52 protein-coding genes and 1 pseudogene (1 of these 53 running past the window's edge) are annotated in these 55,845 nt (G+C 69.0%); 33 read left to right on the top strand and 20 right to left on the bottom strand.

Annotated features, from left to right (window positions below; genetic code table 11):
* Positions 1-91: 91 nt before the first annotated feature.
* Both ACIRGA_RS08105 and ACIRGA_RS08100 read right to left on the bottom strand, forming a co-directional pair.
* A complete protein-coding gene (locus tag ACIRGA_RS08105; protein ID WP_400937986.1) occupies positions 92-904 on the bottom strand; it encodes a hypothetical protein in 813 nt (270 codons plus the stop codon).
* A gap of 103 nt (positions 905-1,007) precedes the next feature.
* Positions 1,008-1,622 carry a TetR/AcrR family transcriptional regulator gene (locus ACIRGA_RS08100; protein ID WP_400937984.1) on the bottom strand — a complete coding sequence of 205 codons (615 nt, stop codon included), beginning with the start codon at positions 1,620-1,622 and terminating at the stop codon, positions 1,008-1,010.
* Between the two features lie 104 nt (positions 1,623-1,726).
* Between ACIRGA_RS08100 and ACIRGA_RS08095 the strand changes: the two genes are divergently transcribed.
* Positions 1,727-2,878: an acyl-CoA dehydrogenase family protein gene (locus tag ACIRGA_RS08095; RefSeq protein WP_126734982.1), complete on the top strand. Its 1,152-nt coding sequence runs from the start codon at positions 1,727-1,729 to the stop codon at positions 2,876-2,878.
* Positions 2,879-2,907: 29 nt separating this feature from the next.
* Positions 2,908-4,056: a CaiB/BaiF CoA transferase family protein gene (locus ACIRGA_RS08090; RefSeq protein ID WP_400937982.1), complete on the top strand. Its 1,149-nt coding sequence runs from the start codon at positions 2,908-2,910 to the stop codon at positions 4,054-4,056.
* Between the two features lie 365 nt (positions 4,057-4,421).
* On the opposite strand, the gene ACIRGA_RS08085 is transcribed toward ACIRGA_RS08090, so the two are convergent.
* Together ACIRGA_RS08085 and ACIRGA_RS08080 are read right to left on the bottom strand one after the other, a co-directional pair.
* Positions 4,422-4,946, bottom strand: coding sequence for a GNAT family N-acetyltransferase (locus ACIRGA_RS08085; protein WP_400937980.1), 525 nt, complete (start codon positions 4,944-4,946; stop codon positions 4,422-4,424).
* Between the two features lie 10 nt (positions 4,947-4,956).
* Positions 4,957-5,742, bottom strand: coding sequence for a crotonase/enoyl-CoA hydratase family protein (locus ACIRGA_RS08080; protein ID WP_400937978.1), 786 nt, complete (start codon positions 5,740-5,742; stop codon positions 4,957-4,959).
* A gap of 133 nt (positions 5,743-5,875) precedes the next feature.
* Between ACIRGA_RS08080 and ACIRGA_RS08075 the strand changes: the two genes are divergently transcribed.
* The 5 genes from ACIRGA_RS08075 (at position 5,876) to ACIRGA_RS08055 (ending at position 8,856) form a co-directional block, all read left to right on the top strand.
* Positions 5,876-6,031 carry a hypothetical protein gene (locus tag ACIRGA_RS08075; protein WP_162182762.1) on the top strand — a complete coding sequence of 52 codons (156 nt, stop codon included), beginning with the start codon at positions 5,876-5,878 and terminating at the stop codon, positions 6,029-6,031.
* Between the two features lie 352 nt (positions 6,032-6,383).
* The gene (locus ACIRGA_RS08070) at positions 6,384-6,866 is read left to right on the top strand and encodes a helix-turn-helix transcriptional regulator (protein ID WP_400937976.1); all 483 of its coding nucleotides are present in this window, start codon (positions 6,384-6,386) and stop codon (positions 6,864-6,866) included.
* A 131-nt stretch (positions 6,867-6,997) separates the two neighbouring features.
* Positions 6,998-7,882, top strand: a complete 885-nt coding sequence (locus tag ACIRGA_RS08065; RefSeq protein ID WP_400937974.1) for a lytic transglycosylase domain-containing protein — start codon at positions 6,998-7,000, stop codon at positions 7,880-7,882.
* Between the two features lie 225 nt (positions 7,883-8,107).
* Positions 8,108-8,479 carry a hypothetical protein gene (locus ACIRGA_RS08060; protein WP_400937971.1) on the top strand — a complete coding sequence of 124 codons (372 nt, stop codon included), beginning with the start codon at positions 8,108-8,110 and terminating at the stop codon, positions 8,477-8,479.
* A 23-nt stretch (positions 8,480-8,502) separates the two neighbouring features.
* On the top strand, positions 8,503-8,856 hold the full coding sequence (locus ACIRGA_RS08055) for a DUF3817 domain-containing protein (protein ID WP_005166062.1): 354 nt from the start codon (positions 8,503-8,505) through the stop codon (positions 8,854-8,856).
* Here ACIRGA_RS08055 and ACIRGA_RS08050 read toward each other — a convergent pair.
* Entirely contained in the window at positions 8,853-10,274 is a 1,422-nt protein-coding gene (locus ACIRGA_RS08050; RefSeq protein WP_400937967.1) for an MFS transporter, read from the bottom strand. The genes ACIRGA_RS08055 and ACIRGA_RS08050 overlap by 4 nt on opposite strands.
* Positions 10,275-10,411: 137 nt before the next feature.
* Between ACIRGA_RS08050 and ACIRGA_RS08045 the strand changes: the two genes are divergently transcribed.
* On the top strand, positions 10,412-10,981 hold the full coding sequence (locus ACIRGA_RS08045; protein WP_400937965.1) for a TetR/AcrR family transcriptional regulator: 570 nt from the start codon (positions 10,412-10,414) through the stop codon (positions 10,979-10,981).
* 51 nt (positions 10,982-11,032) lie between these two features.
* On the opposite strand, the gene ACIRGA_RS08040 is transcribed toward ACIRGA_RS08045, so the two are convergent.
* Both ACIRGA_RS08040 and ACIRGA_RS08035 read right to left on the bottom strand, forming a co-directional pair.
* The gene (locus ACIRGA_RS08040; protein WP_400937962.1) at positions 11,033-12,607 is read right to left on the bottom strand and encodes a cation acetate symporter; all 1,575 of its coding nucleotides are present in this window, start codon (positions 12,605-12,607) and stop codon (positions 11,033-11,035) included.
* A complete protein-coding gene (locus ACIRGA_RS08035; RefSeq protein ID WP_400937960.1) occupies positions 12,604-13,029 on the bottom strand; it encodes a DUF485 domain-containing protein in 426 nt (141 codons plus the stop codon). The genes ACIRGA_RS08040 and ACIRGA_RS08035 overlap by 4 nt, the downstream gene beginning before the upstream one ends.
* A gap of 969 nt (positions 13,030-13,998) precedes the next feature.
* Between ACIRGA_RS08035 and ACIRGA_RS08030 the strand changes: the two genes are divergently transcribed.
* Genes ACIRGA_RS08030 through ACIRGA_RS08015 form a run of 4 tightly spaced genes read left to right on the top strand, consistent with a single transcriptional unit; the run spans position 13,999 to position 19,207 of the window.
* Positions 13,999-17,412, top strand: coding sequence for a nitrate- and nitrite sensing domain-containing protein (locus ACIRGA_RS08030; protein ID WP_400937958.1), 3,414 nt, complete (start codon positions 13,999-14,001; stop codon positions 17,410-17,412).
* Positions 17,409-17,861: a roadblock/LC7 domain-containing protein gene (locus ACIRGA_RS08025; RefSeq protein ID WP_005166055.1), complete on the top strand. Its 453-nt coding sequence runs from the start codon at positions 17,409-17,411 to the stop codon at positions 17,859-17,861. The genes ACIRGA_RS08030 and ACIRGA_RS08025 overlap by 4 nt, the downstream gene beginning before the upstream one ends.
* Positions 17,862-17,868: 7 nt before the next feature.
* Positions 17,869-18,615, top strand: a complete 747-nt coding sequence (locus tag ACIRGA_RS08020; protein WP_400937955.1) for a DUF742 domain-containing protein — start codon at positions 17,869-17,871, stop codon at positions 18,613-18,615.
* A 28-nt stretch (positions 18,616-18,643) separates the two neighbouring features.
* Positions 18,644-19,207 carry an ATP/GTP-binding protein gene (locus ACIRGA_RS08015; protein ID WP_007033694.1) on the top strand — a complete coding sequence of 188 codons (564 nt, stop codon included), beginning with the start codon at positions 18,644-18,646 and terminating at the stop codon, positions 19,205-19,207.
* Positions 19,208-19,244: 37 nt separating this feature from the next.
* Here ACIRGA_RS08015 and ACIRGA_RS08010 read toward each other — a convergent pair whose 3' ends face one another.
* The 3 genes from ACIRGA_RS08010 to ACIRGA_RS08000 form a co-directional block, all read right to left on the bottom strand.
* Positions 19,245-19,802 (bottom strand): dihydrofolate reductase family protein, encoded by a 558-nt coding sequence (locus ACIRGA_RS08010; RefSeq protein ID WP_400937951.1) that lies wholly within the window; start codon positions 19,800-19,802, stop codon positions 19,245-19,247.
* Between the two features lie 136 nt (positions 19,803-19,938).
* Positions 19,939-20,592 carry a DUF899 domain-containing protein gene (locus tag ACIRGA_RS08005; RefSeq protein ID WP_400937949.1) on the bottom strand — a complete coding sequence of 218 codons (654 nt, stop codon included), beginning with the start codon at positions 20,590-20,592 and terminating at the stop codon, positions 19,939-19,941.
* The gene (locus tag ACIRGA_RS08000; RefSeq protein WP_400937946.1) at positions 20,585-20,923 is read right to left on the bottom strand and encodes an ArsR/SmtB family transcription factor; all 339 of its coding nucleotides are present in this window, start codon (positions 20,921-20,923) and stop codon (positions 20,585-20,587) included. The genes ACIRGA_RS08005 and ACIRGA_RS08000 overlap by 8 nt, the downstream gene beginning before the upstream one ends.
* A gap of 135 nt (positions 20,924-21,058) precedes the next feature.
* Here ACIRGA_RS08000 and icmF point away from each other — a divergent pair, with 135 nt between their 5' ends.
* Genes icmF through ACIRGA_RS07985 form a run of 3 tightly spaced genes read left to right on the top strand, consistent with a single transcriptional unit; the run spans position 21,059 to position 26,170 of the window.
* Positions 21,059-24,295: a fused isobutyryl-CoA mutase/GTPase IcmF gene (icmF, locus tag ACIRGA_RS07995; RefSeq protein ID WP_400937943.1), complete on the top strand. Its 3,237-nt coding sequence runs from the start codon at positions 21,059-21,061 to the stop codon at positions 24,293-24,295.
* A 43-nt stretch (positions 24,296-24,338) separates the two neighbouring features.
* A complete protein-coding gene (locus ACIRGA_RS07990) occupies positions 24,339-25,184 on the top strand; it encodes an LLM class F420-dependent oxidoreductase (RefSeq protein ID WP_400937941.1) in 846 nt (281 codons plus the stop codon).
* A complete protein-coding gene (locus ACIRGA_RS07985) occupies positions 25,181-26,170 on the top strand; it encodes a TIGR03557 family F420-dependent LLM class oxidoreductase (RefSeq protein WP_400937938.1) in 990 nt (329 codons plus the stop codon). Before ACIRGA_RS07990 ends, ACIRGA_RS07985 begins: the two co-directional genes overlap by 4 nt.
* A 334-nt stretch (positions 26,171-26,504) precedes the next feature.
* Here the strand turns inward: ACIRGA_RS07985 and kstR are convergent, their stop codons facing one another.
* A complete protein-coding gene (gene kstR, locus ACIRGA_RS07980) occupies positions 26,505-27,152 on the bottom strand; it encodes a cholesterol catabolism transcriptional regulator KstR (protein WP_038523880.1) in 648 nt (215 codons plus the stop codon).
* A gap of 145 nt (positions 27,153-27,297) precedes the next feature.
* Between kstR and ACIRGA_RS07975 the strand changes: the two genes are divergently transcribed.
* The 3 genes from ACIRGA_RS07975 (at position 27,298) to ACIRGA_RS07965 (ending at position 33,460) form a co-directional block, all read left to right on the top strand.
* Positions 27,298-29,373 (top strand): acyl-CoA dehydrogenase family protein, encoded by a 2,076-nt coding sequence (locus ACIRGA_RS07975; RefSeq protein ID WP_400937936.1) that lies wholly within the window; start codon positions 27,298-27,300, stop codon positions 29,371-29,373.
* 128 nt (positions 29,374-29,501) lie between these two features.
* On the top strand, positions 29,502-32,276 hold the full coding sequence (locus ACIRGA_RS07970) for a DEAD/DEAH box helicase (protein ID WP_400937934.1): 2,775 nt from the start codon (positions 29,502-29,504) through the stop codon (positions 32,274-32,276).
* The gene (locus tag ACIRGA_RS07965; protein WP_400937932.1) at positions 32,276-33,460 is read left to right on the top strand and encodes an SWIM zinc finger family protein; all 1,185 of its coding nucleotides are present in this window, start codon (positions 32,276-32,278) and stop codon (positions 33,458-33,460) included. Before ACIRGA_RS07970 ends, ACIRGA_RS07965 begins: the two co-directional genes overlap by 1 nt.
* 237 nt (positions 33,461-33,697) lie before the next feature.
* Here ACIRGA_RS07965 and ACIRGA_RS07960 read toward each other — a convergent pair.
* Positions 33,698-34,927: pseudogene (locus ACIRGA_RS07960) on the bottom strand (alpha/beta hydrolase fold domain-containing protein); the annotation flags it as partial.
* Between the two features lie 66 nt (positions 34,928-34,993).
* On the opposite strand from ACIRGA_RS07960, the gene ACIRGA_RS07955 reads away from it, so the two are divergent.
* The 7 genes from ACIRGA_RS07955 (at position 34,994) to ACIRGA_RS07925 (ending at position 41,830) form a co-directional block, all read left to right on the top strand.
* The gene (locus tag ACIRGA_RS07955; protein WP_400937929.1) at positions 34,994-36,385 is read left to right on the top strand and encodes a wax ester/triacylglycerol synthase family O-acyltransferase; all 1,392 of its coding nucleotides are present in this window, start codon (positions 34,994-34,996) and stop codon (positions 36,383-36,385) included.
* 88 nt (positions 36,386-36,473) lie between these two features.
* Positions 36,474-37,538 carry an acyl-CoA dehydrogenase family protein gene (locus ACIRGA_RS07950; protein ID WP_400937926.1) on the top strand — a complete coding sequence of 355 codons (1,065 nt, stop codon included), beginning with the start codon at positions 36,474-36,476 and terminating at the stop codon, positions 37,536-37,538.
* A 4-nt stretch (positions 37,539-37,542) separates the two neighbouring features.
* Positions 37,543-38,715 (top strand): acyl-CoA dehydrogenase family protein, encoded by a 1,173-nt coding sequence (locus ACIRGA_RS07945; protein WP_400937923.1) that lies wholly within the window; start codon positions 37,543-37,545, stop codon positions 38,713-38,715.
* On the top strand, positions 38,712-39,626 hold the full coding sequence (locus ACIRGA_RS07940; protein ID WP_400937920.1) for a bifunctional MaoC family dehydratase N-terminal/OB-fold nucleic acid binding domain-containing protein: 915 nt from the start codon (positions 38,712-38,714) through the stop codon (positions 39,624-39,626). Before ACIRGA_RS07945 ends, ACIRGA_RS07940 begins: the two co-directional genes overlap by 4 nt.
* Entirely contained in the window at positions 39,623-40,021 is a 399-nt protein-coding gene (locus tag ACIRGA_RS07935; RefSeq protein ID WP_400937917.1) for a MaoC family dehydratase, read from the top strand. The genes ACIRGA_RS07940 and ACIRGA_RS07935 overlap by 4 nt, the downstream gene beginning before the upstream one ends.
* A complete protein-coding gene (locus ACIRGA_RS07930) occupies positions 40,018-41,187 on the top strand; it encodes a lipid-transfer protein (RefSeq protein WP_400937915.1) in 1,170 nt (389 codons plus the stop codon). The genes ACIRGA_RS07935 and ACIRGA_RS07930 overlap by 4 nt, the downstream gene beginning before the upstream one ends.
* Positions 41,188-41,260: 73 nt before the next feature.
* Positions 41,261-41,830 carry a DUF5134 domain-containing protein gene (locus ACIRGA_RS07925; RefSeq protein ID WP_400937912.1) on the top strand — a complete coding sequence of 190 codons (570 nt, stop codon included), beginning with the start codon at positions 41,261-41,263 and terminating at the stop codon, positions 41,828-41,830.
* On the opposite strand, the gene ACIRGA_RS07920 is transcribed toward ACIRGA_RS07925, so the two are convergent.
* From ACIRGA_RS07920 to kstD, 7 genes are all read right to left on the bottom strand, one after another.
* A complete protein-coding gene (locus ACIRGA_RS07920; RefSeq protein WP_400937910.1) occupies positions 41,827-42,288 on the bottom strand; it encodes a riboflavin kinase in 462 nt (153 codons plus the stop codon). The genes ACIRGA_RS07925 and ACIRGA_RS07920 overlap by 4 nt on opposite strands.
* Before the next feature lie 99 nt (positions 42,289-42,387).
* Entirely contained in the window at positions 42,388-43,140 is a 753-nt protein-coding gene (locus ACIRGA_RS07915) for a class I SAM-dependent methyltransferase (RefSeq protein ID WP_400938210.1), read from the bottom strand.
* A gap of 52 nt (positions 43,141-43,192) precedes the next feature.
* Positions 43,193-44,056 (bottom strand): MaoC/PaaZ C-terminal domain-containing protein, encoded by an 864-nt coding sequence (locus ACIRGA_RS07910; RefSeq protein ID WP_400937907.1) that lies wholly within the window; start codon positions 44,054-44,056, stop codon positions 43,193-43,195.
* A 245-nt stretch (positions 44,057-44,301) separates the two neighbouring features.
* Positions 44,302-45,327 carry a 2Fe-2S iron-sulfur cluster-binding protein gene (locus ACIRGA_RS07905; protein WP_400937905.1) on the bottom strand — a complete coding sequence of 342 codons (1,026 nt, stop codon included), beginning with the start codon at positions 45,325-45,327 and terminating at the stop codon, positions 44,302-44,304.
* Positions 45,324-45,584, bottom strand: coding sequence for a hypothetical protein (locus tag ACIRGA_RS07900; protein ID WP_400937902.1), 261 nt, complete (start codon positions 45,582-45,584; stop codon positions 45,324-45,326). The genes ACIRGA_RS07905 and ACIRGA_RS07900 overlap by 4 nt, the downstream gene beginning before the upstream one ends.
* On the bottom strand, positions 45,581-46,720 hold the full coding sequence (locus tag ACIRGA_RS07895; RefSeq protein WP_400937900.1) for a Rieske 2Fe-2S domain-containing protein: 1,140 nt from the start codon (positions 46,718-46,720) through the stop codon (positions 45,581-45,583). The genes ACIRGA_RS07900 and ACIRGA_RS07895 overlap by 4 nt, the downstream gene beginning before the upstream one ends.
* On the bottom strand, positions 46,717-48,387 hold the full coding sequence (gene kstD / locus ACIRGA_RS07890; RefSeq protein ID WP_400937897.1) for a 3-oxosteroid 1-dehydrogenase: 1,671 nt from the start codon (positions 48,385-48,387) through the stop codon (positions 46,717-46,719). Before kstD ends, ACIRGA_RS07895 begins: the two co-directional genes overlap by 4 nt.
* A gap of 99 nt (positions 48,388-48,486) precedes the next feature.
* On the opposite strand from kstD, the gene ACIRGA_RS07885 reads away from it, so the two are divergent.
* The 5 genes from ACIRGA_RS07885 to hsaB are packed head-to-tail and all read left to right on the top strand — an operon-like array spanning position 48,487 to position 53,617.
* The gene (locus tag ACIRGA_RS07885) at positions 48,487-50,085 is read left to right on the top strand and encodes an FAD-binding protein (protein WP_400937895.1); all 1,599 of its coding nucleotides are present in this window, start codon (positions 48,487-48,489) and stop codon (positions 50,083-50,085) included.
* Between the two features lie 43 nt (positions 50,086-50,128).
* Entirely contained in the window at positions 50,129-51,304 is a 1,176-nt protein-coding gene (gene hsaA / locus ACIRGA_RS07880; protein ID WP_400937892.1) for a 3-hydroxy-9,10-secoandrosta-1,3,5(10)-triene-9,17-dione monooxygenase oxygenase subunit, read from the top strand.
* Positions 51,304-52,152: a 4,5:9,10-diseco-3-hydroxy-5,9,17-trioxoandrosta-1(10),2-diene-4-oate hydrolase gene (gene hsaD / locus ACIRGA_RS07875; RefSeq protein ID WP_400937890.1), complete on the top strand. Its 849-nt coding sequence runs from the start codon at positions 51,304-51,306 to the stop codon at positions 52,150-52,152. The genes hsaA and hsaD overlap by 1 nt, the downstream gene beginning before the upstream one ends.
* Positions 52,152-53,066: an iron-dependent extradiol dioxygenase HsaC gene (gene hsaC, locus ACIRGA_RS07870; RefSeq protein WP_125785496.1), complete on the top strand. Its 915-nt coding sequence runs from the start codon at positions 52,152-52,154 to the stop codon at positions 53,064-53,066. The genes hsaD and hsaC overlap by 1 nt, the downstream gene beginning before the upstream one ends.
* Positions 53,063-53,617: a 3-hydroxy-9,10-secoandrosta-1,3,5(10)-triene-9,17-dione monooxygenase reductase subunit gene (gene hsaB, locus ACIRGA_RS07865; protein ID WP_400937887.1), complete on the top strand. Its 555-nt coding sequence runs from the start codon at positions 53,063-53,065 to the stop codon at positions 53,615-53,617. Before hsaC ends, hsaB begins: the two co-directional genes overlap by 4 nt.
* On the opposite strand, the gene ACIRGA_RS07860 is transcribed toward hsaB, so the two are convergent.
* Positions 53,583-54,617: a fatty acid desaturase family protein gene (locus ACIRGA_RS07860; protein WP_400937885.1), complete on the bottom strand. Its 1,035-nt coding sequence runs from the start codon at positions 54,615-54,617 to the stop codon at positions 53,583-53,585. The genes hsaB and ACIRGA_RS07860 overlap by 35 nt on opposite strands.
* Positions 54,618-54,701: 84 nt before the next feature.
* On the opposite strand from ACIRGA_RS07860, the gene ACIRGA_RS07855 reads away from it, so the two are divergent.
* The 3 genes from ACIRGA_RS07855 to ACIRGA_RS07845 all read left to right on the top strand — a co-directional run.
* Positions 54,702-55,013 (top strand): DUF6881 domain-containing protein, encoded by a 312-nt coding sequence (locus ACIRGA_RS07855; protein WP_400938207.1) that lies wholly within the window; start codon positions 54,702-54,704, stop codon positions 55,011-55,013.
* Positions 55,014-55,240: 227 nt separating this feature from the next.
* Positions 55,241-55,423 carry a hypothetical protein gene (locus ACIRGA_RS07850; RefSeq protein WP_400937883.1) on the top strand — a complete coding sequence of 61 codons (183 nt, stop codon included), beginning with the start codon at positions 55,241-55,243 and terminating at the stop codon, positions 55,421-55,423.
* Between the two features lie 221 nt (positions 55,424-55,644).
* A protein-coding gene (locus ACIRGA_RS07845; RefSeq protein WP_400938204.1) for a DUF222 domain-containing protein crosses the window boundary here: on the top strand, positions 55,645-55,845 show its 5' portion. It continues 843 nt past the right edge of the window; 201 of the gene's 1,044 nt are visible here — the first part of the coding sequence; its start codon is at positions 55,645-55,647; its stop codon lies beyond the right edge, outside the window.

Raw genomic sequence — 55,845 nt, 5'->3', positions numbered from 1 at the left:
AGCCGGGAGGCGCCACGCAGAGCCCAGGTGTTACCGACGAGTACAGCATACTGCCGGTATGGAGACCATGCCCCGATTACATGAATAGATTTCACATATTGTCGGGTCGTGGCGGATTGTCCGGGGACGGGCGCAGGATGTCCTGCTGCTGCAACGCGGACCCCGAGGGCGGGGTCGGAGGAGACGGCGGCTCGTAGGGCTGAGGCTGCTGTTGTGGCGGATAGTGCTGCTGAGGGACGCCGGGCGCGTAAGGGGCGTAGGCGGCCGGATAAGGGGTTTGCCGGGGCGGCGCCGGCTCACGCCGGTTGGCCATGACCGCCAGCCCGATCGTGAGCAACGCCACGAGCCCGCCCGCGAGCAGGATCCAAAAACCGCTGCCGGTCCCATAACGCGAGACGAAGCGGCCGGTGTCCTGTCCGAAGCTCAGGCTCGCCGAGATGTCCATGCCGAGCATCCAGACGCCGATCGCGGTCCCCGACCCACCGGCGACCAGCAGCGTCCTCGACGTCGTCGCGGCGATGGAGGCCGGATTCCGCCGGTACGCGGCGAAACCCACCGCCGCCCCGGCGAACAGGGTCAGCGCGGCGGCGGACAGCGGGATGCCGTAGCGGGCGACATGCGTCTTGTCGTAGAACTCCTTCTCCTCCGTCGAAGGTTCGATGTCGAAGGTCCGCGTCCAGCCGGTTTCGGCGAATTTCGACACCGCCTTGCCTTCGGAAACCTGTTCGTACGTCGACTGCGGGAGAAAAGTCGCGAGAAGTACGAGCAGGCCGGCGAAAACCCCCATCATCGCGGCGAAAAGCCGGGGAAGCCGCGCGTCGGACGGTGGGCGCGGCGCGGCGACGGGCGGGATTGCGCTGAACGGGCCAGTCGGTTGGTACGGCTGCTGCTGCGGCGCGCTCATGGTCGGCTCCTCCGCCGGTTCTGTTGTCCAGTAAGGAATTCCACCACGGATCGGCCGACGAGATAAGTGCCACCTGTGCCCTGGTCAAGGGCAATCGCGCGTGCTAAGCGGAATCGTTCTCGTACAACATCACCGCGACGCGCTTCCACTCGTCGAGCAACTGCCGCCGCCGCTGGGGATCACCGCCGAGTTCGGCGTCCAGCGCCAGTCCGCGGGTGAGGTTCACGGTCAGCCAGAAGAGGATCTCCGCGCGTTCCTTCGGGAGGTCGCCGGCGACCGCGGTGACGTGCTCCAGCGTCGAGCGGCCCAACGCGCGGTCGACCGGGCGGATCGCTTCGCGGAGTTCGGGGTCGGTGCGCGCCGCGACCCACAGTTCCGTGGCGGCCGTGGACAGCGTCCCCGAGTAGCCCTCCCACAGCAGGTCGATCGCCGCCGCGACGCCGGAGGCGCCGCCGGGGAGCGCCGAAATCGACGTCGCGAGACGTCCTCGCAGCTTTTCCGTCAGATGCTCGACGGCCGCCGCCATGAGTTCGGCCTTCGCGGAGAAGTGATGCTGCACGGCGCCCTTCGAGACGCCGGCGCGGGCACAGATCTCCTGCACCGAGGTACGCGCGTAGCCGAGGTCGACGAGGCAGTCGATGGTCGCGTCGAGCAGGGCGGTGCGGGTCTGCTCCCGGCGCTCGGCCTGGGTGCGGTGGGTCTTGCCGAGCACACTCACCGGATCCGGCCCCCTTTACGTGCAGCTCGGTACGGATGTACATTCCGAATGGAACTTACATCCTAAGCGTCATGTTTTCCAGGTCCGATCAGGAGGCGTTGGCCGTGCCCTTGCAGATCCAGAAGAGTTCGTGGAGCACGACGGAGCTCGAAGACCTCCGGGACCTCGCCCGGACCTTCTGCCAGAAGGAACTCGTGCCGAACCAGGAGCGCTGGGCGGCCGAGAAGAAGGTCGACCGCGAGCTGTGGACGAAGGCCGGCGAGGTCGGCCTGCTGGCACTGTCCATCCCGGAGGAGTACGGCGGTGGCGGCGGCACGTTCGCCCACGAGGCCGTGCTCTACGAGGAGCAGGCCCGGTCCGGTGACAGCGCCTGGGGAGTCACCGTCCACAATGGAATCGTCGCGCACTACATCCTGGAGTACGCGAACGAAGAGCAGAAGAAGGCGTGGCTCCCGAAGTTCGCCTCCGGCGAGATGGTCGGCGCGGTCGCGATGACCGAACCCGGCACGGGTTCGGACCTGCAGAACATCAAGACCCGCGCGGTGCGCGACGGCGACCACTACGTGATCAACGGCGCGAAGACGTTCATCACCAACGGTTTCCACGCCGATCTCGTCGTCGTCGCGGTGAAGACCGACCCGGACGCCGGCGCGCAGGGTGTCTCGCTGATCGCCGTCGAGACCGACACGCCGGGCTTCAGCCGCGGCCGCGTCCTCGACAAGATCGGCCTCAAGGGGCAGGACACCGCGGAGCTGAACTTCGACGACGTCCGCGTCCCCGCCGCCAACCTCCTCGGCGCTCAGGAAGGCCTCGGCTTCATCCAGCTGATGCAGCAGCTGCCGCAGGAACGGCTGATCATCGCCGTCACCGCGGTCGCCGGGATGGAGGCCGCGATCGACCAGACCATCGCCTACACCAAGGATCGCCAGGCCTTCGGCCGCCCGGTCTACAACTTCCAGAACACCAAGTTCAAGCTCGCCGAGGCCGCGACCGAGGCCGCCGTCTCCCGCGCCTTCCTCGACCAGTGCATCGAACGGCATCTGCGCAAGGAACTCGACGTGCAGGGCGCGGCGATGGCGAAGCTGTGGACCACCGAACGGGTCAACAAGGTCGTCGACGACTGCCTGCAGCTCTTCGGCGGCTACGGCTACATGACCGAGTACCCGATCGCGCGCGCGTGGGCGGACATCCGGATCTCGCGCATCTTCGGTGGCACCAGCGAGATCATGAAGGAAATCATCTCCCGCACGCTGTAGAGAAAACCGTTGGCGTAGGAAGGAAAGACGTGGCGAAGAAGGCCGGCCCGCTGAGCGGGCTCAAGGTCGTCGAACTGGCCGGGCTCGCCCCGGCGCCGTTCGCCTGCACGATCCTCGCCGATCTCGGCGCGGAGGTCGTCCGGATCGACCGGGCGACACCGGGCAACGACGTCATCGGGTTCCCGAACGATCCGCTCGCCAGGGGCAGGCGGTCGATCGGGATCAACACCAAGACCCCCGAGGGGGTCGAACTGGTGCTGAAACTCGCCGACGACGCCGACGTGCTCATCGAGGGTTTCCGTCCCGGCGTCGCCGAGCGGATGGGCATCGGACCGGAGCAGGTCCACGCCCGCAATCCGCGGCTGGTCTACGGCCGGATGACCGGCTACGGCCAGGACGGCCCGCTGGCGACCGTCGCCGGGCACGACATCAACTACATCGGCATCTCCGGCGCGCTCGAACCCATCGGGCACGCCGGGCAGCGGCCGGTGGTGCCGCTCAACCTCGTCGGTGACTTCGGCGGCGGTGGCCTCCTGCTCGCGATGGGCGTGCTGGCGGCGCTGTTCGAACGACAGACCTCCGGCAAGGGACAGGTGGTCGACGCGTCCATGGTGGACGGTGCGGCGCTGCTGACCACGAGCCTGCACGGGCTGCTGGATTCCGGGCTGTGGCCCGGCGGGCGCGGCGAGAACATGCTCGACGGCGGCGCGCCGTTCTACGACACCTACGAGACCGCCGACGGCAAGTACGTCGCCATCGGCGCGATCGAGATGCGGTTCTGGGGCGATCTGGTGAAGGTGCTCGGGCTCGACCCCGAGGAGATCCCGGTCCACGTCGACAAGAACGAATGGCCGAAGCTGCGCAAGATCGTCGCCGAGGCCGTCGCGAAGCACACTCGCGACGAATTGGTCGCGAAGGCCGAAGGCACCGACGCGTGCCTGACGGCGGTGCTCTCCCCGAAGGAGGCACCGTCGCATCCGCACAACGTCGCGCGCAAGACGTTCGTCGATGTCGGCGGCATGATGCAGCCCGCGCCGGCGCCGCGTTTCGACCGCACGCCGGCCGAAACGCCGGAACCGCCGCGGCCCAAAGGCGGCGACACCGCCGAGGTCCTCGCCGAACTCGGCGTGGACGCCGACGGGATCGAACGGCTCAGGGCCGCGGGCACCATCGCCTAGGCAGGGTCCCTTAGCCGCGACTGACGCGGCGAAGGGAGCCTTCAGCCCCCGGCCGGATACGGGTCGTGAGTGGCGTTTCGGGTTCTGACTGGGCCTGCATTTGCTTACCCATGTCGTCGAGCGGGGCGCCGGTCTCGGAGTTCGACGACATCGGCTCGGCTGCTCGGCGTGCCGGGCGTTGACGATGTAGGAATCGGGACGTTGAGTGTCCCGATTCCTACATCGTCGAAGAGTTGATCAAGGTCATCTCGAGTGGGGAGGATTCCGGACACTGAACGTCCGAAATCCTCCCCACTCGCCGACATCGGCTCGACTACGGCGTCAGACGGTTCACCAGAACCCGAATCGCCGCTCACGACCCGCTTTCAGCCCACGTCGAGATCGGACCGCAGCACCGAATAGAGGACGTGGTCGCGCCAGGCCCCGTCCCGGAACCCGTAGCCGCGCAGCACACCCTCCCTGGTGAAACCCGCCTTCACCAGGGAGCGCTGCTCGGCGACGTTGTCGACCTCCGTCGACGCTTCGACCCGGTTCATCTGCGTGTGCGCGAAGAGGTAGCGGACCAGCAGGCGCTGGGCCTCGGTCCCGTATCCGTGGCCGCGTGCCTCGGGGATGAGCACGAGCCCGGCGTTCCAGCAGTACGACGTCGAACCGGTCCTGGTCTTGTGCCACGACACGAAACCGAGGCGCTGCCCGTCCAGCTCGATCATCAGCATCCCGTTGTCCGCCGCGAGCATGCCGGTCTCGGCCCAGCGGCGGCGCAGGAAATGCGGGTCGTGCCAGCCGTGCCACTCGAACGGGCCCGCGGCCCGGGGATCGTTCGTGAGCGCTTCGAGCATCGGCAGGTCTTCTTCGGACACCGGTCTGAGTGCGACTCCGGTTTCTGTCATCCGACAGACTTTAGAGTCGCGGGCCGTCGAAACTGCCGTGACGCCCCGCGCCGTCACTGAACCGGTTGGCGCCCGCGACGGCCTCCTCCGCGAGCCCTCCGCCGATCAGGGCGTTCGAGAACTCGGCCCGCATCGCCTCGTCTTCGGTGAGCCCGTACTGGCCGTACGCGGACCTGCGATCCGCGCGCATACACGCCTGGGGGAACGCGGCCAGCTCGCGTGCCAGCGCTTGCGCGGCCGCCAAGGCCTCGCCGTCGGGGACGACCCGGTTCGCAAGTCCGATCGCGAGCGCCTCGTCGGCGTCGACCGGCCTGCCGGTGAGGATCAGGTCCATCGCCCGCGAGTGGCCGATCAGCCGGGGGAGGCGGACCGTGCCGCCGTCGATCAGCGGGACACCCCAGCGGCGGCAGAACACGCCGAACACGGCCGTGGTGTCGGCGACCCGCAGATCGCACCACAGCGCCAGCTCCAGGCCGCCCGCGACGGCATGCCCGCGCACCGCGGCGATCACCGGCTTCGACAGAGTCATGCGCGTCGGGCCCATCGGCCCGTCACCCGCCGGGCTGAGCGAGTTGGTGCGGCCGGTGCCGACGGCCTTCAGATCGGCTCCGGCGCAGAAGGCGTCACCCGAACCGGTGAGGACGGCGACCGCGGCCTCCTCGTCGGCGTCGAACGAGCGGAAGGCGTCCGCCAGTGAGTTCGCGGTCGGTCCGTCGACCGCGTTGCGGGACCCGGGGCGGTTCAGCGTGATCGTCGTCACCGGCCCGTCCCGGTGGACGAGAACGTTTTCGCTCATCGATCGCTCCCTCAGGCGAATACGGGTGGGCAACAGGGCCCGATTCTCCTTAAAGTGGTGACAAAGTCCGCAGTGCGCGCGGAGTCATCGTCTGGACACTACGGTGTGATGGGATGGAGCCATGTCGCCCGGCTTGAAGAAATTCGTTGTGATCGCCGTCGTCGCGCTCGTGCTCTTCTTTCTGATCAGCAGGCCGACGCAATCCGCCGATGCCGTCCACACCGCGCTCGGCTGGCTCCGGTCCGGTGCCGAAGCCATCGTGACCTTCGTCCGGAGTCTCTTCTCCTGACCCCATCTCGGTGATCACCGGTGTCCTTGGCGACGCCGGTGATCACCGTGCGCAGCCACCTGCGGTTATCACTCAGCGTCACCCGTCTCGGATTTCGGTCGGACGACTCGACCATCCGGGTGGATTGGCCCCGAAAACCCGCTGGTCGACGAATTCGTGCCCTGGAAGCTCTGGCGGAAAAGACCTCCGCGCCCCTACGGTGCTCACATTGCGTGATCGGTTGGTCCTCCAGGCGCCGGAGCCGGCCTCCTGGGCGAGGAGTTTCCGCAGGTGCAAGCCCCAGGGCAGCGGGAACTTCCAGCCGGGCAAGTAAGTCAGGACTTGTCAGTCGGGGAATCATGAGGAGGCAGGGATGACCGGAGATCCCGGAGTCGATGCGTTGATCCGGCAGTGGGCGGCCGAGCGTGAGCAGACCCCCGAGGAGCAGGAGGCCGACCGCATCGCGTCGGCGTGGCTGGCCGACGTGCCCAGGCAGGCTCCCGGAATCCCCGGCCAGCGTCAGCAGTCCGGTCAGGCGCGCTGGGCGCCGGTCGAGGCCGCCGACCCCGGCTACCTCGACGCCATGCGCCGACGGCTCCCCGAGGTCCCGGACGACCTGCTCGTGGCGGCCGCGGGCTGGTGGCAGATGGTGGGCGGCGTCGCCGAGGCCGAAGCCTGGTGGGACGCCGGTCTGAGCCCGCTCGACCAGCGTGCCCTCGACTACCGCGCGGCCGGGCTCGCCCCGTCCGACCTGAGCCGTCGTCTCGGCCCGATGACCGTTTTGCAGCACCTTCGCCGCGGCAGCGCCCCGGCCTGGTGCGTGGCACGGCTGGCGAGGCAGCAGAAGTCCGCCTGATGAGAACTTCTCGCACGCGCGGGTGAACCGGCGTGGCAAGGGCGATTCCGGCTACCGCGTAACGCTAACCTGCGCGGGCTCGTTGTTCGAGCATCGGTCGTGATCGCCGCCCACGCTGGAGGACTCGCTTCGTGCGCACCACCCCGGAAAACGACGAGCTCGTCGCCGACCCGGCCACGCCCGCTCCGCCACGCCGCGGGGTGGGCGCCGCCGTGCTCGGGAGGCTGGTGATCGTGCTGGCCGTGCTCGGCCTCGCCGGGGGCGGGATCTGGCTGGTGACCAAGGCGTCCGCCCCGGTCGCGAGCCCCACGACGATGGAGATCCCCGCGCTGCAGGTCAAGGCGGCGGACGTCAAACCAGGTTCGGTCGCCCCGGTCAACGCCACCGTCGCGGGCGGTGCCACCCAGCAGACCTCGCCCCAGCAGGCACAGCCGAAACCGGGCAAGGACCCGCTGACCGCCTGGACCGAGCGCGCGGCGCAGGCCACCGGCGTTCCAGCCAGGGCGCTGCTCGCCTACGGCAACGCCGAGCTGGCGATGCGCCAGATGCAGCCGAACTGCAAGATCTCGTGGGCGACCCTGGCGGGCATCGGCCGGATCGAGTCGAACCACGGCCAGTACGGCGGCGCCGTCCTCGGCCAGGACGGACGGCCGTCGAAGCCGATCATCGGTGTCCCGCTCGACGGGTCTCCCGGCGTGAAGGCGATCGGCGACACCGACGGCGGTCAGTTCGACGGCGACGCGGCCGTGGACCGCGCGGTCGGGCCGATGCAGTTCATCCCCAGCACCTGGCGCCGGTACGCCGCCGACGGCAACCGCGACGGCGTCGGCGACCCGCAGCAGATCGACGACGCGTCGCTGGCCGCGGCGCGCTACCTGTGCGTGAACAACCGCGACATGTCGGCCGCCTCGGGGTGGTGGCAGGGAATCCTGTCGTACAACAACTCGACCGAGTACGCGCAGAAGGTCTTCGGGCTGGCGGACGACTACGCGAAGGGCGTGGCCGCCTCCAAGTGATCCGTAAGGCGGCAGCCAGGCCGAACTCGCGTGCTTGAACACGGAACTCGCGTGCTTGAGCGCCGCACACGCGAGATCCGGGTCCAGACACGTGAGTTGCGTCTTCAAGCACGCGAGTCACGCCTTCGAGCACGGCCGGGAACGCAGGGCGCTGGAGCCGGGACCAAGGTCCCGAGCGCCCAGGTCGGCGACGATTCGCCGCGCACCCAGTGCTAGCGTCGATGTGTGTCCGCTTCGCCCGTCATCCTGCGCCGTCTCGGCATCGCCGGCGTCTGCCTGGCGAGCCTGGCGCTGTGCTGCGGGCTCGCCTGGTGGCAGTGGGAGCGGTTCTCCTCGGCCAGCGGGACGTTCCAGAACCTCGGCTATGTCCTGCAGTGGCCGTTGTTCGGGCTGTTCCCCGCGTTCATGTTCTGGCGGATCCGCAAGCTCCGCCGCCGCGCCGCCGAGGCCGACGCCCAGGAGACGGTGGCCGAGACCGCCCTCCCCGAGGTGCCCTCGCCCCGGCAGCGGCGTGCCCCGGCGCCGCCGCCCCCCGAGGACGACGAGCTCGCCGCGTACAACAGGTATCTGCGCGAACTCAACGCCCGCGACAAGTAGTCCCCAGAGAGGTTCGAGACCCTATGACCACCCGAACTGACGACGCCGCCCCGGCCCGCCCGGTCTCGCTGGGCGGACCGCTGATCCGGTTCCGCGTCGCGGCGTACGCCACCGGTGTGGCCCTGCTCGGACTGGTCGTCGAGATGCTGCTGCAGTACGTCTTCCGCGTGGAGCTTCCCCAGTTCGTGAAGATGATCCCCATGGTCCACGGCGGGCTCTACCTGATCTACCTGCTGCTCGCGGTCGACCTCGCGATCAAGGCCCGCTGGTCGATGAAGGGCACCCTGCTCGTGCTGATCGCCGGCTGCATCCCCTTCTTCTCGTTCGTGATGGAACGCAAGGTCACGCACAAGGTCCAGGCGGGCGCGAAGCTCTAAGCCCGGCGCCGGAAGGTCAGCGCCACCAGGAAGGACAGCGCCGTCACCACGGCGGCGACGGTGAAGGCCGAGGTCATCCCGTCGACGGTGGTCTCCGCCGGGCTCCCGGACGGTATCCGGGTCACCGCGCCGAACACGGTGATCAGGATCGCCAGCCCCAAGGTCGCCCCGACCTGCTGCAACGTCTGCAACGCGCCGCCCGCGGCACCCGCGTCGTCGGTGGGCACCGTCGCCATGATGATCACGCTGAGCGGGGAGAACGCCAGCCCCGCGCCCACGCCCATCAGCAGCATCGGCCCGAGCAGATGCGAGAAGTAGCCGCTGTCGGTGGTGAGCGTGGTCAGCCAGACGACTCCGCCGGTCATCAGTGCGGTCCCGGTCAGCGCCAGCGGCTTCGGCCCGAACCGGGGGAGCAGTTTCGGGATCAGCCTGCTGAGGCCGAACATGCAGACCGCCATCGGCAGGAACGCGAAGCCGGTCTCCAAGGCGGCGAAACCCGCGATGTCCTGCAGGAACTGGGTCAGGAAGAAGAACATCGACATCATCGCCATCGGCCCGAGGAAGAAGTTGACGTAGGCCGCGGCACGGTCGCGTTCGGCGAACAGGCGCAACGGGATCAGGGGTTCGCTCACCCTGGTCTCGATGCGGAGGAACGCGGCCAGCAACGCGAGCCCGGCGGCGAGGCTGCCGAGGGTGATCGTGTCGCCCCAGCCGTGCGACGCGGCGTGGGTGAAGGCGAACACGAGCGAGCCGACTCCGAGGGTGCCGGTGAACGCGCCGGGAAGGTCCAGGCGGGCGCGTCGCCGGGGCGGATCGGCCACGTAGCGCGAGGTGAGCAGGACGATCGCGAGCCCGAACGGGACGTTGATGTACAGCGCCGCGCGCCAGGAGATCCATTCGGTCAGCAGGCCGCCGAGCAGCAGGCCGATCGCGAAACCGCTGCTGGACATCGCCGAGAACAACGCCAGCGCGCGCACCCGCGCCTTGGCTTCGGTGAACGTGCTGGTGATCAGCGCCAGCGTGCTCGGCCCGGCGAGCGCGGCGCCGACGCCCTGCGCCACGCGCGCGGCGATCAGCAGTTCCGCCGAACCGGCGAGGCCGCCGAGCAGCGAGGCGGCGGTGAACACGGCCGCGCCGACGACGAACGTCCGGCGGCGGCCGAACAGGTCGCCCGCCCGGCCGCCGAGCAGCAGCAAGCCGCCGAAGACCAGGCTGTACGCCGTCATCACCCAGGACAGGCCGGTGTCGGTGAAGCCCAGGTCGGACTGGATGCGGGGGAGCGCGACGTTCATCACCGTCGCGTCGAGGATGAGCATGAGCTGGCAGGTCAGGATGATCGGGAGGACCAGCCGGTGCGGAGGTGGTGGGGCCCCGGCCGTATCCGGCCTAGGCTCGGCACGCAGGGTTCGTTCGGTCAAGGAATACTCCAAAGACGTAACGAGATGAAGCGGAGAGACTCTCCACTTGAGGTCGTGAGCGATGATATGGAGAGAGTCTCCGCTTACGCAAGTGAATTCGGAGAACGTCTCCGTTTTCGTCGCTCGAGGAGGTGCAGATGGTCACGGCCGATCCGGCCCGCCCCATGCGTGCGGACGCGCGGCGCAACTACGAGCGCATCGTGGCCGTGGCGAAGGAGGCGTTCACCGCCGACGGCGTGGACGTGCCCGCCGACGACATCGCCAAACGCGCCGGGGTCGGCGCGGGCACGTTGTACCGGCACTTCCCGACGCGCGACAAGCTGATCGAGGCCGTCTACCGCGACGAGATCGACGGGCTGGCGCAGCAGGCGTACGACCTGCTGGACGAGCTGCCGCCGGGTAAGGCGCTCGAGACCTGGCTGGCCACGCACGTCATCTACGTGGTCGAGAAGCACGGGCTCGCGATGACGCTCAAGGCGTCCGTCGACGCCGGCTCCGAGGTCTTCGGCTGGTGTCAGTCACGCCTGCGGGCTGCGGCCGACACGATCGTGAAGGCGGCGCAGGACGAGGGAGTGCTCCGGCCCGACGTCGCCGGGGTCGACATCCTGCGGCTCGGTCACGGGCTGGGTTCGGCGGCGAGCAAGGCTTCGGACGAGGACACGAAGCGGCTTCTCACGATCGTGCTGGACGGGCTCCGGACGCCATGAAAGGTCCTTTCCTTGCAAACTCCGCAAGGAAAGGACCTTTCATGGCGCGCGTCAGGAGCCGATCCCGGTGAGGGACCGCACCTCCATCTCCGCGTGCTTGACCGGATCGGCTTTCGACCGGCCGACGAAGGTACCCACGAACCCGCACAGGAACGAGAACGGGATCGACACCAGGCCCGGGTTCTTCAGCGGGAACCAGTGGAAGTCGACGCTCTTGATGATCGAGTCCGCGGCCCCCGACATCACCGGCGAGAAGAACACGAGCACCAGGCTGGCGATCAGCCCGCCGTAGATGCCCCACAGGGTGCCGGTGGTGTTGAAGCGTTTCCAGAACAGCGAGTACAGCAGCGTCGAGAGGTTCGCCGACGCCGCGACGGCGAACGCCAGCGCCACCAGGAACGCGATGTTCTGCCCGTTCGCCAGGATGCCGCCGATGATCGCGAACGCCCCGACGGCGACCGCGGTCAGCCGCGCGACGCGGACCTCCGCGGCCGGTTCCGCCTTGCCGCGCTTGAAGATGTTGGCGTACACGTCGTGGGCGAAGGAGGCCGAAGCGGTGATCGTCAGCCCCGCGACGACGGCGAGGATGGTCGCGAAGGCCACCGCCGAGACGACGCCGAGCAGGAGGGTGCCGCCGATGTTCAGCGCGAGCAGCGGCGCCGCCGAGTTCTCCCCGCCGGGCGCGTTCTTGATCGCCTCCGGGCCGACCAGCGCGGCCGCGCCGAAGCCGATGACCAGCGTGCAGAGATAGAAGATCGTCATGCACGCGGTCGCCCACACCACCGAGCGCCGCGCTTCGCGCGAGTTCGGCACCGTGTAGAAGCGCATCAGCACGTGCGGGAGCGCGGCGGCGCCCAGGACCAGCGCCAGCGCCAGCGAGACGAAGTCGAGTTTCGTGATCTCGCTCTTGCCGTAGGAGCCGCCCGGCTCCAGCAGTTCGTCACCGAGCGGGCTGTTGTCGGCGGCGGCCGAGAGCAGGTTCGAGAAGCTGAACCCGAACTTGCCGAACAGGAACACGGTGATCAGCGCGCCGGTCAGCAGCAGGATGGTCGCCTTGATGATCTGCACCCACGTGGTGCCCTTCATCCCGCCGACCAGCACGTACAACACCATGATGACGCCGACGACGCCGATCACCAGCGCCTGGCCGATCCCGCCGTGGATGTCCAGCAGCAGCGCCACCAGGCCGCCGGCGCCCGCCATCTGCGCGAGCATGTAGAAGAAGGAGATCACCAGGGTCGACGTCGCGGCCGCGGCGCGGACCGGGCGCTGCTTCATCCGGAAGCTCAGCACGTCGCCCATGGTGAAGCGGCCGGTGTTGCGCAGCAGCTCCGCGATCAGCAGCAGGTCGACCATCCACGCGACGAGGAACCCGATCGAGTACAGGAAGCCGTCGTAGCCGTGGATCGCGATGGCCCCGGCGATACCGAGGAACGACGCCGCCGAGAGGAAGTCACCCGAAAGAGCGATGCCGTTCTGGCGTCCGGTGAAGGCGCTTCCCGCCGCGTAGTAGTCCGAAGTGGACGAGTTGCGCGTACTGGCGCGGTACACCACGTACAGGGTGATCGCGACGAACAGCGCGAACACCGCGATGTTCAGCACCGGGTTGTTGTCGGGAATGCTCATCGCTCACCCGCCCCGACGGCGGCGCGCAGCTGCTCGACCTGAGGGTCGAGGCGCTTGTTCGCGAACTTGAGGTACGCGATCGTGATCAGGATCGTGCTGGCGAACTGGCCGAGCCCGAGCAGGATGCCGACGTTGACCTCGCCCCACACCTTCCGGCTCATCAAGTCGTGGGCGTAGGCCGCCAGCAGCACGAACATCATGTACCAGGTGAAGAACAGCAGGCTCATCGGGAACACGAACCGCCGGAAGGTCTTGCGGAGCGCGACGAACTCCTTGCCGTGCTGGATCCGGTCGAAGTCGGGACCGGTGGGACGCGGCGGCGGCGAGGGAGTGGGCTGGCGCTCGCGGACGAACAGCGCGGGCATCTGCCCGGTGTCCTCGAGGGCGTTGCTCGCCGCGTAGGGACGCGCGACGTCGGGCATGGGTTCCTCCGGGGCTTGCATCCGTGGCGCGGTACGGGGAGCGCACATACTAACTACGGCTTCACCCGCTCTGAATAGGCGACCCCGGTTCCGCGAAGGCGTGAGCCGGTATTCGGATTTACCTCCTATTAGTGTTTCGGAAAATCGTTTCGGCCGGAATGAACCGGCTTTATCACTCGTCGTAGTGAGTAGAGTTGTCACGCGCGGTCGTCGCCCGAACGGCCCACTGCGGCAAACGATGGACCATGACCACGCTCTGTCCCTCGAAGTAGTGACAGATCGTAGTTTCGCTACCGGGAGGCGGCGGGTTTCGATACCGTGCCCGCCATCCCGGACCGGGGAAGATCCCCCGCTTCGCCGGGTGTCTCGAAAGAAATCACCATGTCGGGCGACATCGAACCGGCTTGGGCGGCAAGGCCACAACATCGGGCACATATTTGGGCTTGACCCACCCGTTGGGGGCACGGAAAGTAGTTCGACCGGGCGACGCGGCTACCGTACGTAGGCTGATCGGGTGATAAGGGCACCCTGTGTATCCGCGCAACCCGTAACCGGAATTCCCCCGGTTGTGACGAGCGGACGAATTTCGGGCCGGGTGGATCACCCGGATACACACTTTTCGCTGGTCAGCACCCGTGTACTGAACAGAATTGACGGCACCCGGATTGGTGTACGATTCTTTGGCCCGGCTGACCCGCAGTGATCGATTGGCAAAGAAAAGTTGATCTCGACGACCATGCACTTCGCAGGTTGCGACCTGCACGTGCAGGTGCAAGACCTCCCGGAGCGGACCGGTGTCCCCAGGGACACCCGGATCGCCGGCCGAGGTCCCGCACGTCGCGATCGATCACGTGGTCAGACCAGGGTCGAGTTCCCCGCAGGCAGGTACCTCGCGGGAACGGACGCCTCAGACCGTGCCAGGACGCCGGACAGGGAGTCACCTACGTGACCGTTGCAGGAGAAGGCCAAGTGCCTGTCGGGGAGCTGCTGGGCCGCACTCCCCGGCCATCTCGGTGGGCCACCGGCTGGCGCACGCTCGTGCGCTGGCGGGACTGGAGCCTGCCGGTGAAGCTGTCGGCCGTGACGCTGGTGCCGATCCTCATCGCGCTGGCACTGGGCATCGCCACCATCGCGGGCCAGGTCGGCCGTTCCGACGGCTACCAGCGGCTCGACCGCCTCGTCGCGCTGAGCGGGCACATCCGCACCCTCACCGACGGCCTCGGCCGCGAACGCACCCAGTCCGCCGCCGGGCTGACCGCCGGCACCGTCGGCGGGACCCTGGAGCTCGGCTCGGCCCGCGCCGACGTCGACACCGCCATCCCGCTCTACGGCGCCGCCGCGTCCCGGGCCGTGGAGAACGAGCCGTCGCTCCGTCAGGCGCGTGAAGCGGCGGCCGCCCAGCTCGATCGGCTGCCCGACATCCGGCAGCGAGCGTCCTCCGGACAGCTCGATCCCGTCCAGGCGATCGGCGAGTACACCGAGGTGACCACCGCGCTGCTCGCCCTCGACACCGCGCTGGCGGCCGGCGCCAGCCAGGACGACCTCGGCGGCACCCCGACGGCGCTGCACGACCTCGCCGTGATGAAGGAACAACTGTCGCTGAGCCAGGCGCTGGTCTCCTTCGGTATCGCGCGGTCGGGCCTCGCGCCGAGCGAACTCGACCAGCTGCGCACCGCCGAACTCCGGCTGACCGACCGGCTCACCGACTTCCGCGCCGCCGCTTCGGAACAGCAGCGCCAGGAATTCAGTGCCGCGGTCACCGACCAGGCGATGGAAAACCGTGACAGGCTCGCGAAAACCGCTCTCGGCGAGCAGGGAACCCCGTCCACACAGGCATTCCGCACGTTGTCCGCGCAGGGCTGGACCGACGCGTCGACCGCGATCATCGGCAAGGTCGGCGAGGTCGCGAACAAGTTCGGCGCCGAAACGAGCGCGGTGTCGGCCGAGCTGGTCGACGACGCCAGCAGCGGCGCGGGCCTGCTCGCGGTCCTGCTGTTCGGCGCGATGGTGCTCGCCGTCGCCGTCGTCTTCCTCATCACCCGCCAGCTGCTGCGCTCGCTGAAGGTGCTGCGCGCCAGCGCCCTCGACGTCGCCGAGAAGCAGCTGCCCGACGCGGTCCGCAACATCCAGGAGGGCCGCTCGCAGGGCACCGACGTGCGGCCGGTCCCGGTCGGCGGCGACGACGAGATCGGCGAGGTCGCCAGGGCCTTCGACAAGGTGCACCACCAGGCGCTGCGCCTGGCCACCGAACAGGCCTCGATGCGCACCGGCTACAGCAACGTGTTCGTCAACCTCTCCCGCCGCAGCCAGAGCCTCGTGCAGCGGCAGCTTCAGCTGATCGAGCGGCTGGAGCGCGACGAAGAGGACGCCGACCAGCTCGCCACGCTGTTCCAGCTGGACCACCTCGCCACCCGCATGCGCCGCAACAACGAGAACCTGATGGTCCTCTCCGGCGCCGAGCCGGGCAGGCGGTCCGGTCAGCCTGTTTCCGCCACCGACGTGGTGCGCGCGGCGGTGTCCGAGATCGAGCAGTACCAGCGGGTCACCGTGCAGAATCCGCCGCCGGTGCGGCTGGTCGGGTACGCGGCCAACGATCTGATGCGCCTGATCGCCGAACTGCTGGACAACGCCACGGCGTTCTCCGCGCCGGAAACCCAGGTGACGGTCGCGACCAGGCTCGTCGAAGACGGCTCGTTCGGCATCGACATCCTCGACAAGGGCATCGGGATGAACGAGGCCGAGGTCGCCGAGGCCAACGCCCGGCTCACCGAGGCCCCCAACGTCGACCTCACCACTTCGCGCCGGATGGGCCTGTTCGTCGTCGGACGGCTGGCCAGCAGGCACCGCATCGGTGTCTCGCTGCACGGTGGCAAGGACATCGTCGGGGTGCGCGCCACCGTCTCGGTCCCGGCGGACCTGGTGATGGCACCGCCCGGCGGAGACCCCGGCCCCGCGACCGGCCCGATCACCCAGCGCCTCACGCCGGTGCCGCCGCAGCAGCCGGGCGGCCTGCCCCGCCGCCAGCGGCCCACGAACGGTGCGCGCCCGGCGATGCCGAGCGTGCCGTCGCAGGGCGGCGAGCGGTGGCCGTCGGCGAACGATCTGGCCGGTCACGCCAAGCCCGCGGTGAACGGGCACAGCCAGGAGTCGAGGCCGCCGTCCGATCTGGAGATCTCGGGAACGGCGCTGTTCAGCCCGATCCCCAAGGACGAGACGACACCGCCGGCGCCGGAGCCCCGTCGTCCCGAACCGGAACCCGCCGCCGAACCCGAGCCGGTCGCCAAGGAGGCGGACAAGCCCGCCCCGGCGGAAGGTGATCTGCCCAGCGGCAAGGAACTGTTCGAAGCCAAGAACAACACCGCCGGGACCACGCTGAGCGAGTGGTGGAACCAGGCGGCCGCTCCCGCCCCTGCGCCCGCCCCGTCGGCGCCCACCGCAGCGCCCAAGTCGGAGACGACGCCGATCTTCGACGAGATGCTCTCGGCGTGGTTCCGTTCGCCCGCGCCCGCTCCGGAAAAGCCCGCGGCCGAACCCGCGGCCAAGAAGGAGAAGCCGGGGACGAAGGAACCCGAAGCGGAGAAGGCGGCCGAGAAGGCCCCCACCGCCGAGCAGGAAGCCCGCAGCTGGGATTTCGCCAGCGACAAGGCCTTCCGCACGGTGCAGGAGGTCTCGCAGAACGCCCCGTCGACGTTCACCCAGGCCGGGTTGCCGCGTCGTCGCAAGGGCGAGCAGCTGCTGCCGGGCAGCGCGGCGTCGTCGGTCCCGGCCGCCGAACCCGCCGCCAAGTCGGACCTGCCGGTCCGCGACCCGGCGAACGTGCGCGGCAGGCTGAGCAGCTTCCAGCAGGGCGTCAAACGAGGACGCAAGGAAGCGGCGGACAAGGCCCCGCCGGTCACCGAGCAGCCCGCCGCCACCCAGCCGGACGCGAAGCCCGAGCCGGCGGCGGCACCGAAGGCTCCCGAGCCCGCGAAGACAGCGAAGGCAGCAAAGACATCGGAGACGGCCGCGCGTCCGGCGGCGCCGCCCGCCGCGTTGCCGAGCCGGAAACCGCAGGCAGCGAGCCCGGAGCCGGAGCCGGTCGCCGCCACCGAGCAGACGGACGCGTGGAACTTCGGCTCCGACGAAGGCTGGAAAGCCGCCCAAGCGGTGTCCCAGTCCGTGCCCTCGCGGATGACTTCGGCAGGATTACCCAGGCGCCGTCGCGGGGAGCAGTTGCTCCCGGGCAGCGCGGGACCGCCCGCCGGGGCGGTCACCCCCCGACCACAGCGAGACGCGAACGACGTGCGCGGCCGCCTGAGCAGTTTCCAGCAGGGCATCCAGCGCGGACGGCACCGCACGGCCCAGGCGACCGAAGCCAACCACGAAACCCTGGAGGGTGAATGACCTCGCCGAACCCCGCCCAGCCCCAGCAGAACCAGTTCGGGTGGCTGGTGAACGACTTCGCCGAGCGGGTACCCGGAGTGGCGCACGCCGTGGTGGTGTCGGCTGACGGCCTCCTGCTCACGGCGTCCAGCAGGCTCCCGCTGGACCGCGCCGACCAGCTGGCCGCCGTCGCGTCCGGCCTGGTGAGCCTGACCCAGGGGGCCGCGCGGTGCTTCGAGGCGGGCGCGGTCAACGAGACCGTCGTCGAGATGGAACTCGGCATCATGGTGCTGATGTCCATCAGCGACGGCTCCTGCCTCGCCATCCTCGCCGCCCCGAACTGCGACATCGGACAGGTCGCCTACGAGATGACGATGCTCGTCGATCGCGTCGGCCAGATCCTCACTCCGGAACTCCGCGCACAATTGCAGGGCGCCGGTGGGTCGCTGATCGGCGAACCGGTGGGATGATGTCCCGATGAGCACCGGGTCCGGATCCTTCGGCGAACCGCCGGGGACGGGTGAACACCAGCCTCCGCACGCGGGGGCTGCCAATGCTGCCGGTTCACGGGACGACGGCACCTTCGCCGACGTCCTGAACGGTTTCACCTTGGATTCGGGTCGTGGTCGTCGGAAGCGCAAGAAGAACAAGCAGTCAGAGGATCCCCAGGCGGGCGGGGCACACGCCGCCGGGGAACCGGCAGTCCCGCAGCCGACCGATCAAGGAGACCGCGTGACCTCACTTGCCTCTCCACCCGACAGCGGCGCAGGCGCAGTCGGGCCGAGACCAGGTGGTCTTTTCGACCCGGGCCCACCCAGTGGCGAGTTCATCATGCCCGCCGTCTTCGAGCAGGCGCCGTCGCCGCTCGAAGAGACGGCGATCGTCCGTCCCTATGCCCTCACCGGCGGCCGGACCAAGGCGAACTACGCTCTCGAGCTGGAGACCCTCATCTCCACCAAGGACCACGTCGCCGCGGGTAGCCTTCCCGCGGTGGCCGCGGACCAGATCGAGTGCGTCTCGATCATCGAGGAGTGCCGCACCCCGCGTTCGGTCGCCGAGATCGCGGCGACCCTGCGTGTACCGCTGGGTGTGGCACGCGTGCTGATCAGCGACGCGGCGGACGCGGGACTGGTCAGCGTGCACAAGACGATTTCGGGCAATGACGGCGCCGAGGCACATCTGGTGTTGATGGAAAGGGTTTTGAGTGGACTCCGTCGGCTTTAAGGCACCGCGGGAAACCGCGCCCCCGACCATGACATCCGCGAAGATCGTCGTGGCGGGTGGCTTCGGTGCGGGTAAGACGACCTTCGTCGGTTCGGTGTCGGAGATCGTCCCGCTCACCACCGAGGCGATGATGACGGACGCCAGTCGGGGGATCGACAACCTCGACCAGACGCCCAACAAATCGACCACCACGGTCGCGATGGACTTCGGCCGGGTCTCCCTGGACGCGGACCTGATCCTCTACCTGTTCGGCACGCCCGGGCAGCAGCGGTTCTGGTTCATGTGGGACGACCTCGTCCGCGGCGCGATCGGCGCCGTGGTGCTGGCCGACACGCGACGGCTGGCCGACTCGTTCGCGCCGATCGACTTCTTCGAGGACCGGGGCCTGCCCTATATCGTCGGGGTGAACACCTTCGACGGCATCCTCGAGCACGACATCAACGACGTGCGTGAAGCGCTGTCGATCGACCCCAACATCCCGATCGTCCGCTGTGACGCGCGGGAGCGGGAGTCGACCAAGCAGACGCTGATCACGCTGGTCGAATACGCGATGCGGCAGTGGATCGCGTTGCGGGCGAGCAACGCGAGGTGATCCTGACGGCGGCAGCGCAGGGCTGCCGCCCAGGGTTTCACTTCTTCTCGTAGGTCAGCAGGACCGCGCGCCCGTCCATCGTCCGGGTGCCGGTCAGCCGCAGGTCCGTGCGCACGCCGCCTCCGAACACCTGCTTGCCGCCACCGAGTACCACCGGGTGCACGACGACGTGGGCCTCGTCGATCAGGCCGCGGTCCGACATCGCGGTGGCGAGCTCGGCCCCGCCCATCAGCAGCAGGTCCTTACCGGGTTTGCTCTTGAGTCCGGTGATCCGCTCGGTGAGGTCGCCGCCGACCACTTCGGTGTTCCAGCCGGCCTTGTCCAGCGTCCGGGAGAACACGATCTTCGGCGTCTCGCGCCAGATCGGGGCGTACTCCAGGTCGTGCGGGTGGTCCGAGATCTCCTCGGCCTTCGGCCAGTACGACGACATCATGTCCCAGACGCGCCGCCCGTAGACGAGGGTGTCGGAGCGGTCGGCCAGTTCCTTGGAGTGGCCGGACAGATCCGGGCCCATGTCCGCCCAGTCGAACTCGCCGTCCGGGCCTTCGATGCGGCCATCGAGCGAGGTGTGGACGGCGTAGACGAGCTTGCGCATGGCTTGATCCCTCCGGTGTGGCGCCCGCCTTCCGGACGCCGTTCACCGAAGGGTCGGAGCGGGCGCGAGGTTCTCGACATCCCTCACGCGTTTAGTCCTCTGGATGCGCTTGAGGCGCATCCAGAGGACTAAATGCTCAGTATTCGTCGTGGCGCTTCCACCAGTGTCCGGGGCCGTCGGTCCCGCGGCCGGCTTCCTCCCAGGCCTCCTGCCGCCCGAACGGCGTCAGGTCCAGGTACCGCAGCGTCCCCACCAGCTGGTCCGCGCCGCGACCGCTGGTGAAGTACGTCCGGAACACGTCGTCGCCGTCGCGCAGGAAGACACTGATGCCGAACCCGCCGTCGATGCCGCAATCCGGGTTGAAGTCGCCGAGGGTCGAGACCCAGGGGACCGTCCAGCCCATGCGCTCCTTGTAGCGCTCGATTTCGGGCAGCGTCGCCGGTGCGACCACGTACAGCGTGGTGTCGCGGGCGTGCAGGTGGGCAGGGTGGCCGATGTTGTCCACGACCATCGAGCAGCCGGGGCATCCCGCCTTCTGCCCGGGGGCGAGCATGAAGTGGTAGACGATCAGCTGACGCCGTCCCTCGAAGAGGTCCAGCAGAGTCAGCTTGCCCTGGGGTCCGTCGAACTCGTACGTGCTGTCGAAGCGGACCATCGGCAGCCGTCGCCGTTCGGCGGCGATCGCGTCCGTGGCGCGGCTGAGCTCCTTTTCCTTGGCCAGCAACGCGTCTCGGGCGATCTGCCATTCGCCTGCCGAGACGACCTTCGGCAGCGTGACGGTCTCAGTCATTTCGTTCGCCTTTCTGAAGTTCGGCCAGGTGTTCTTCCATGCGGTCGAAACCGCCTTCCCAGAAGCGCCGGTACCGCTCCACCCAGTCGGAGACGTCGCCGAGCGGGGCGGCCTCCAGCCGGCAGGGCCGCCATTGCGCCGTCCGGCTCCGGCTGATCAAGCCCGCGCGCTCGAGGACCTTGAGGTGCTTCGAGATGGCTTGCAGGCTGACCGGAAAGGGTTCGGCCAGCTCGTTGACGCTGGCCTCGCCGGTGGCGAGCCGGGCGAGGATCGCCCGCCGGGTGGGGTCCGCCAGGGCGGCGAACGTGGCGCTGAGCTGATCAGTGGTCATCGCTGCTCAATCAATCGGTTGTTTAACCCTTGGGTTGAATATACTGGTGCGAGTTGATCTGTCAAGGACGAGTGAGAGCGCCATCACGCGAGTGGATGGGTTTAAAACAGTAGGAAGTCCTAGTATTTTGGAGGGATGAGCAGCGACCTGCACCGGCCCGTCAACCCCGTTCGCTTCGTGACGGCGTCGAGCCTCTTCGACGGGCACGACGCGTCCATCAACATCATGCGGCGGATCCTGCAGTCGCAGGGCGCGGAGGTCGTGCACCTCGGGCACAACCGCTCGGTCGACGAGGTCGCCACCGCGGCCATCGCCGAGGACGTCCAGGGTGTGGCCATCAGCGCCTACCAGGGCGGGCACGTCGAGTACTTCAGCTACCTGGTCGAGCTGCTCAACGAGCGCGGCGCGGGGCATATCAAGGTGTTCGGCGGTGGTGGCGGCGTCATCGTCCGCGAGGAGATCGAGCTGCTGCACTCGCGGGGTGTCGCGCGGATCTTCTCGCCGGAGGACGGCTACGAGATGGGCCTCCCGGGCATGATCAACCTGATGATCAAGGCCTGCGACACCGACCTCTCGGCGCAGTCGCCCGGCTCGCTGGACAAACTGCTTTCGGGTGACATCCCGGCGTTGTCCCGCGTCATCACGCAGCTCCAGCGCGAAGCACTGCCGCAGGACACGCTCGCCAAGATCACCGAGGTGGCCAAGTCGCGGACCGTGCCGGTGCTCGGCATCACCGGCACGGGCGGTTCCGGCAAGTCGTCGCTCACCGACGAGCTGATCCGCCGGTTCCGGCTGGACCAGGAGGACAAGCTCCGCATCGCCGTGCTCGCCGTCGACCCGTCGCGCCGCAAGGGCGGCGGAGCGCTGCTCGGCGACCGCATCCGGATGAACTGCCTCGACGGCAGCCCGGTCTACTTCCGTTCCCTCGCCACCCGGACCACCAGCGGCGAGATCCCCACCGGGCTTTCCGAGTCGATCCTCGCCTGCAAGGCCGCCGGGTTCGACCTGGTGATCGTCGAGACGCCCGGTATCGGGCAGGGCGACGCCGGCATCGTCGACTACGTGGACCAGTCGCTGTACGTCATGACGCCGGAATTCGGCGCGGCGTCGCAGCTGGAGAAGATCGACATGCTCGACTTCGCCGACGCGGTGGCGATCAACAAGTTCGAGCGCCGCGGCGCCGAAGACGCCCGTCGCGACGTCGCGCGCCAGCTGGTGCGCAACCGTGAGGCGTTCAGCTCCTCGCCCGAGGACATGCCGGTCTACGGCACCAGCGCCGCGAAGTTCAACGACGACGGCGTCACCGCGCTCTACCAGCACCTGCGCGACACCCTCGCCGAACGCGGGCTGACCGTGTCGGCGGGCGTGCTCCCGAAGGTCGAGGGCAAGGTGTCCACCGACGCCAGCACGATCATCCCGGCCAACCGGACGCGCTATCTCGCCGAGATCTCCGAGACCGTCCGCGGTTACCACGCCAAGACCGAGCAGCAGGTCGCCGCGCTGCGCAAACGCGAGCACCTCGCCGCCGCCAAGGAGGCGCTGGCCGCCGTCGACGCGAGCACCGACGCGCTCGACGGCCTGCTCGCCGCCGCCGAGTCCGATGTGGACGGTGAGTCGGCGAATCTGCTGGCGCGCTTCCAGGAGCTCGCCGAGTCCTACCGCGCCGACGAGCTGGTCGTGAAGATCCGCGACAAGGAACTGCACACCCAGCTCTGGCGCGACACGCTGTCCGGCAACCGGATCCCGCGCGTGGCGCTGCCGCGCTACACCGAATCCGGCGAGCTGCTGTCCTTCCTGCGCCGCGAGCACCTGCCCGGATACTTCCCTTACACCGCGGGTGTTTTCCCGTTCAAGCGCGAGGGTGAGGACCCGGCGCGCATGTTCGCCGGCGAGGGCGACCCGTTCCGGACCAACAAGCGGTTCAAGCTGCTCTCCGCCGACTCCGACGCGAAGCGCCTTTCGACCGCCTTCGACTCGGTGACGCTGTACGGGCACGACCCGCACACCCGCCCCGACATCTACGGCAAGGTCGGCACCTCGGGTGTCTCCATCGCGACGCTCGAGGACATGGAGGTGCTCTACGACGGCTTCGACCTGACGTCGCCGAGCACCTCGGTGTCGATGACGATCAACGGTCCGGCGCCGACGATCCTCGCGTTCTTCCTCAACACCGCGATCGACCAGCGGATGGCGGCGTTCAAGGCCGAGCACGGCCGCGAGCCGTCCGAAACCGAGGCCGCCGAACTGCGCGAATGGGCGCTGCGCAACGTCCGCGGCACCGTGCAGGCGGACATCCTCAAGGAGGACCAGGGGCAGAACACCTGCATCTTCTCCACCGAGTTCAGCCTGCGCATGATGGCCGACATCCAGGAATGGTTCATCGAGCACGGCGTCCGGAACTTCTACTCGGTGTCGATCTCCGGCTATCACATCGCCGAGGCCGGGGCGAACCCGATCTCGCAGCTGGCGTTCACCCTGTCGAACGGTTTCACCTACGTCGAGAGCTACCTCGCGCGCGGGATGGACATCGACGACTTCGCGCCGAACCTGTCGTTCTTCTTCTCCAACGGCATGGACGCCGAGTACTCGGTACTGGGCCGGGTCGCGCGGCGGATCTGGGCGGTCGCGATGCGGGAGCGCTACGGCGCCAACGAGCGCTCGCAGAAGCTCAAGTACCACGTGCAGACCTCCGGCCGGTCGCTGCACGCGCAGGAGATGAGCTTCAACGACATCCGCACCACGCTGCAGGCACTGTGCGCGCTCTACGACAACGCGAACTCCTTGCACACCAACGCTTTCGACGAGGCGATCACCACGCCGTCGGAGAGCTCGGTGCGGCGCGCGATGGCCATCCAGATGATCATCAACAAGGAGTGGGGCCTGTCGAAGAACGAGAACCCGCTGCAGGGCTCGTTCATCATCGACGAGCTGACCGACCTGGTCGAAGAGGCCGTGCTGCTGGAGTTCGACCGGATCTCCGAACGCGGCGGCGTGCTGGGCGCGATGGAGACCGGCTACCAGCGCGGCAAGATCCAGGACGAGTCGATCCTCTACGAACGCCAGAAGCACGACGGCACGCTGCCGATCATCGGCGTCAACACCTTCCGCAACCCGAACGCCGGCGAGGACGACGTCGAGGTGGAACTCGCGCGGGCGACCGAGGACGAGAAGCGTTCGCAGCTGGAGCGGCTCGAGGACTTCCAGCACCGGCACCACGCCGAGGCGCAGGTCGCGCTCAAGACGCTGCGCGAGGCCGCGACCCGCGGCGGCAACCTGTTCGGTGTCCTGATGGACGCGGCGCGGGTGTGCTCGCTCGGCCAGATCACCGAGGCGTTCTTCGAGGTGGGCGGGCAGTACCGGCGCAACGTCTAGCGGCGCGGGAATATCGCGGCGCGTGTCCGGGTAGTTGCTGGACATGGAGATCGGAATCGCCACCTTCATCACCGATGAAGGCATCAGGCCGGACGTCCTCGCCGCAGCCGTCGAAGAGCGCGGGTTCAGCTCGCTCCACATCGCGGAGCATTCGCATATCCCGGTCAGCCGGGAAACGCCGTACCCGGGCGGCGGCGAACTGCCGCGCGTGTACTACCGGACCCTGGACCCGTTCGTCGCGCTGACGGCGGCGGCCGGGGCCACCTCGACCCTGAAGCTGGGGACGGGCGTCGCGTTGCTGCAGCAGCGCGACGTCATCCACACGGCGAAAGAGGTCGCTTCGCTGGACCTGGTCTCGCGAGGCAGGTTCGTCTTCGGTGTGGGCGTCGGGTGGAACCGGGAGGAAATGCGCAATCACGGCACGGATCCGCGTACCCGTGGCGCGCTCGTCGACGAGCAACTGGCCGCGCTGAAGGAGATCTGGACCAAGGACGAGGCCGAATTCCACGGCGAGCACGTCGACTTCGACCCGATCTTTGCGTGGCCGAAGCCGGTGCAGAAGCCGCATCCGCCCATCTACATCGGTGGTGCGGGGGAGAAGGCGATGCAGCGGATCGCCAAGTACGGCGACGGCTGGCTGCCGCACGCGCACACTCCGCCGGAGGAGCTTCGCCGGGCTCGTCAGTGGCTGGCCGACCAGGGGCGTAGCGACATCAAGTTTTCAGCCTTCGGTGCCACCCCGGAAGAGGACGCGCTGGGCAGGCTCGTCGAGGGCGGCGTCGACGAGGCGACGCTCTTCCTGCCGACCGAACCCGAAGCGGCGACACTGGAACGACTCGACCAGTTCGCGAAGGTCGCCGACAGCTTTCGAAAGGGGCAACAGGCGTGACTGAGGTTCAAATCGGCTTGGCCGCGGCGCTCGAGCAGTTCTCGCCTCGCGAGTCGATCCGGCTGGCGGCGTTGGCCGAACAGCACGGGTTCTCCGGCCAGATGGCGGCCGACCACTTCCAGCCGTGGGTCCCTCAACAGGGTGAAGCGTCCTTCGTGTGGAGCGTGCTCGCGTCGTTGGCGGAGAACACCACGGGCGACCTCGGGCCGGGCGTGACGTGCCCGTCGTTCCGGCTGCACCCTTCGATGGTGGCGCAGGCCGCGGCGACGCTGGAGGCGACCTACCCGGGCCGGACCTGGCTCGGCATCGGTTCCGGCGAAGCGCTCAACGAACACATCATCGGCGGGTACTGGCCCGAAGCGCCGGAGCGGGTACGGCGGATGTTCGAGGCGCTCGAAGTCATCCGGAAACTGTTCACCGGCAAGGACGTCAAGCACAGCGGCGAGTTCTTCAAGCTGCACACCACCCGGCTGTGGACGCTGCCGGACGAGCCGCCGCCGATCTACATCGCGTCGGCCGGCCCGTACACCTCGCGCAAGACCGGCGAGCTCGCGGACGGGCTGATCACGCCGGGCGCGTCGATCGAAAAGCTGGCGGGGATCCTCGACAACTTCGGTACCGGCGCGCGCAAGGCGGGCAAGGACCCGGACTCGATGCCGAAGCTGCTGCAGGTGCATCTGTCGTGGGCCGAGGACGAGGAGACGGCGTGGGCCAACGCGATGGACCAGTGGCCCAACGGCGGCATGAAGTTCCCGAAGGCCGACATCCGGTCGCCGTTCGACTTCGCGCAGATGGCGAAACTGGTGCGGCGTGAGGACTTCGAGGGGCGCATGGTCGTCTCGTCCGACCCGGACGTGCACCGTGAGGCGCTGCAGAAGTACGTCGACGCCGGCTTCAACCGGATCTACATCCACAACGTCGGCCGGAACCAGGACGAGTTCATCGAGACCTTCGGGCGGGACGTGCTGCCGAAGCTGACGGCCTGACGCGCCTCGGCGCTGCAATGAAGGGGCCATTCATAGCAAAATTTGCTATGAAAGGCCCCTTCATTGCGCGCGAAAGGCCTGCTGGGCCGCCGGGGAGAGCAAGGGACCTTTGCTACCACTTCGGGTCCCGGACTCTCGCGTGTCTGGAGCCGGAACTCGCATGATCAGGAGGCGAACTCCCGTCCCGGGTGTGTTCGGCCTCCCAGCACGCGAGTTCCGGCTTCAAGCACGCGAGTTCCGGCTTCAAGCACGCGAGTGCGGGGTCTGGACACGCGAGTTCCGTCTCCAGACACGGGTAGCCGGCGTGTTCTGGGGGCCGGCACTGTGCCGGCCGTCAGACGTTCTTGTCCAGCAACAGGTGCACCGACAGCTCCAGCCGGTTCGCGACGTCGGCCGCCGAAGCGCGCCGGGTCACCCAGGCGACCAGATTCGCCATCCAGACGTCGGCGATGACGTGGAAGATGTCGCGATCGGCTTCGGTCGGGTCCTCGATGCCCATCGCCTTGGCGAACATGTTCTCCATCAGCCGCCCGACCTGTTCGACCTCGGCGGCCGCGGTCGTGTCGGCGAACATGAACGCGCGGACCATCGCCTCGGTCAAGTGCGGGTCTCGCTGCATGAGCCGGGTGTTGCGGCCGAGGACGAACATCAGCCGCTCGCTCGGGGTGTCGCCGGGGATGGCGGCGCGGTCGAGTTTCTCCTGCGCGCGCTCGAATTCCCTGGCCAGCCCGGAAACCAGCAGGTGGATCTTCGAGGGGAAGTAGCGGTACAGCGTGCCGAGCGCGACGTCCGCCTTCTCGGCGACAGCCCTCATCTGGACCGCGTCGTACCCGCCCTTGGCGGCGAGTGTCAGGGTCGCGTCGATGATGCGGCGCCGCCGGTCGCGCTGGGCCGCGGAGCCGAGTTCCTCGCCGCCCAGTGCGGAGAGACCGTTGCCGCTTCGCGCCTTCGCGCTCGTGGGTGCCTTGGCCTTCCCTGGCATCGCCACGTCCCCCTTCGTCGGAACTTGTTCCACTTTCCTCGCGTAGCGTACCTAAGCGGACGAACTGTTCAAGACGTGACCCACTGGGCAAGAAACTGTAACACGTTCTACACTCGCGGGTAGGTCCGGCGAGGAGGTCTCACCCGTGTCGATCGCGCTCACCGAAGAACAGGCGGCCTTGGCCGCGTCGATCCGTGCCTGGGCGGCCTCCATCCGCCCCATCGACGCCGTCCGAAATGGCCGGATCGCCGAGCCGCCGCCGGGGCTGGCGGAACTCGGCCTGTTCGGCGTGGCGATTCCCGAAGACGTCGGCGGAGCGGGCGGCACACTCGCCGATCTGGCCGCAGGGCTCGCCGAAGCGGCCGAAGCGCTCGTACCCGGCCCCGTCCTCGGGACAGCGCTGGGTGGAGCGTTGCTCGCGACGGTTCCCCAGCCCGCCAAGGAGATCCTGCCCGGTCTCGCGGACGGGACCGAACGGCTGGCGGTGGTGCTGGGCGGTGGTTTCCGGATCGCGGATTCGGTGGTCGACGGCGAATCGGGACCGGCTCTCGACGTTCACCCGTCGGCGTGGACGCTGGTCTCCGACGGCGCCGTCTCCGCGCTCATTCCGCCCGCGGCGTCCGGAATGGACATCGAGCGATGCGAGCCGTTCGACCTCTCGCGGCCGGTCGGCCGGGTCCGGTGCGAGAAGGTGCGTGCCGAAGCGGTTTTCGACGCTCTGCCGGTGGATTCCTACGCCGCCACACTCGGTGCCGCCGAAGCCGCGGGGATCGCCCGATGGTGTCTTCGGACGGCCGTCGAGTACGCCAAGGTGCGAGAGCAGTTCGGCCGTCCCATCGGGTCGTTCCAGGCGATCAAACACTTGTGCGCGGAAATGCTGTGCCGGGCCGAAGCCACCGACGCGCTCGCATGGGACGCGGCGAGGGCGGCCGAAGACCCGGCGCAGCACGCCCTCGCGTCCGCGACGGCGGCGGCCTACGCACTCGACGCGGCCGTGGCCAACGCGAAGGACTGCATCCAGGTCCTCGGCGGCATCGGCTTCACCTGGGAGCATGACGCGCACTTCTACCTGCGGCGCGCGGTCGCCCTGCGGCAGTGGCTCGGTGGTTCCGCCCGCTGGCGTCGTCGCGCCGCCGAACTCGCCCTGCGCGGCGACCGCCGGACCTTGAGCGTCGACGTCGGCGAACACGCCGGACTCCGTGACCTGGTAAGCGAAATCGCCGCTCTGCCGGAGCCGGAGCGGCGGGTCGCGCTGGCCGATTCGGGACTGTTGGCCCCGCATTGGCCCGCGCCGTACGGCAGGGGCGCCACGGCCGCCGAGCAACTGCGGATCGACGCCGCCCTCGCCGAGGCGGACATCCGCCGTCCCGACCTGGTGATCGGCGCCTGGGCGATCCCGACCCTGCTGGAACACGGTTCCCCGGCACAGCGCGAACGGTTCGCCGCGCCCACGTTGCGCGGCGAGATCACCTGGTGCCAGTTGTTCAGCGAGCCCGAGGCGGGCTCCGATCTCGCGTCGCTCCGCACGACGGCCCGCCGCGTCGACGGCGGATGGCTGCTGAACGGCCAGAAGGTGTGGACCTCGCTCGCGCGCGAAGCCGATTGGGCGATCTGCCTGGCGCGGACCGACCCGGAAGCCCCGAAACACAAAGGGATCACGTACTTCCTCGTCGACATGACCGCCGAGGGGATCAGTACGCGGCCTTTACGCGAGATCACCGGTGACGCCGTCTTTAACGAGGTTTTCCTCGACGACGTCTTCGTGCCGGACGAGATGGTGGTCGGGGAGGTCGACGGCGGCTGGCGGCTGGCGCGGACGACGCTGGCGAACGAGCGGGTCGCCCTCGGGAGCGGGTCGGCGGTGGGGGAGGGCGTCGAGAACCTGCTCGCCACCCTGGGGGACGGCGCCGATCAGGAGAAACTCGGCGCGCTGATCGCCGACGGGAGCGCGTGTTCGGTCTTGGACCTGCGGGCGACCTTGAGGCGGCTCGGCGGCCAGGACCCGGGCGCCGAGTCGAGTGTGCGCAAGCTGCTCGGAGTGCGGCATCGGCAGGCGGTGGCGGAGTTCGCGCTGGAGGCGCTCGGTGAGAACGCTCTCGTGGCCGGAGATCCGGCGCAGCACGAGTTCCTGCTGACCCGGTGCCTCAGCATCGCGGGCGGGACGACTCAGGTGCTGCTGTCGCTGACGGCCGAGCGGTTGCTGGGGCTGCCGAGGTCCTAAAGCCGGGTCCTGAAAGTTCCTCTCACGCGTCTTTGAGGTGTCGTGACCGGTCACTTCACGACACATCGGGGCATGACCGGACCTGTCACGGCACTGCCGCCCGCCCGCTGTCGGTCCCGTGCTCTAACGTGCGGGGCGTGGAGTTCGGCACAGGAACCCAAGCCACCTTCGTCCCCTCGGATCCCCCGCGGGACGGAGTGCTGGCGCTCTGGGGAGACGGCGTAGCGGGTGACACCGCGATCGAACTCGTGCTTCCGGCAGGCAAGATCTTCCGGCGCACGAAGGTCGACGCGGCGCTCGTCCCGTTGTCACGGGCGATTCCGCGGCTGCTCACCGCGGAGGGCGACCTGAGCCCGGCCATCGCCGCGTGGTCGGCCGTCGCCGAAGCGGGGGTGAACCTCATCGCCCGCGGCAGGCTGCTGCCCGCGGCCTCACCCGGCGGGGTGGATTCGTGGCGGGTCGGCCCGCTCGACGTCGCCGACGAGGAGATGCTGCGCGGGCTCGCCGCCGCGCTGCCTCCCGAGGCGCACGCGCTGCCGTTGTCCGGGCTGAAACGGATCCGGCTGCATTCGCCGGAGTCGTTGATCCGCGCGTTCTGGGACGCGACGGCGGACGTGCTGGTCCGCACGCCCGCCGCGAGCGTCGCGGCGGGCGGTCCGGCGTTCGCGGCCGCCCAGCCGACGCTGGTCGGGCCGGACGGTGCCGCGTGGCTGGCGGAACTGAGCGCCCGGCAGGCCCAGGGCGCGCATCTCGTCCTGCGCATGGAGGTACACGAGCCCGAAGACCCCACAGCCCCCGAAGAAGAGCCCACGTTCGAGGCCGTCCTCGCCGTGCGGAGCGCCGCTGATCCGAGCCTGATCGTCGAGGCGGCGACGCTGTGGGACGCGCCGGAGGCGGTGCTGGAACGCATGGGTGAGCAGGTCGAGACGCAGCTGCTGCTCGGCCTGCGGCGAGGCGCCAGGGCGTGGGCGCCGCTCGGCCGCATGCTCCAGTCGGCCGCCCCGACCGGGCTGGCGCTGGAGTACGACGAGGTCGTCGACCTGCTGACCCACGGGGACGCGGCGCTGGGCGGGGCCGGCATCGAGGTGCAGTGGCCGAAAGACCTCTTCGCGGGCGAGCTCAAGGCGAAGGCGAGCGCGACGCAGACACCGGGCAGCGTCACCGGCCCCGAGTTCACGCTCAAGAGCCTGCTGCGATTCCGCTGGCGGATGAGTCTCGGGGACGAGGACCTCACTGACGCCGAGGTCACCGCGCTCGCGGAGGCGAAACGGCCGCTGGTGCGGCTGCGGGGCAAATGGGTCAAGGTCGATGCTCGGCTGATCGCCAAGGTGCGCGCCCACCGGGCGAAGAAGCTGTCCGGGGCGGAGGCGCTGGCCGCAGCGCTCACCGGCGAACTGGAGCTGGACGGCGAAAAGGTCGAGTTCACCGCCCCGTCGGCGCTGACGGGGCTGCTCCAGCGAATCCGCGAAAGCGCCGCGGAACCGATCGAGCAGCCCGCCGAACTGCGGGCCACCCTGCGGCCGTACCAGAAGGCGGGTCTCGCTTGGCTGGCGACGATGACCGGGCTCGGTCTCGGCGCCTGCCTCGCCGACGACATGGGGCTCGGCAAGACGATCCAGCTCATCTCCCTGCACCTGCACCGCCGTCCGCGTGGCGAGGGTCCCACGCTCGTCCTGTGCCCGACGTCGCTGCTGGGCAACTGGGAACGGGAATTCGCCCGGTTCGCGCCGGATATCCCGGTGCGCCGGTTCCACGGTGGCGGACGGCATCTCGACGATCTCGCGCCGGACGAGGTCGTGCTCGCCACGTACGGCGTGCTCCGCCGGGATCGCGAAGCACTGTCCGAAGTGGACTGGGGGATGATCGCCGCCGACGAGGCGCAGCACGTCAAGAACCCGCTTTCGGCCACCGCCAAGGAATTGCGGAAGATCCCGGCCGCCGCGAAGGTCGCGCTGACCGGGACACCGATGGAGAACCGGCTCACCGAGCTGTGGTCCATCATCGACTGGACGACGCCGGGCCTGCTCGGTTCGCTCGACGGGTTCCGCCGCAAGGTCGCCCGCCCGATCGAACGCGACCGTGACGCCGCCGCCACCGAACGGCTGGCCACGACGGTCCGGCCGTTCCTGTTGCGCCGCAAGAAGACCGACCCGGACATCGCCCCCGAGCTCCCGCGGAAGACCGAGACCGACCGGTTCGTCCCGCTCACCGCCGAGCAGACGACGCTGTACGAGGCCGTGGTCCGGGAGAACCTCGCGATGATCCGCGAGCTGGACGGGGTGGCCCGGCGCGGGCAGGTGCTCAAACTGCTCACCGAGCTCAAGCAGATCTGCAACCACCCGGCGCAGTACCTCAAGGAACCCGGCGTGCTGCACGGCCGGTCCGGCAAGCTCGCCGCGTTCGAAGAGCTGCTCGACGTCATCCTCGACGAGGGCGACAGCGTGCTCGTGTTCAGCCAGTACGTCCAGTTGTGCCGCCTGCTGGAGAAACGCCTGGCCGAACGCGGGCTGCCGACGATGCTGCTGTCCGGGTCGAGCACGCCGAAGGCCCGGGAGGACATGGTCGCCCGGTTCCAGGCGGGCGAGGTCCCGGTTTTCCTGCTCTCGCTCAAGGCGGGCGGGGTCGGGCTCAACCTGACCAAGGCCACCCACGTGATCCACTACGACCGCTGGTGGAACCCGGCCGTCGAGGACCAGGCCACCGACCGCGCGTACCGGATCGGGCAGGACAGGCCGGTCCAGGTGCACCGGCTGATCGCCGAAGGCACGCTCGAGGAACGCATCGCCAAGGTGCTGGAGACCAAACGCGGGCTGGCCGACGCGGTCATCGGCGCCGGCGAGGACTGGATCACCGAGCTGTCCGACGACGAACTCGCCGACCTGGTCCGGCTCGGGGGGACGTGATGCCCGGCGTGACAGGGCGGAAACGGCGCACCTTCGGCAACACGTGGTGGGGCAAGGCGTGGGTCGAGGCGTTGGAGGAGCGCGCCAAGCTCGACCCGAACCGCCTGCCGCGAGGCCGGACGTACGCGCGCAAGGGCACGGTCAGCAAGCTCGCGGTCGGCGCGGGCGAGGTGACGGCCTGGGTGCAGGGCAGCCGGGCGGTGCCGTACCGGGTGACCATCCACATGCGGGCGTTCACCGAGCCGCAGTGGGAGAGCCTGCTCGGCATGGTCGGCTCCCGGCTCGGGCATGTCGCCGCCCTCCTCGACGGCGAGCTGCCCGGCGAGCTGGCCGAGGACGCGCGGACCGCCGGCGCGGATCTGCTGCCCGGCCCCGGCGATCTGCGCCCGAAGTGCTCCTGCCCGGACAGCGCGAATCCGTGCAAACACGTCGCCGCGGTGTACTACCTGGTCGCGGACGAGGTCGACGCCGATCCGTTCGTGCTGTTCCTGCTGCGAGGCAGGCCGAGGGAGGCCGTGCTCGCGGAACTGCGGTCCCGCCGCGCCCCCGCGAGCGAGCCGGGCAAGCGGGTGCGCGCCCCCGCCGCGCCGGGGGTGGACCCGCGACGCGCCTACACCCGGCGGATCGCCGCGCTGCCACCGCGGCTGGCGGTCCCGGGCACGGTCGGGCCGCCCGCGGTCCTCGACGTCGATCCGCCGCACCGCACGGGCTGGAGCGGGGAGATGTTCGTCGAACTGGCGGCCGATGCCGCCGCGAGGGCCTGGGAGCTGCTGGTGATGGGGCCCGAGCGCGAAGTGGAGCTGTCGTTCGAGGAAGACCTCGCGCGCCGCGCGGCCGCGGGCGATCCTCACGGGGTCGCCGAACTCGCCGAGGCCGCGGGAGTCCCGGTGCGGGAGCTGGCCGTCTGGGCGCAGGCCTGGCGTGAGGCGGGCCGGGGCGGGATGGCCGTGGTGCGGGAGCCCTGGCGGCCCGGGCAGGCGCCGCTCGCGCAGGCCAGGGCGGACCTCGCCGAATCGGGGTTGCCGGGAACGCCCAAGACGTGGCGGAACCGGATCACCCAGGGCGATCTGCAGCTGCGCTATGGCCGTGATGAACGGTGGTACCGGTTCGTGCGCGACGGCGAAGGCTGGCGGGTGGACGGGCCACCGTCCACGCGGCCGACGGACGTGATCTACCCGCCCTGACGCCCAGCCTCGTGAGTGGCGGTTTGGGGTGTTAACCCCAAAACCACCCACAAACCCCCGGAGCCTCGGCCCGGGGGGGTGGGAAACAACCACAACCAGTACAACCCCCCCCCCCCCCCCCCCCCCCCCCCCCCCCCCCCCCGCCCCCCCCCCCCCCCCCCCCCCCCCCCCCCCCCCGCGCGGCTGGTGGCCGTCTGCCCCACACCCCCCCCCCCCCCCCCCCCACGACCCGCTGGACCGTCGCCAGGTGCGGTAGCTCCACTCCAGGAACCGTTCCACCCCGCGCACGACGTGGGCGCTGCGGATCGAGGGGAAGACGTCGAAGGCGTGCTGCGCGCCGGAGATCTCCGCGTACGCGACCTCACGCTGGGACTTCTCCCGGAGACGTCGCACGAATTCGCGGGCTTCGCCCACCGGCACCAGCGAGTCGTGGACGCCGTGGATGACGAAGAACGGCGGCGCGTCCTCGGTGATCCGGTCCAGCGGGGACGCCGCGATGTAGTCGTCGAGGAAGTTCACCGGATCCCTGTCCGCCTCGAAGACGTGCCGGGCGATGAGCGTCTTGAGCCGGGTCTGGCTGGAGCGCCGCCCGCTGGTCGCGGCGAAGTCGTACACGCCGTAGTGCGGGGCGCATGCCTGGATGCTCGTGTCGGCTTCGGTGAAGCCGGGCTGCAGCGCCGGGTCGTTGGCGGTCAGCGCCAGCAGCGCGGCGAGATGCCCGCCCGCGGATCCGCCGGTGACGGCGACGAAGGACGGGTCGCCGCCGTAGGACTCGGCGTTGTCCCGGATCCAGGCCAGCGCGCGTTTCGCGGCGACGATATGCGCGGGCCAGCGGGCGGCGGGGGAGAGCGGATAGTTGATCGCGACGCAGATCCAGCCGCGTTTGGCCATGTGCAGCATCAGCGGCAGGCCCTGCTGGTCCTTGTTGCCGATCACCCAGGCGCCGCCGTGCACCTGAAGCAGGATCGGCGCGCCGATGACCGGTTCGCGCGGGGCGTAGACGTCCAGCAGGAATCGCTTCCCGCCGGGCGCGTAGGCGATGTCGCGGGTCCGCCGGACCTCGGGATCGCGCATGCGGAACGGCATGGCCAGCTGGCCCCACGGCGTCGCGAGGTCGGTCGGGCTCGGCGGGTGCTCGAGTTCGTCGGCGTACGCCTCGCCGATGCCTTCGGTCAGCGCCGTCTCGATCTCGTCGCGGGCCCGCTGCGACTGCGCGATCAGCGTGCCGAGCCCGGCCGCCGACGCCGCCGCGAGGGCGAGCCCGGTCTTGCTCGACGCGCCCCGGTGCCGGGCGAGGTGCGCCGCCGTGTCGACCGCGGTGAGCGCGAGCAGATGCGGGGCGAGCTCGCCGGTGAGCCAGCCCGCGAAGAACGCCGGGATCGCCGTGCGGGCACCTCTCGGCGGCTTCAGCGCGTTCGCGGTGAGCGCGAGCTGGAGTGCCTGGCGGACGACGAAACTCGGCTGCATGGGCACCGATCCTACCGCCGGGTGAGTGCCTAGAACCGGTTGCAAAGTTCACTTAAGGTGATTCTCATGCAGAGGTTGAGTGGTCTGGACGCGAGTTTTCTGTACCTGGAGACACCGGCCCAGGTACTGCACGTGTGCGGGCTGCTCACCTTGGACGGTTCGACCATGCCCGGCGGCTACGATTTCGAGCGCTTCAAGGAGAAACTGGCCGAACGGGTCGAGCTGATCCCGGCGTTCCGGCGCAAGCTGCACAATCCACTCTGGAATCTCGCGCATCCGGTCTGGGTGGAGGACGAGGATTTCGACCTCGAAGCCCATGTTCACCGCATCGGCGTACCGGCGCCCGGTGACCGGCGGGAACTGGCCGAGCTCTGCGCCCACATCGCGGGACAACGGCTGGACCGCGCACGGCCGCTCTGGCAGTTGTACGTCATCGAAGGCCTGCCGGACGGCGGGATCGCGGTCCTGCTGAAGATGCACCACGCCAGCGTCGACGGGGTCGGCGGTGCCAGCCTGATCACCGCCCTCGCCGGGCTCGAACCGGACGCCCCGCTGCCCGAGATCGCGCCGGACGAACGTCGCAACGCGGACGTTCCCGGCAGGCGCGCGCTGTTCGGCTCGGGGCTGACGTCGTTCGCGAAACGTCCGGTCGAGCTGGTGAAACTGCTGCCCGACCTGCTCGAACTCGTGCCGAGATGGCTGGGCAAAGCGTTGCAGGGCAAGGGAATGCCGGTCCCGTTCACGGCGCCGCGGATATCGTTCAACGGGACGATCACCGCGCACCGCAGCGTCGCCTATGCCTCACTCGACCTCGACGACGTCAAGCGGATCAAGAACGCCTTCGGGGTGACCGTCAACGACGTCGTCCTCGCCGTGGTCGCCGGCGCGCTGCGGCAGTTCCTGCGAGATCGGGGCGAGCTGCCCGAAGATCCGCTGGTGGCGACCGTGCCGGTGTCGGTGCACGGACGTACCGAACGCGAGCACGGGAGCAACAAGGTCTCGGCGTTCTTCGCGTCGCTGCCCACCCATCTGGATGATCCCGCCGCGCGCGTGTTCATGCTCGCGGAGTCGAACCGGCTGTCGAAGGACCATCACCACGACATCGACGCGGACATGCTCCAGGACTGGGCGCAGTTCTCGGCGGCGACCATGTTCGGGCTCGCGGTCCGCGCGTATTCCGCGCTGCGCCTGGCCGAACGGCATCCGGTGGTGCACAACCTGGTGGTCTCCAACGTGCCCGGCCCGCCGATGCCGCTGTACCTGCTGGGCTGCCGGATCACCGGGCTCCACCCGCTCGGCCCGGTGTTCCACGGCGCCGGGCTCAACGTCACCGTGCTGTCCAACGCGGGCAGGGTCGACGTCGGCCTGCTCGGCGCCCGCGAACTGACCGGTGACCTGTGGCCGCTCGCCGACCACTTCGCCGACGCTGTCGCGGAACTGCTCAAGGCGACCTCCTAGATCCTCACCCCTTGCCGTCACGCCTCCTTCCGGTTAAGACTAGAACAGGTTTCAATATTGTGCCCGTTCGCCCCGGTGAGGAGCCAGTGTGGACTTCCAGTTCGACGAGACGCAGACCGAGGTCACCGCGCTGGCCGCGCGCGTGCTCGGCAAGGAGCGTGAGCCCGCGGACACGTGGCGCGCGCTGGCCGACGCCGGTCTGCTCGCCCTGGCGCTGCCCGCCGAACTCGGCGGCGACGGCCTCGGTGTCGCCGAAGTCGCCTTGGTGCTGACCGAACTCGGCCGCGTCGCCTCGCCGACGCCCGCGTTGGCGTCGCTGGCCTTCGGGGTCCTGCCGGTCGCCGCGCTCGGCGGCCCCGACCAACGTTCGGCGCTGCTCCCGCCGGTCGCGGCGGGCGAAGCCGTGCTCACCGCCGCGCTGCACGAACCCTCCGCCCCGTTCACCGTCCGGCCCGCGACCGTCGCGGAATCGGCCGGAGACTGGCGGCTGAGCGGCGTCAAGACCGGCGTGCCGTTCGCGGCGGAGGCGACCCGGATCCTGACGCCCGCCTCGCTGCCCGGCGGCACCGGCGTCTTCCTGGTCGATCCCCGCGCGGACGGCGTGACCCTGACCCCGACGAGAACCTCTTCCGGCACACCGGACTACACGATGACGCTGGACTCGGTCGCCGTCACCGACGCCGATCTCCTCAACGGGCACGGTCCCGGCGAGTCGATCGCGACGTTGCACAGGTTCGCACTCGCGGGCGCCGTGGCGTTCGGCGACGGGCTGCTCGCCGGCGCGCTCGCGCTGACCACGAAACACGTCGGCGAACGTGAGCAGTTCGGGCGCCCGCTGGCGGCGTTCCAGGCGGTGGCGCAACAGATCGCGGACGTCTACGTCGCTTCGAGGACGGTCCAGCTGGCCGCGCGGTCGGCGGTCTGGCGGCTCGCGGCGGGGCTCGACGCCGAGGCGGAACTCGACATCGCGGCGTACTGGCTGGCGGAGGAGGCGCCCGCGGCGCTGGCCGTCTGCCACCACCTGCACGGCGGGATCGGTGTGGACGAAACCTATCCACTGCACCGGTTCTCGTCGGCGGTCAAGGATCTGGGACGAACGCTCGGCGGCGCCGCTCATCGGCTGGCCGGTCTGGGCGAATTGGTGGCGGGGTGAACCGATGCTGATCGAACTGACCGCGGCGCAACACGAGTTGCGCTCCGAACTGCGCGAGTACTTCGCCGGATTGGTGAGCGCCGACGAGCGGCACGCGATGCTGCGGGAGCGGCACGGCCCGGTGTATCGCGAGATCGTGCGGCGGATGGGTCGCGACGGCTGGCTCGGCGTCGGCTGGCCGGAACAGTACGGCGGCCGGGGTTTCGGCGAGATCGAGCAGCACATCTTCGTCGACGAGGCCGCCCGCGCCGACGTCCAGTTGCCGTCGGTGACCCTGCAGACCGTCGGGCCCACGTTGCAGGCCTTCGGCACCGAGGAGCAGAAATCCCTGTTCCTGCCCAAGATCCTCGCCGGTGAAGTACATTTCGCCATCGGCTACACCGAACCCGACGCGGGAACGGATCTCGCCGCGCTGCGTACGACGGCGGTGCGCGAAGGGGACGAGTACGTCGTCAACGGCCAGAAGATCTTCACCACCGGCGGGCACGACGCCGACTACATCTGGCTCGCCGTCCGCACCGCGCCCGACGCGCCCAGGCACAAGGGCATCTCGATCCTCATCGTGGACACCCGCGATCCGGGCTATTCGTGGACGCCGATCATCACCTGCGACGGCGCGCACCACGTGAACGCCACCTACTACTCGGACGTGCGAGTTCCCGCGAACATGCTGGTGGGCAAGGAGAACGAGGGCTGGCGGCTGATCACCACCCAGCTGAACCACGAACGCGTCATGCTCGGCCCCGCCGGGCGGATCGGCGGTCTCCACGACCGCGTCCGCGAATGGGCGGCGTCGAGGAAGGCACCGGACGGCACGCCGTTGCTCCAGCTGCCCGACGTCCGGGCCGTCCTGGCGGAAACCCTGGCGACCGCCCGGATCAACGAGCTGCTGAACTGGCAGGTCGCGGCGTCGTCGGCGACCGGACCGGTGGCGGTGGCCGACGCGTCGGCCACCAAGATCGTCGGCTCCGAACGCATCCAGCGGCTGACCAGGAAACTGGAGGAGATCGTGGCGCGACACGGCGATCAGGCCGACGCCGAAACCGCGGAACTGGCGCGGTGGCTGGACGTGGTGGCCAAACGCAATCTGGTGCTGACCTTCGGCGGGGGCGTCAGCGAGATCCAGCGCGAGCTGATCGCCACCGCCGGACTCGGGCTGCCGAGGGTGCCGCGATGAGCATCCAGGAAGCCGCAGAACGCATCGCCGCGCGCGGGGAATCCGCGCCGAGGGCCGCCCGCGACGCGGTCAACCAGGCGATGGTCAACAACTGGGTCGAAGCCATCGGCGACCACAATCCCGTTTACGTCGACGAAGAGTTCGCCGCCAAGAGTGTCCACAAGGGACTCGTCGCGCCGCCCGCGATGGCGCAGGTGTGGACGATGGGCGGGCTGCACTGGACGAGGGCGTCGGACGATCCACTCGGCGCGATGATGGAGGTGCTCGACGAAGCCGGGTTCACCTCGGTCGTCGCGACGAACTCAGAGCAGAACTACTTCCGGTATCTGCGGCACGGCGAACGCGTCGCCGCGACCGCGAAGCTCGAAAGCGTCGTCGGGCCCAAACGTACCGCGCTGGGCGAAGGCTGGTTCGTCACGACGAAGACCACCTGGTACGTCGGCGACGAAGCCGTCGCGGACATGGTGTTCCGGGTGCTGAAGTTCCGTCCGCCGGGCGCCGAGCCCGCCAAAACGGCCGCGCCCGTGTTGCGGCCAGTGATCAGCAAGGACACCGAATTCTTCTGGGCGGGCCTGCGGGAAGGCGAGCTGCGGATCCAGCGGTGGGGTGAGACCCTGCGGCATCCGCCCGGCCCGATGCCGCCGGACGGCGACTTCGACGCGAAGCCGGACTACGTCGTCGCGTGCGGTCGCGGCACGGTCTACAGCTACGTGGTGCACCACCATCCGAAGGTCCCCGGCAAGGAACTGCCGTTCGTGGTCGCGCTCGTCGAACTGGAAGAGGGCGTCCGGGTGATGGGCGAGCTGCTCGACGCCGATCCCGAATCCGCCCACATCGGACTCCCGGTGGAGGCGGCCTTCGTGAAGATCGACGAGGAACTGACGTTGCCCGCTTGGAGGGTCGCGCGATGAAGGACTGTCCGGTCGGCACCGAGCTGCCGCCGCTGAAGATCGAGGCCACCCCGACGTTCGTGGTGAGTACCGCGCTGGCGACGCGGGATTTCCAGGACGTCCACCACGACCGGGACGCGGCGGTGCAGCGCGGGTCCAAGGACATCTTCCTCAACATCCTCACCGATACCGGTCTGGTGCAACGGTTCGTCACCGATTGGGCGGGGCCGGAGGCGTTCGTGCGGTCGATCAAGATCCGGCTCGGCGTGCCCTGCTACGCCTACGACACGCTGACCTTCACCGGACAGGTCATCGAAAGCGACGGCGACGACGTGGTGGTCTCGGTGTCCGGTGTGGACAGTCTCGGCGAGCACGTGGTGGGAACCGTGGCCCTGACGCTGGGAGGCGAACGATGACCCTGTCCGGGCGGGCGGCCATCGCCGGGATCGGCGCCACGGAGTTCTCGAAGGACTCCGGGCGCAGCGAGCTCCGGCTGGCGGCGGAAGCGGTTTCGAGCGCGGTGAAGGACGCCGGGCTCACTCCGTCCGATGTGGACGGTCTGGTGTCGTTCACCATGGACGGCAACAGCGAGATCGCCGTCGCACGGGAGCTCGGCATCCCCGAGCTCAAGTTCTTCAGCCGGATCCACTACGGCGGCGGGGCCGCGGCCGCGACCGTGCAGCAGGCCGCGATGGCCGTCGCGACCGGGGTCGCGGACGTCGTCGTCGCGTACCGGGCGTTCAACGAACGGTCCGGGACGCGGTTCGGGCAGGTGTCCTCGGCCGCGGCTGGGCAGGTGAACTCGTCCGGCGTCGACAACGCGTTCCATTACCCGATGGGCATCGCGACCCCGGCCGCGACCGTCGCCATGCTCGCCCGGCGCTACATGCACGAGTACGGCGCGACCAGCGAGGACTTCGGCCGGGTGGCCGTCGTCGACCGCGCCCGCGCGGCGACGAACCCGAAGGCGTGGTTCTACGGCAAGCCGATCACCCTCGAAGAGCATCAGGCCTCGCGCTGGGTCGCCGAACCGTTGCATCTGCTGGACTGCTGCCAGGAGAGCGACGGCGGGGTGGCACTGGTGATCGTCAGCGCCGAGCGGGCGCGCGACCTGCGGTACCGGCCCGCCGTGATCGCGGCGGCCGCGCAGGGGAGCGGGCCGGACCAGTACGTGATGACCAGCTACTACCGCGACGATCTCCCGGCGCTGCCCGAGATGGGCGTGGTGGGACGGCAGCTGTGGGAGCAGTCCGGCCTGGGCCCCGGCGATATGGACCTCGCCGTGCTGTACGACCACTTCACCCCGTATGTCCTGATGCAGCTGGAAGAACTCGGCTTCTGCGGGAAGGGCGAGGCCAAGGACTTCATCGGCGGGGGCACCCTGGAACTCGACGGGAAGCTCCCGCTCAACCCGCACGGCGGACAGCTCGGGGAGGCCTACATCCACGGGATGAACGGGATCGCCGAAGGTGTCCGTCAGCTCCGGGGCGACGCCGTCAACCAGGTCGACGGGGCCGCACAGGTGCTGGTGACCGCGGGCACCGGCGTACCCACGAGCGGATTGGTGCTGACCGCGGGCTGAGATCACCTCAATGCCCGATGGTGTACTAGAGCGGTACCTGCCACGGTGAAGGGGTTACCGGCCGGGAGGTGCCATGTCTGGACCAATCGTCGTCGCGTGGACCCTGACCGCGGTGTTCGCCGCGCTCGTCCTGCCCTGCGTGCTGAGACTCGTCCGCTCGGACTATCGCGGCCAGGGCACGGCGGTCCGCAACGGCGACCTGGCCGAACTGCTGCTCGTCGTCGCCATGGTCGCGATGCTGTCCCCGGTCGGCGGCCCGATCCCCGCGGCCGGCTGGCAGGCGGTGCTGGCGCTGACGGCCGGCTGGTTCGCCGTCTCGTGGTGGAAGGGGCGGCGCTCCGGCCACACGTCGTGCGGGCATCACGCCGTGTCCGCCACCGCGATGCTGTTCATGGTGACGTTCATGCCGCACAGCGAGGTGAGCCACGGGCCGTGGCTGGTGATGTCCGGCCCCGGTGGCACTTCCGCGCTGTGGCTTTCGCTGCTGTTCGGCGGCGTGGCCGCGTACTTCGCGGCGGACGCCGTACGCGCCGGGGTGCTGGCGGCGCGGGGCGCCTCGGCCTCCGGTCAGACGTCGCGGCGGGTGTGCCGGGTGATCATGGGGCTCGGGATGGGCTACATGCTCCTGGGCGCGGCGGTCTAGCGGCTCAAGGGGACACGGCGGACGACGCCGGCCTCGGCGGTGCCCGCGTCCGGCAGGCCCTCGGCCGGGTTGTCCGACGCCCACTTGCGGGCGTCGGCGATGTCCTTGTTGAGCGCGACGATCAGCGCCTCCGACGACGGGTACGCCTCCTGCTCGCGCAGGTGATGGCCCAGCCACACGGTCAGCACCTCGCCGTAGAGGTCGCCGCTGAAGTCCAGCAGATGCGCCTCGACGAGCCGGTAACCGTCCGCGCCGTAGTAGGTCGGCCGCCTGCCGACCGAGACCGCGGCCGCGATCCGGGTGCCGTCGGCGCGTTCGGCCCAGCCCGCCCACACTCCGTCGCCGACTTGGCCGTCTTGGTCGCGCAGCGCGATGTTGGCGGTCGGGAAGCCCAGTTCCCTGCCCCGCTGATCGCCCTTCTCCACCTGGCCGCGGACCACGAAGTACTCCGTCGTCATGCCGCTCCCGTCCCTGCCGTCACGAAAGCCATGAATACCACGCCTCGCTGCCGAGGTCGACCGCCGTCCACGCCGCGAGAGTGTCCACTGTGTACTCGGTCACGTGGTCGTGACGAGCCGGTACCCCAGGTCGAGTTCCGTCCGGCCGAGCAGTCCGACGTGATGCCGGTGCCAGTGCCCGTCCGCGAGATCGGCGCGCAACCGCTCGACCGCCGTCGCGACGACGTTCTGGTCCAGCAGGGCCACCCCGGACATCCCCGCGCGCACGCGCTCTGACAGGTAGGCCTCCGGCCTGCGCCAATACGCGCCGAGGAATCCGTCCACGCAGTCCGATGGCACCGGCAGGGGTGCGACCGTGGGCGTCAGGCCCGCCTCGGTCAGCTCTTCGACGACGCGGTCGAGACAGGCCAGCCGGCTTTCGTGTTCGGCGATCTCCGGCAGATAGTCCCGCACCAGCCAGAACCGCGCGAACACCGCCTGATCCCAGGTCACGATCACCTGGCGGCGGGAAACGCGCCGCAGCTCGGCCAGCCCGGCGGTCACATCGGTCCAGTGGTGGACGGTGAGCACCGCCAGCGCGGCGTCGAAGGCACCGTCGGCGAAGGGCAGCCCTTCCGCGCACGCCTGGACGGCGGGGGCCGCGGTGGCGGGACGCTGCGCGATCATCCGCCGCGACGGTTCGACGGCCACCACGTCGCGGTCTTCCGGCTCGTAGGAACCGGCTCCGGCGCCGACGTTGACCACCGAGCGCGCGTCGCCGAGGGCCGCGGTGACGGCGGCGGCGACGCGGGGGTCCGGGCGTCTCGATCGCGCGTAGTCCCGGCCGAGTTCGGCATACGGGTCCGAGATCAAGGGGCGCACCTGCCCGAGTCTAGCCAGAGCCGCTATCTGCGGGAACGATGATTCAGTCTGTCGTGGTCAAGAAAGTGTCGGAAAGGACGGGTGCGTCGTCCCGGTCCGGCGCGGTGGTCGCGATCAGCAGCCCGGCGGGCTCGCGCCAGACCCGGGTCCGCAGCGGTTCGCCGGGGAAGACGACGCCGGCGAACTTGGCCGAGAACGACGCGACGCGGGCGGTGTCGCCGTCGAGGAATTCGTCGGTGACGGCCTTGGCGATGACGCCATAGGTGCACAGGCCGTGCAGGATCGGCTTGTCGAACCCGGCCGCCGCGGCGAACGCGGGATCGGCGTGCAGGGGGTTGCGGTCCCCGCAGAGCCGGTAGAGCAGCGCCTGTTGCGGCAGCGTCGGGGTGTCGATGACGGCGTCCGGCTCCCGCGACCGGCGTTCGATCCGGTCGGACGGGCCGCGTTCGCCGCCGAAACCTCCTTCACCGCGGGCGAAGATGCTCGACCGCAGTGTCCACAGTGGAGTCCCGTCGGAGTCGGTGGCGACCGTCTCGTTCACGATCACCGCCGCCTTGCCCTTGTCGAAGACGTCGACGATCCGCGTCCGCGCCACGGCCTTCCCCGAGACCGGGATGGGCCGGTGCGCGATCACCTCCTGCTTGCCGTGCAACACTTTCCCGAGGTCGACCTCGACGCCGGGGAACGAGACCGCCGGCGGTTCGAACACCCGCAGGTTCGCGGCCACGGTGGCGAACGTCGGCAGCACCTGGAGCCCGTCCTCGTAGGTGTAGCGAAGTTCGCGCGGGCTCATCGGATCCGCGCCGGCGCCCAGCGCCAGGTGGTAGAGCTGCACGTCCGACGCGGTCCAGGCGAAGCTCACCTCGCCGAGGTCGGCGCCGATCGCGACCGAAGGATCGATGGGCACGGAGACTCCTCAGATGCTGTGGGTTTGTTCGGGACAGGGCGAACTCGCGTGTCCGAAGGCGGAACTCGCGTGATCAGAGCCGGAACTCGCGTGATTGAAGGCGGAACTCGCGGGTCATGTGTCATTCGGCTCCAGACACGCGAGTTACGGCTCCAGACACGCGAGTTACGGCTCTGGACACGTGTGTCGTCCGGCTGGAAGCCTTCGCGTCTCCACAGACCGACCGAGGAAACCATCGGCACCTCCTACTCGTAGGTGACGGTGACCTCGTCGGTCAGCGGCAGGGACTGGCACGCCAGCACGATGCCTTCGGCGATGTCGTCGCCGTCGAGGACCTCGTTGTTCAGCATCTTCACCTCGCCGGAGGTGACTCGGCACGCGCACGCGCTGCACTGGCCCTCGCGGCACGAATACGGCGCGTCGAAACCCTTTTCCAGCAACAGGTCCAACAGTTTCGTCCGACGTGGCCAAGCGAGCTTCTTCGTCTCCCCGTCGAGGGTGACGTCGAGCGACGCCGGGGTCTCGGCCTCTTCGACGGCGACGGGTTCGGCCGCCTCGAACGGATTCCCGCCCAGGGAAAGGAACCGCTCCAGATGGATCCGCTTGCGCGGCAGGCCGAGGTCCTTGAGCACCGTGCGCGCCGCGTCCATGAACGGGCCCGGACCGCAGATGAACGCCTCGTGCGCGGTGTACGGCGCCACCAGCGCGCGCAGGTGCGCCTCCGTCGGCAGCCCTTGCAGGCTCTCCAGCCAGTGCACGACGACCAGCCGGTCCTGGTACCGGGCGGCGAGGTCCGTCAGCTCGCGCGCGAAGATCACCGACCGCTCGTCGCGATTGGCGTACAGCAGCACCACCTTGCCGGTGCCGTGCGCCAGCGCGGATTTGAGGATCGACATCACCGGCGTGATACCGCTGCCGCCCGCGAGCAGCAGGAAGTCCTCGTCGAGCGACGCGGGGCTGAACACCCCGGCCGGCGGGAGGACCTGGACCTCTTGGCCAGCCTGGAGGTTGTCGCAGAGCCAGTTCGACCCGTAGCCGTCGGCGGTGCGTTTGACGGTGACCTGCACCCGGTTCTCATGCGGCGCGCTGGACAGCGAGTAGCAGCGGGCCACCGAACCGGTCCGCTCGCTCGGCACGCGAACGGTGAGGAACTGCCCTGGGGCGTAAGCGAAAACTGAGACGTGCTCGGCCGGGATCTCGAACACGATCGAGCGCGCGTCGGCCGTCTCGGCGATCACCTCGGCCACGGTCACGGTGACGGGACCGCTCATTCGGGCACCTCCAGCAGGCCGTCCTTCAACGCGGCGTCGATGCTTTCGCTGAGCTTGCCGCAGGTGTCGAGCAGCGCCGTCTGCGCCCCGGAAGCCTTCTGCTCGGCGAACACCGGGCAGCTGCGGGACGCGTCCGACGTCCACTGGATGCTGGTGTGCTGCATGCTGTTCTTCTTGACCAGCACGCAGGTTCCGCACGCGCGGCAGCTCAGCGGCCGCAGCCCGGCGGTGAGGAATTCGACGGTCTCGGGCTTCACACCCCGGCCTCTTCCGCCTGCTGCCGTGCCAGGTTCTCGGCCACCTCCGCCGCCCAGACCTCGTTGGCGCGGCTGGTGTCCACTTCGAACTCGAACCGGCGGGTCATGTCCTCGGTGACGTCGGCCGCGTCCACATAGAACTGGTCGTACCAGCGGCGCAGCTGGTACACCGGCCCGTCCTCCTCGCACAGCAACGGGTTGTCGATGCGGGTCTTGTTGCGCCAGATCTCGACGTCCTGCAGGAACCCGACGCCGATGCCCTTGGCGAACTTCCCCGCGATCTTGTCCGCGTGCTCGTCCGAGACGCCCTCGAACTTCTTCACGCTCACGCCCCACTGCAGCACGAACGAGTTCTCGGTGACCGGGTAGTGGCAGTTGATCAGCACGTTCTCGATCTCGAAACCCTGGTACGTGTTGAGCAGCTTGTTGATCATGTACGACGGGCCGAAGTACGACGCCTCGGACCGCAGCAGGTTCTCCTCGCCGCCGTAGTTCGACGCCATTCCCTTGTCCGGGCGGCCCTTCGTGTTCAGGTACTGCGTGGCGATATGGCCCTCGAACACGTTCTTGAAGTAGGTCGGGAAGGCGTAGTGGATGTAGAAGAAGTGCGCCATGTCGACCATGTTGTCGATGATCTCGCGGCAGTTGGAGCCCTCGATGAGCACCGAATCCCAGGTCCAGTTGCTCCACTCGCCGGTGAACACGCCCTCGATCCGCGGGATGACGACGTCTTCCGGCGGCGGGTTGCCCTCCGGGTCGTGCCAGACGAACAACTGCTTGTTCTCCTCCAGCACCTGCCACGACTTCGTCCGCGCCCGCAGCGGAACCCGTTTGGCGTAAGGGATGGAGACGCATTTGCCGTTGCCGTTCCAGCGCCAGTCGTGGAACGGGCAGGCGATCTCGTCGCCCTTGACCTCGCCCTGGGTGAGGTCGCCGCCCATGTGGCGGCAGTACCCGTCGAGCACGTTCAGCTTGCCGGACGAATCGGCGAAGACCACCAGTTTCGTCCCGAACGCCGTGATGGCGTGCGGTTTCCCGTCGCGGAACGACTCGGCGAGGCCGAGACAGTGCCACCCGCGCGCGAACCGCGAAGGGGGCGCGCCCGCGTCGATCTGCCGTACGGATTCCGTCGTCATCGGCTGCCTCCCGCTTTGGTGTGATCTTGCTGCGCGAGGTGCTCGGCCGCAAGGTAGCCGAACACCATCGCCGGGCCGATCGTCGCGCCGGGGCCCGCGTAGGTGCGGCCCATCACCGCGGCGCTCGTGTTGCCCGCCGCGTAAAGCCCGTCGATGACCGACCCGTCCTCGCGCAGGACGCGCGCGTGCGGGTCGATCCTCAAACCGCCCTTGGTGCCCAGGTCACCGGGCACGATCTTCACCGCGTAGTACGGCGCGACGTCCAGCGGACCCAGGCTCGGGTTGGGTTTGTTCCGCGGGTCGCCGTAGTAGTGGTCGTACGCGCTGCGCCCGCGGTGGAAGTCCTCGTCCACGCCGCTTTTCGCGAAGCCGTTGAACCGGCGCACGGTGTTCTCCAGCGCGTCGGGCGGGACCTCGATCCGCTCGGCGAGTTTCGCGATCGTGCTCGCTTTGACCGCGATGCCCGCTTTGAACCAGCGGCCGGGCAGCGGCTGGCGCGGGCCGAGGCCGGTGAACATGTACCGGTTGCGGTTGCGCTGGTCGAACACCAGCCAGGTCGGGATGTTCTCGCCGGGACCGTCACCGTCGCCGTACATCGCGTGCACGGCCTCGACGTACGGCGCCGACTCGTTGACGAAGCGTTCGCCCCGCGCGTTGACCATGAGGCAACCCGGCCGCGACCGCTCGGCGAGCGCGAACCACGGGCCGCCGGTGAGCGGGATGGACGGCCCCCACCAGGCGTCGTCCATCAGGTCGACGGCCGCGCCGAGTTTGAGCCCGGCGTCGATCGCGTCGCCGGTGTTGGCCTCGGCGCCGACGGTCCACTCCGTACCGATGGGCGCCCGCTGGTACTTGACCCGCATCTCCTCGTTGCGCTCGAATCCGCCCGCGCCGAGGACGACGCCGAGCCGCGCGCGGATCGTCTTCTCCTCGCCCTCGTGGCGGACGACGACGCCGGTCACCCGGTCGCCTTCGATCTCGAGATCCACCAGGGGAGTGTTCAGCCAGACGGGGACTTCCGCCCGCCGAAGTCCTTCGCGCAGACCGGCCGCAAGCGCTTGCCCCATGGACAGAAGCCGCTGGCGGCGGATCCGGCCCGCCAGCCAGCGGCCACCGAGGCTCAGCACGCGAAGGATGCCGCGCGGGTGGCGGGCGAGCAGGCTCAGCCACCGGTAGTCCGCCTGGGTGATCGGAGCGCCCAGCGGGGGAGCGCTGTACGGCGGCTCCAGATTCGCCAGCTCCGGACCGAGCAGGTTGCCGTCGAGCGCGGCCGGCTCGACCGACCGGCCGCCGGCGCGCCCGCCGGGAGCCTCCGGGTGGTAGTCCGAATAACCGCGGACCCAGCGGAAGCGCAACGGTGTCTTGTCGCAGACGAAGGACAGGACCTCGGGGCCGCGGTCGAGGAAGGCCGACCGGAGTTCGGCGGGGACCACGTCACCGACGATCGCTTCGAGGTATTCGCGCGCCCGCTCCGGGGATTCCTCGATCCCGGCCGCCCGCAGCGCGTGGTTGCCGGGGATCCAGACGCCGCCGCCGGAGCGCGCGGTGGAGCCGCCGAAGTGGGCGGCCTTCTCCACGACCAGGACCTCGAGTCCCCGGTGGGCTGCGGACAGTGCGGCGGTCATCCCGGCGGCACCCGTGCCCGCCACGATCACGTCGAACTCCATACGCCCCTCACCTGAAACACGTTGTAGGAAGCATGTAGCAGCATCCGCGCTGCTCCAGTCACCATAGACGAGAACGTGTTCTAGTTCTAGGGTGGGCCCATGGACTCCCTCGTCGCGGATGTGGTGATCGTGGGTTTCGGTGCGGCGGGCGCGTGCGCGGCGATCGAAGCGGCCGACGCCGGTGCCCGGGTGCTCGTGCTGGACCGGTTCTCCGGCGGTGGCGCGAGCGCGGTCAGTGGCGGTGTCGTCTACGCCGGGGGCGGGACGGCGCAGCAGCGGGACGCGGGTGTCGACGACAGCGTCGACGCGATGTACGACTACCTGCGGCTCGAGGTCGGCGACGTCGTTTCCGAGGAGACCCTGCGGCGGTTCTGCGCGGGCAGTACGGAGATGATCTCCTGGCTGGAGGGCAACGGTGTCCCGTTCGAGGGGAGCCTGTGCCCGTACAAGACGTCGTATCCGAGCGACAAGCACTATCTGTATTACTCGGGCAGCGAGGCGGCAGGCGGCTTCCGCGACGCGGCCAAGCCCGCGCCGCGGGGGCATCGTGTGAAGGGGCCCGGCACTTCCGGGAAACTGCTGATGAAACGCCTGATGGAGGCCGTCCGGAGCCGCGGGATCCAGGTGCTGCCGCAGACGGCCGCGCGGAACTTGATCGTGGACGACGACGGGACCGTGACCGGTGTCGTGGTGTCCACCCTGCGGGACGCTCCCGCTCGCGTGCGGGCCACGCATCGGAGGCTGTCCGCGTATGCCGCGAAACCGGGGATCTACGTGCCGTCGCTGCGGAAGTCGTTGCACCGGCGGGCGGAGCGGATCGAACGCCGATATGGCCGTGAGCTGCGGATTTCCGCTATCCGCGGGGTCGTCCTCGCGGCGGGCGGGTTCATCGCGAACCGCGAGATGGTGCGCGAACACGCGCCCGCGTATCGAGGGGGACTGGCGCTCGGGACGTCGGCCGACGACGGATCCGGCATCCGGATGGGGATCGAGGCGGGCGGGGCGACCGCCGAACTCGGGCGGATCTCCGCCTGGCGGTTCATCACGCCGCCGTCGGCGTTCCTCGGTGGCCTGCTCGTGGACGAGACGGGCGGCCGGATCATCGACGAATCCCGGTACGGCGCCGCCGTCGGCGAACGCATGATCACCGAGCACGGCGGACGCGGCTGGCTCCTGGTCGACGACGCCATCGTCCAGGAGGTCAAACGGGACGCGCGCGGGCAAAGTCAATGGTTCCAAGGACTTCAGGTGCGGTACCTGCTTCGGCAACGGGTCGTCGCAGGGTCGCTCGACGAGGTCGCGCGCAAGGCGGGCGTCGATCCCGGCGGGCTGGCCGCCACTGTCGAGGCCGCTCGTTCCGGAGCGGATCCGGCGGGCAAACCGGCGGAATTCGCTCGGCCGCTGGATCGGGCGCCGTACTCGCTGATCGACGTTTCGATCAAGCCGAACCTCGGCTATCCGTGCCCGATGCTGACCCTGGGCGGCCTGGTCGTGGACGAGGAGACCGGCGTCGTCCGGTCCGGGGCCGGTGTCCCGATCCGCGGTCTGTACGCGGCGGGGCGGACCGCGGTGGGAATCTGTTCTAGGTCTTACGTGAGCGGCCTGTCGCTGGCCGACTGCGTGTTTTCCGGTCGGCGTGCCGGACTGCACAGTGCGCTCGACCGGGGATCGGTCGACAAAAACGAGAACGTGTTCTAGTCTTGGATCCGGTTCACGGAGTATGTCGAGAGAGGGAACGCATATGAGCGAGCACGCCGCGCAGGACGTGATCGCGGGGATCCGGGAGCTGCTGCCGGTCCTGCGGGAACGGGCGCAGGAGGCGGAGGACGCCAGGCGCGTTCCCGAAGAGTCCGTCAAATCCCTGCAGGAGACCGGGTTCTTCAAGATGCTGCAGCCGAAGACGTTCGGTGGCCTCGAAGCCGACCCGGTGAGCTTCTACACCGCGGTCAAACTCGTCGCGAGCGCCTGTGGGTCCACCGGCTGGGTCGCCTCCATCCTCGGCGTCCACCCGTGGCACCTCGGCCTGTTCGAGGCGCAGGCGCAGCAGGACGTCTGGGGTGACGACAGCGACGTCCGGATCTCCTCGTCGTACGCGCCGATGGGCAAGGCGGACGTCGTCGACGGCGGCTACCGGCTCAGCGGGCGCTGGAGTTTCTCCTCCGGCTGCGATCACGCGACCTGGGTGCTGCTGGGCGGGCCGACGTTCAAGGACGGCAAACCCGTCGACTTCTGCACCTACCTGGTGCCGATCTCCGACTACACGATCGAAGACGTCTGGGACACCGTGGGCCTGCGCGGCACCGGGTCCAACGACATCATCGTGAACGACGTCTTCGTGCCGAAGCACCGTGCGCTGAGCTTCATCGCGACGTCGAAGTGCAAAACGCCGGGGCAGGAGATCAATCCCGGGCCGCTGTACAAACTGCCGTACGGTTCGGTGCATCCGAGCACGATCACCGTGCCCATCATCGGGATGGCGCAAGGCGCGTACGACGCGCACGTCGAGTACCAGGGCAAGCGGGTCCGCGCGGCTTACGCGGGCGAACAGTCCAAAGAGGACCCATTCGCGAAAGTGCGGATCGCGGAGGCGGCGAGCGAGATCGACGCGGCCTGGCTCCAGCTGACGCACAACATCGACGAGCTGTACCAGCTGGCGTGCAAGGGCGAGAAGCTGCCGTTCCCCACGCGGCTTCGGGTCCGCCGCGACCAGGTTCGCGGCACGGAACGCGCGATCTTCGCGATCGACCGGCTTTTCGAGAACTCCGGCGGGCGAGCCCTGCAGGCCGGAACCCCGATCCAGCGTTTCTGGCGCGACGCCCACGCCGGCCGGGTGCACGCGGCGAACGACGCCGAGCGCGCCTACGTCATGTTCGGAACCGGCGCCTTCGGGCTGCCCGTCGAGAATGCGATGGTCTGATGACCGAAGCCAAGTACGTCACCGTCCAAGATGGACTCAAGCTGCATTACCACGAGGCGGGCGGGGAACATCCGGAGACGGTGATCCTGCTGCACGGCGGCGGGCCCGGCGCGTCGGCGTGGAGCAACTTCGGCCGCAACCTCCCGGTGTTCGGCAAGAACTACCGGACGCTGGCGATCGACCAGCCCGGGTTCGGCCGGTCGGACAAACCGACCGAGCACCCGCAGTACTTCCGGCACAGCGCGGACGCCGTGGTCGGGCTCATGGACGAACTCGGCATCGAGCGGGCGCATTTCGTCGGGAACTCGCTCGGCGGCGGGACTTCCGTGCGGCTCGCGCTCAACCATCCGAAGCGCGCCGGACGGCTCGTCCTGATGGGGCCGGGCGGGCTGAGCGTGAACCTGTTCGCGCCCGATCCGACGGAGGGCATCAAGAACCTCGGCCGGTTCAGCGCTCCGCCCGGGCCGAGCCGCGAGAAGCTCGAAGCCTTCCTGCGGATCATGGTGCACGACCAGTTGCTGATCACCGACGAACTGATCGACGAGCGGTTCGCCGCCGCGAGCGCGCCCGAATCCCTCGCCGCGATGAAGGCGATGGGGAAGTCGTTCGCCCAGCCCGACACCTACGAAGAGGGCATGCTGTGGCGCGAGGCGCATCGCCTGCGCCAGCGAGTACTCCTGATCTGGGGCAGGGAAGACCGGGTCAATCCGCTCGACGGCGCCCTGCTCGCGCTCAAAACGATCCCGCGTGCCCAGCTGCACGTGTTCGGCGGCTGCGGGCACTGGGCGCAGCTGGAGAAGTTCGACGAGTTCAACCGGTTGGCACTCGACTTCCTGGGAGCCTCCTGATGGGTATCCGTTCGCTCGCTTACTTGCGTATCGAAGCCACCGACATGGCCGCGTGGCGCGAATACGGGCTGAAGGTCCTCGGCATGGTCGAGGGTTCCGGCACGAATCCGGAAGCGCTTTACCTGCGCATGGACGACTTCCCGGCGCGGCTCGTGATCTTCCCCGGTGAGCACGACCGGCTCGCGGTGGCCGGCTGGGAGGTCGCCAACGCCGGCGAGCTCGACGAGATCCGGGCGTCGCTCGACGCGCACTCGGTGCCGTACAAGGAAGGCACGCCGGATCAGCTGGCCGATCGCCGTGTCGACGGTTTGGTGTCCTTTGAGGACCCATCGGGCAACACACTCGAAGTGTTCCACGGCGTCGCGCTGCAACATCGGCGCGTGGTGAGTCCCTACGGGCACAAGTTCGTGACCGGGGAACAGGGGCTCGGGCACGTCGTACTGTCCACCCACGACGATGACGCGTCCTTGCGGTTCTACCGTGATGTGCTCGGGTTCCGGCTGCGGGACTCGATGAAGTTGCCGCCGCAGATGGTCGGCAGGCCCGCCGACGGCGCGCCGGCCTGGCTGCGGTTCTTCGGCTGCAACCCGCGGCACCACAGTCTCGCGTTCCTTCCGATGCCGACTCCCAGTGGCATCGTGCACCTCATGGTCGAAGTGGAGAACACCGACGACGTCGGCCTCTGCCTCGACCGGGCCATCCGCCGGAAGGTGCCGATGTCGGCGACCCTCGGGCGGCACGTCAACGATCTGATGCTCTCGTTCTATATGAAGACCCCCGGCGGCTTCGATGTCGAATACGGCTGCGAGGGGCGTCAAGTGGACGACGAGAGCTGGATCGCCCGAGAGAGTACGGCGGTTTCCTTGTGGGGACACGACTTTTCGGTCGGTGCCCGGCCGCCCGGGCAGTCGTGACCCCGGTGACGGACCTCGGCGCGGACATCGATCCGGCGCGGTTCCGCACGGTGCTCGGGCATTTCTGCACGGGTGTCGCGGTGGTGACCGGGCACGACGGCACGGCGCCGGTGGGCTTCGCGTGCCAGTCGTTCGCGGCGCTCTCGCTGGATCCGCCGCTGGTGCTTTTCTGTCCTGCCAAGACTTCCCGGACGTGGGCGGTGCTCGCCGAGTCCGGCCGGTTCGCCGTCAACGTGCTCGCCGAAGACCAGCAAGACGTCAGCGCGGTGTTCGGCGCGCGGGGCGCGGACAAGTTCGCGTCGGTCGACTGGGCTCCCGCCCCGTCCGGATCTCCTTTGCTGACCGGGGCTTTGACGTGGATCGACTGCACGCTCGAAGCCGTGCACGAGGCGGGGGACCATTACGTTGTCGTCGGCCGGGTCACCGCGCTCGGGGAACCTTCCGACGAGCGGCCGCTGCTGTTCCACCGTGGGCGGTACACGGTGACCGAACCGGTGACGGACGCGCTCGCCGCGCTCATGCCTTGGCCGCGTCCGGACGATTGGCTCTGATCGGCTCGCCAGCTTCGTGCAGGCTCCGCAACGCGAGCGAGTACGACTCGATGAGCCCGGTCTCGTGATACGGGACGCCGATTTCCGCGCAGTATTCTTGGACGATGGGCCGGGCGCGGCGAAGATGCGGCGACGGCATGCTCGGGAACAGATGGTGCTCGATCTGGTAGTTGAGCCCGCCGAGCGCGACGTCGACGACGCGGCCGCCGCGGACGTTGCGGGACGTGAGCACCTGCTTGCGGAGGAAGTCGAGTTCCGTGTCCCCGGACAGGATCGGCATCCCCTTGTGGTTGGGCGCGAAGATCGATCCCATGTAGACACCCCACAGTGCTTTGTGGACGATGAAGAAGACGAGCGCCTTGCCGGGGGAGAGAACGACGAGCAGCGCGCTGAAGTAGAGCGCGAAATGCGCCAGCAACAGGGCCGCTTCGAGCCCGCGCCGCCGGAGTCCCGACTTCGAAACCGCGCGGATACCGGAGAAATGCAGGTTCAGGCCTTCGAGGGTGAGCAGCGGGAAGAAGAGGAACGCCTGGTAGCGGCCGATGAACCGGGGGAGGCCCTTGCTGGCCCTCGCCTGCTCCTTCGACCACACGAGGATGTCCGGGTCGACGTCGGGGTCGAGGTCCTCGTGGTTCGGGTTGGCGTGGTGGCGGGTGTGCTTGTCCATCCACCAGCCGTAACTCATGCCGACGCCGAGGTTTCCCGCGATCCGGCCGGCGATCTCGCTCGGGCGGCGGGTGCGGAACACCTGACGGTGCGCGAGATCGTGCGACAGCAAGGCGATCTGGCCGAACATCACCGCCTGGAAGACGGCGATGCCCAGTTGCCACCAGGAATCCCCGATCGCGAAGAACGCGATCCAGCCGGAGACGAAGAGGGTGGCGACCAGGCCGATGCGGAAGGTGTAGTAGCCGGGGCGGCGGTCGAGGAGGCCCGCTTCGCTGACGCGGCGGGACAGGCGGGCGAAATCGCTGCCTGTGCGGAGGTTTGCGGTCACCATGGTGAGTCTGGTTCGGGGCGGGGGCGGGGTGAATGTGGTGCGCCGGTGGGTTGATCCGGGGGTTGGCCCTACCCTGGGGTCGTGATGTTCACGGGGCGGATGTGGTACCTACGGGTCGAGTGGGCGCACGAGTTCGCCGAGGAACCTGTGGAGATCCTCAGTGAGGTCGGTCTCGACGGCTATGAGCGCCGGAAAGTGGAGCGGTTCCGGGACGGCAGGCTCGGTTGGGCCGACGAGGAGCGCGAGGTCGGTGGCACAGGTCTGGGAGAGGTCCCCGTTCCTCCTCTTGCCGAGATCAACGCGCAGCGGGAGTTCGTGGCGTCGAGGATCGGTGGCGACGAGTTCGAGCGGGCGTGGAGGCGAGCGCTCGGTGGGCGTCCGGATTCGGAGCCGTGATGATGGCGGGTTGTCTTGACGGCCGATCCATATGGCGATGACTTCCATCGTCAAGCCATCATGGCCGCTATCCAATGTGGTGCATTGACTGTTCGCTCCAAGCTCCTTGGGTGCAAATGGTCAGTGCACCGGCTGGGGATAATGATCGTTCTGGGTAGCTGGCGCGTATTCCTCACGATCGCACGGCCGAGAATGTGGCCCCACGGCTGGCCGCCAAGATGAACACCTTGCCTGACGTTTTCAAGAACAGCGTCACCTGGGATCAGGGCGGCGAGATGGGCAGCCATAAGAAGTTCACCATGGCCACCGGCATGCCGGTGGCCATTGCAGACGAACTCAACGACCGGCCACGGCAGACGCTGGGCTGGCTCAAGCCGATCGAAGCGTTCAGCAAAGTATTGCCAGACTAGAGGCGGTGCACTCACCAGTTGAAACCACCGTCGCATTTCAGTGGTGATCGAACTCGTGTTCGAGTATGATCATGGTCATGACCCAGTCTCTTGCTTTTAATCCGAAAGCCGCTCGTCTTCTGGATGCCGCGTGTGACGAGGAGTTGGTGCTTCGTCGTGCGCAGGGGCGGCAGGTGCGTTCGATAGCGGGGTTCGCCGTGGTGGGTGGTTCGCGAAGATCGGTGACCGAGGAGGTCGCGTTGGCCTTCTCGGTCTCCCGTAATCACGCGTTCCTGTTGGTGGAGACCTCGTGTGCCTTGGTGGCCCGGTTGCCGAACACGTTGGCGGCGCTGGAAAGAGGTGATATCGATCTGTTCAAGGCGTCGAAGGTGGCCCAGCTGACGCGTGAGGTGTCCGATGAGGTCGCCGCACAGGTGGACGCG

It is taken from the genome of Amycolatopsis sp. NPDC102389, assembly GCF_044765885.1.
In the GTDB taxonomy this organism is placed as follows: domain Bacteria; phylum Actinomycetota; class Actinomycetes; order Mycobacteriales; family Pseudonocardiaceae; genus Amycolatopsis.
The sequence above is the reverse complement of the archived record's forward strand: the minus strand, read 5'-3'. Positions and strand labels throughout refer to the sequence as shown.

Bases quoted from the DNA above. Each gene is read 5' to 3' on its own strand.
- ACIRGA_RS08105 (WP_400937986.1), bottom strand. From the start codon at position 904: ATGAGCGCGCCGCAGCAGCAGCCGTACCAACCGACTGGCCCGTTCAGC.
- ACIRGA_RS08085 (WP_400937980.1), bottom strand. From the start codon at position 4,946: ATGACAGAAACCGGAGTCGCACTCAGACCGGTGTCCGAAGAAGACCTG.
- ACIRGA_RS08080 (WP_400937978.1), bottom strand. From the start codon at position 5,742: ATGAGCGAAAACGTTCTCGTCCACCGGGACGGGCCGGTGACGACGATC.
- ACIRGA_RS08070 (WP_400937976.1), top strand. From the start codon at position 6,384: ATGACCGGAGATCCCGGAGTCGATGCGTTGATCCGGCAGTGGGCGGCC.
- ACIRGA_RS08055 (WP_005166062.1), top strand. From the start codon at position 8,503: ATGACCACCCGAACTGACGACGCCGCCCCGGCCCGCCCGGTCTCGCTG.
- ACIRGA_RS08045 (WP_400937965.1), top strand. From the start codon at position 10,412: ATGGTCACGGCCGATCCGGCCCGCCCCATGCGTGCGGACGCGCGGCGC.
- ACIRGA_RS08040 (WP_400937962.1), bottom strand. From the start codon at position 12,607: ATGAGCATTCCCGACAACAACCCGGTGCTGAACATCGCGGTGTTCGCG.
- ACIRGA_RS08035 (WP_400937960.1), bottom strand. From the start codon at position 13,029: ATGCCCGACGTCGCGCGTCCCTACGCGGCGAGCAACGCCCTCGAGGAC.
- ACIRGA_RS08025 (WP_005166055.1), top strand. From the start codon at position 17,409: ATGACCTCGCCGAACCCCGCCCAGCCCCAGCAGAACCAGTTCGGGTGG.
- ACIRGA_RS08020 (WP_400937955.1), top strand. From the start codon at position 17,869: ATGAGCACCGGGTCCGGATCCTTCGGCGAACCGCCGGGGACGGGTGAA.
- ACIRGA_RS08015 (WP_007033694.1), top strand. From the start codon at position 18,644: ATGACATCCGCGAAGATCGTCGTGGCGGGTGGCTTCGGTGCGGGTAAG.
- ACIRGA_RS08010 (WP_400937951.1), bottom strand. From the start codon at position 19,802: ATGCGCAAGCTCGTCTACGCCGTCCACACCTCGCTCGATGGCCGCATC.
- ACIRGA_RS08005 (WP_400937949.1), bottom strand. From the start codon at position 20,592: ATGACTGAGACCGTCACGCTGCCGAAGGTCGTCTCGGCAGGCGAATGG.
- ACIRGA_RS08000 (WP_400937946.1), bottom strand. From the start codon at position 20,923: ATGACCACTGATCAGCTCAGCGCCACGTTCGCCGCCCTGGCGGACCCC.
- icmF (WP_400937943.1), top strand. From the start codon at position 21,059: ATGAGCAGCGACCTGCACCGGCCCGTCAACCCCGTTCGCTTCGTGACG.
- ACIRGA_RS07990 (WP_400937941.1), top strand. From the start codon at position 24,339: ATGGAGATCGGAATCGCCACCTTCATCACCGATGAAGGCATCAGGCCG.
- kstR (WP_038523880.1), bottom strand. From the start codon at position 27,152: ATGCCAGGGAAGGCCAAGGCACCCACGAGCGCGAAGGCGCGAAGCGGC.
- ACIRGA_RS07965 (WP_400937932.1), top strand. From the start codon at position 32,276: ATGCCCGGCGTGACAGGGCGGAAACGGCGCACCTTCGGCAACACGTGG.
- ACIRGA_RS07955 (WP_400937929.1), top strand. From the start codon at position 34,994: ATGCAGAGGTTGAGTGGTCTGGACGCGAGTTTTCTGTACCTGGAGACA.
- ACIRGA_RS07945 (WP_400937923.1), top strand. From the start codon at position 37,543: ATGCTGATCGAACTGACCGCGGCGCAACACGAGTTGCGCTCCGAACTG.
- ACIRGA_RS07940 (WP_400937920.1), top strand. From the start codon at position 38,712: ATGAGCATCCAGGAAGCCGCAGAACGCATCGCCGCGCGCGGGGAATCC.
- ACIRGA_RS07935 (WP_400937917.1), top strand. From the start codon at position 39,623: ATGAAGGACTGTCCGGTCGGCACCGAGCTGCCGCCGCTGAAGATCGAG.
- ACIRGA_RS07930 (WP_400937915.1), top strand. From the start codon at position 40,018: ATGACCCTGTCCGGGCGGGCGGCCATCGCCGGGATCGGCGCCACGGAG.
- ACIRGA_RS07925 (WP_400937912.1), top strand. From the start codon at position 41,261: ATGTCTGGACCAATCGTCGTCGCGTGGACCCTGACCGCGGTGTTCGCC.
- ACIRGA_RS07920 (WP_400937910.1), bottom strand. From the start codon at position 42,288: ATGACGACGGAGTACTTCGTGGTCCGCGGCCAGGTGGAGAAGGGCGAT.
- ACIRGA_RS07905 (WP_400937905.1), bottom strand. From the start codon at position 45,327: ATGAGCGGTCCCGTCACCGTGACCGTGGCCGAGGTGATCGCCGAGACG.
- ACIRGA_RS07895 (WP_400937900.1), bottom strand. From the start codon at position 46,720: ATGACGACGGAATCCGTACGGCAGATCGACGCGGGCGCGCCCCCTTCG.
- kstD (WP_400937897.1), bottom strand. From the start codon at position 48,387: ATGGAGTTCGACGTGATCGTGGCGGGCACGGGTGCCGCCGGGATGACC.
- ACIRGA_RS07885 (WP_400937895.1), top strand. From the start codon at position 48,487: ATGGACTCCCTCGTCGCGGATGTGGTGATCGTGGGTTTCGGTGCGGCG.
- hsaA (WP_400937892.1), top strand. From the start codon at position 50,129: ATGAGCGAGCACGCCGCGCAGGACGTGATCGCGGGGATCCGGGAGCTG.
- hsaD (WP_400937890.1), top strand. From the start codon at position 51,304: ATGACCGAAGCCAAGTACGTCACCGTCCAAGATGGACTCAAGCTGCAT.
- hsaC (WP_125785496.1), top strand. From the start codon at position 52,152: ATGGGTATCCGTTCGCTCGCTTACTTGCGTATCGAAGCCACCGACATG.
- ACIRGA_RS07860 (WP_400937885.1), bottom strand. From the start codon at position 54,617: ATGGTGACCGCAAACCTCCGCACAGGCAGCGATTTCGCCCGCCTGTCC.
- ACIRGA_RS07855 (WP_400938207.1), top strand. From the start codon at position 54,702: ATGTTCACGGGGCGGATGTGGTACCTACGGGTCGAGTGGGCGCACGAG.